This is a genomic window from Xanthomonas sp. NCPPB 1638 (genome assembly GCF_041475635.2).
In the GTDB taxonomy this organism is placed as follows: Bacteria; Pseudomonadota; Gammaproteobacteria; order Xanthomonadales; family Xanthomonadaceae; genus Xanthomonas; species Xanthomonas cucurbitae.
On the sequence record NZ_CM192984.1, the window covers coordinates 3946567 to 4001398 of the forward strand.

Below are 54832 nucleotides of genomic sequence, written 5' to 3' on the forward strand. Positions count from 1 at the left end.
ACGGCGGTTTCGAGATCCCGATGCTGCCGTACTACTCCGGCGTCATGGGACGCGCCTGGCTCGAAAAGGGCGGGGTCTTCGCGCTCTCCAACATGCGTGGTGGCGGCGAGTACGGTCCGCGTTGGCACCAGGCCGCGCTCAAACAGAATCGTCACAAGGCGTACGAGGATATGGCGGCGATTGCGCAGGATCTGGTCGCACGCAAGATCACCTCGCCCCGCCACCTGGCTGTGCGCGGCGGCAGCAACGGCGGGCTGATGGCCGGCAACATGCTGACCCAGTATCCGGAGCTGTTCGGGGCGGTGGTGATCGAAGCGCCGCTGCTCGACATGCGGCGCTACAACCACCTGCTGGCTGGCGCGTCGTGGATGGACGAGTACGGCAACCCGGACACCGCAGACTGGTCGTTTATCCAGACGTTCTCGCCTTATCACCTGTTCGACCCGAACAAGAGCTATCCACCCACAATCATCCTGACCTCTACCCGCGACGATCGCGTCCACCCCGGTCACGCTCGCAAGATGGCCGCCAAGATGCTGGATGCGGGTAAGGACGTGACGTTCTACGAAAGCATGGAGGGCGGCCACGCCAACCCCGGCGACAACGCCCAGGCCGCGCATCGCGCTGCGCTGATGTACAGCTTCCTGTGGCGGCACCTTGGCGGCGTGGCTGCCGCTGCCGAACACGACTAGGTCCGGCGACCCACGGCGAGTGCTGCTCGCCGTGGGTCGTCCGCATCGATACGCAGGACATCGACGCGCTGCGTCGCGGCTGAGGCCCCCTGTCTACACCCTTGCCTCGCCTGCATGGGCGAACACTGAACTGCTGTCCAGGGCACAGAACCCCGAGTCGCGGCAATGTGAAGGCTGCTGGCATGCGGGCGGCGGCGAGACCAGTCCGACCGGATACACCGCTTGCCACGCACTGGCGCATTGCACCTGACTCCCTGCAGACGCGAAAGGCAGATGGCGGCAGCCACGCTGGCCAGACCTGTACTGTGCCAATGCCCGCCACCATTGGCAGCGGCTACGATCACCCGACATTTTCAAACAATCGCTTTAAACACGCATAACTTCCGCTATCTGGACAGCATCGCCAGCATCGCGCAGACTTCCGGCTCCGCCCTTCCCCCGGTCCCCATGGCCCATCTGCTGCTGCTGCACGGCCCCAACCTCAACCTGCTCGGCACCCGCGAGCCGGAGGTCTACGGGCGCACCAAGCTGGCGCAGATCGACGCGGCCCTGGTGGACCGCGCGCAGGCGTCCGGGCACAGCCTGACCTGCCTGCAATCCAACGCCGAGCATGTGCTGGTGGAGCGCATCCATGCCGCGCGCGAGGACGGCACCGCCTACGTGCTCATCAACCCGGCCGCCTTCACCCATACCTCGGTGGCGCTGCGCGATGCGCTGCTGGGCGTGGGCCTGCCGTTCGTGGAGATCCACCTGTCCAATCCGCATGCGCGCGAGCCGTTCCGCCACCACAGCTATCTCAGCGACAAGGCCGAGGGCGTGATCTGCGGCTTCGGCGCCGACAGCTACCGGCTGGCACTGGACGCGGTGATCGCGCGCCTGGAGCGCGACGTATGACCCCTGTCTTCCCGACGCCGGCCACCGCGCCGACGGCCTGACCCATTCCGCCGGCACCCGCCGGCACTCTCCACCGATTCACCTCAAGAGGCCCTCATGGATCTCCGCAAAATCAAGAAACTGATCGACCTGCTCGAAGAATCCAATCTCGCCGAAATCGAGATCAAGGAAGGCGAAGAAAGCGTGCGCCTGGCCCGCGTGCCCAAGGGCACCCAGGTGATGAGCGCACCGGTGCAGCAGTACGCCCCCGCGCCGGCCGTGCAGGCACCGGCGGCGGCAAGCATGCCGATGCACTCGCCCACCGAGGCCTCCACCGGTGGCGCCAAGCACGCCGCCGCGCTGCCGGAAGGCCATGTGCTGCGCGCGCCCATGGTCGGCACCTTCTACACCTCGCCGTCGCCGGACAAGCCGGCCTTCGTCAGCGTGGGCCAGGCGGTCAAGGCCGGCGACACCCTGGCGATCATCGAGGCGATGAAGATGTTCAACCCGATCGAAGCCGACGTCTCCGGCACCATCGTCGCCATCCTCGGCGAAACCGGCCAGCCGGTGGAATTCGATCAGCCGTTGTTTGTGATTGGCTGAGGCCGGGAATCGGGAGTGGAGAATCGGGAATCGGCAAAGCGGCCTGATGAACGTCTGGAGGCGTGGCGCGATTCCATGGAGCTTGTGGAAATGATCTATCGATTCACGGAGGTCTTTCCCGAGCATGAACGCTACGGCCTGACGGCACAGCTGCGCCGTGCGGCCGTCAGCGTCCCGTCGAATATCGCCGAAGGTGCAGCGCGGCGCTCCACTCCCGATTACGCGCGGTTTCTCTCAATTGCGCGCGGCTCGCTCTCAGAACTGGATACACAAGTCCAGATCGCCGTACGACTGGGCTATAGCAATACCGAAGACGAAGACATCGTCAGCCAGCAGGTGGACCAGGTCTTCGCCAAGCTCACTGCATTGATGAATGCCTTACGCAGACGTGGAGCCGCACCATGATGCCCGCATCTCCCCATTCCCCATTCCCGACTCCCTATTCCCATGCTCGATAAAGTCGTCATCGCCAACCGAGGCGAAATTGCGCTGCGCATCCTGCGCGCGTGTCATACGCTCGGCATCCGCACGGTCGCGGTGCATTCCACGGTCGACCGCAACCTCAAGCACGTGGCCATGGCCGACGAGTCGGTGTGCATCGGCCCGGCCGCCTCCAGCGACAGCTACCTCAACATCCCGGCGCTGATCGCCGCGGCCGAGGTGACCGATGCGCAGGCCATCCATCCCGGTTACGGCTTTTTGTCGGAAAACGCCGACTTTGCCGAGCGCGTGGAAGAATCCGGCTTCATCTTCATCGGCCCCAAGGCCGACACCATCCGCCTGATGGGCGACAAGGTGGAAGCGATCCGCGCGATGAAGGCCGCCGGGGTACCGTGCGTGCCCGGCTCGGGCGGCCCGCTGGGCGATGACATCGTCGCCAACACCAAGGTGGCGCGCGAGATCGGCTACCCGGTCATCATCAAGGCCGCCGGTGGCGGCGGCGGACGCGGCATGCGCGTGGTGCATTCGGAAGCCGCGCTCAAGGCGGCGATCGAAACCACCAAGTCCGAAGCCAAGGCCGCTTTCAGCAACGACCAGGTCTACATGGAAAAGTTCCTGGAGAACCCGCGTCATGTGGAAATCCAGGTGCTGGCCGACGGCCAGGGCGGTGCAATCCATCTGGGCGAACGCGACTGTTCGATGCAGCGCCGCCACCAGAAGGTGGTGGAAGAAGCGCCGGCACCGGGCATCACCGAAGAACTGCGCGCTGAAATCGGCAAGGTCTGCGTGGATGCCTGCATCCGCATCGGCTACCGCGGCGCCGGCACCTTCGAATTCCTGTTCGAGAACGGGCGTTTCTACTTTATCGAAATGAACACCCGCATCCAGGTGGAACACCCGGTCACCGAGCGCATCACCGGCATCGACCTGGTGTGCGAGCAGCTGCGCATCGCCGCCGGCCACAAGCTCAGCATCCAGCAGAGCGACATCGTGCTGCGCGGGCATGCCATCGAGTGCCGCATCAACGCCGAAGACCCGGAAACCTTCATGCCCAATCCGGGCCTGATTACCGCCTTCCACCCGCCGGGCGGCCCGGGCGTGCGCGTGGATACGCATATCTACAGCGGCTACAAGGTGCCGCCGAACTACGATTCGATGATCGGCAAGCTGATCGTGCACGGCCCGGACCGCGAGACCGCCATCGCCCGCATGCGCGTGGCGCTGAGCGAGATGGTGGTGGACGGCATCAAGACCAACATCCCGCTGCAGCAGCGCATCATGCGCGACAAGGGCTTCCAGGCCGGGGGGCAGAACATCCACTACCTGGAGAAGCGCCTGGCCGAACGCAAGAACAAGTCGATTGCGTTGACCTGATCGCACTTGCCATGGCAAGGACGAAGAGCCCGGGAAACCGGGCTTTTTCGTTGCTCCCCGGTGCAGCCCTGCAAGCCAGCGGTCCATGCGTAGGAGCGCACCCGGGCGCGATCGGGCTTTACCGATAGCGCCCGGTCGCGCCCGGGTGCGCTCCTACGGAATCTGCAGGTTCGATCCGCGCTACCGGATACGCTGCGACCGCGACCCTCTCCACACCCGACACGCCGCAGCGTTCAACGCTGCGGCGCAGGCGCCTGCTGGCTGCCCGGCACCGGCACGATGCCGCTGGACGACGACGGATCGACCACGGTCATGGTTTCGGTGGAACCATCCGGCCATACCACCTGGAAGGTGGCGCCGGCCGGCAAGGTGGAGAACGGCATCGCGCTGCTGGCGCGGTACACCGCCGCCACCTGGCTGGCGCCATGCCGGCGCTGCTGTTCGTCGGCCGCCACCGAGGTCGACCTGATCGACAACGGCTGGTAGCGGTGATCGGCGGTGTCGATCATTACGATGCCCACCGCCGCGGCCGAATACGCCACAAACAACGCCACCCATAACCAGAACCTGGCGCCGTACGCCAATCGACGGTAATTCATGACTGCACTCCCGGCTCGGATACCAACACATCGACCATCTCATCCACCCTGTCTGCTCCCTGCTGCGGTACCGCGGCATCGAATACGAACGACACGAAATCCTGGGCGCCCGCGCGCGAGCAGATGCCCGCATTGGCGCAATAACTGGTGACCAGCGTGCTGTCGGCGCTGCAGTCCAGGCCCAGCCGGCACGCGGCCACCTGCCAGGCCAGTTCAGCGAACTGATCGCCGGCCACATAGCCGTCCAGACTGTCGTCGCCACTGGCGCGCGTGCCCATTGCCGGCGCCAATGCCAGATAGGCTTCGGGGTCGCGCGAAGCCAACACGCGCTGTACCAGCGCGCGCTTGTAGGCGACCGTGGCCTGCAGCGGCTCGCCCAGCGCCAGCAAGCCGGCCTCGGCCGCCAGGCTCCCTGCGCGCGCCGCACGTAGACGCTGCTGCGCGACCAGACGCGGGCCCAGCCCATCGCGGGGCGCGAAGCCGGCGCAGCGCTGCGCCACCCGCAGGCGCGCGGCCTGCATGGCCGCCACCCCGGGAGTGGACTGTGCGGCGATCCAATCGGTGTCGGCGGCATAGCCGGCCGGGCTGGCCGCGTACGGTGCGCAATAATCGTAGACCCGGCTCAAGCGCCACCCGGCCTGTGCATCGCCGGCGCGCAGCTGTTGCTGCAATTGCTGCGCGTAGCGGTACAGATCCGGCGGCGCATCCACCGCAGTGCGAGAAGGCAACTGCAAGGCGGTTGCGCGTTCTGCGCGTACAGGCCCCCCCCCCGGCCGCCAGCGTGCCGGCGGCGGCGCATCGACGCCGGTGGCAGGCACCGCCGCGCCGCTGGCGGCCGGCGGCGCACGCACATGCCACCACGCTGCCAGCACCAGCGCGGCGGCAACCGGCAATACCCAAAGATGGCGGGCACGAACAAGCGGCATGACCGGCAACACCCCTGCTGCAGGAACGCCCGCAGCGACGGCGCGGAGTCTAGCACCCGGCCGCGCGCCAGCCCCCCGCGACGCGGACACCACCACGATGCGGTGGGGTTCGCCGGCGGCGCAGCAATGGGCCGCATGCGGTCAAGGGCAGCGTGCGCGAACGCCTGCGCCAGGACCACGGCATTGAGACGTGGACGCCGCTCTGCTCACCCGGTACGGGACAGGTGCCACGCCGCACAGGCTTGGTAGGATGCACGCCTCCCCTTCACCGACCGTCCCGATGCCGTTTCTTGAACTGACCCTGCCCTGCTCCGATACCACCCAGCCCCGTTTCCAGACTGCGCTGGACGATGTTGGCGCGCTGGCGGTGACCCTGCTCGACGCCGATGCCGACACCAGCAACGAGCGCGCCATTCTCGAGCCGGGCGTGGGACAGACGCCGCTGTGGAACACGCTGGTGTTGACCGCACTGTTCGATGGCGACAGCGATGCGCTGGTGCTGCTGGCCGCGCTGGAAGCCTTCGATCCGGGGCTGGACTGGAGCCAGGTCGCCTTCCGCATGGTCCAGGACAGCGATTGGGAACGCGCCTGGATGGATCAGTTCCACCCGATGCAGTTCGGTGCGCGCACCTTCATCGTGCCGTGGAACCACGACCTGCCCGCGGCCGCCGACACGCCGGACGCGGCGGTGGTGCGGCTGGATCCGGGCCTGGCGTTCGGCTCGGGCACGCACCCGACCACCGCACTGTGCCTGCGCTGGCTGGACGGCCTGGCCAGCGAAGGCACGCTACAGGGCAGCAGCGTGCTCGATTTCGGCTGTGGCTCGGGCATTCTCGCCGTGGCCGCACTGAAGCTGGGCGCGGCCACGGCGGTGGGCGTGGACAACGACCCGCAGGCGCTGCTGGCCAGTGCCGACAACGCCGCGCGCAATGCGGTGCAAGCGCAGCTGGCGGTATACCTGCCGCAGGACGAGCCGGTGCAGCGCTATCCGGTGGTGGTCGCCAATATCCTGGCCTCGGCACTGGATGCGCTGGCCCAGACCCTGGCCGCACGCGTGGCGCCCGGTGGCCGGATCGCGCTGTCGGGCATCCTGCACGGCCAGGAAGACGAGCTGCTGCAGCGCTACGCGCCCTGGTTCGAGCAGCTGCGTTGCGAACGCGAGGAAGACTGGATGCGTATCGAAGGCGTGCGCCGCCCCTGAATGGCCAGGCGGTTCAGCGGCGTGGGTGGCTGGCGCGGATCTGCGCCGTGGTCACCGCGTCGTTGACGCTGATCGCGCGCAGGCGGGTCACCGGCTGCCACCCGGCGCGCTGCAACGCCAGGCTTCGCCAGCGCCCGGCAAGGCGGCCGGCGCGCGCCCGCAGCACGCCGTCGGCCAGGAACACCAGCAGCCAGGCACCGGGCGTCCCTGCAGGGGTGCCGACCAGCCCCATGCCCAGGGCCGCGACCGCAGGCAGCAGGCCAATCCCCAGCAGCGTCCATTGCCGGTACCGCACCGCCCATCCGCGCGGCGCCAGCACCGCCCACCAGTGCACGCCATCGGCGATGGCGGTCCAGCATGGCCCCCGGCGCCAGACCTGGTAACACTGCGCACCGGCGAAGCGGTTGATCGCAGGGTCCAGCGGGGAGTCCGACGGCCAGGGCACCGTCGGCGGCCGTCGGCGCAGCCGCTGGGGTTCGGGTTCGCGGGCAGCAGGCTCGACCATGAACGTCCTCCTTGAGTTCGGCGTGATCGCATCGTCATCGCCCAAGCGACAGTATCGCAAACATAAGGCGACATGAAAGACATACGAACTATCGCAACGCGCAACTAGGGCTATATCTCCCGGCCCTGCCTGTCTCCCATCGGTGCCGTGTGAGCAAGCTGTACGAACGAGTACGCGAAGCCCGCAGCTTCACCAAACTGACCCAGGAAGCCCTGGCCGGCGAGCTGGGCGTCACTCGCAGCGCGGTGGCACAGTGGGAAATGGCCGAAGGCACCGCGCCCTCGGTGGAAAACCTGATCGGGCTGGCCAAGCGCAGCGGCATGGCCTTCGAATACCTGGCCACCGGCCGCGGCGAGCGGGTGTACGGGCCGCCGGTGTCGGCCATTGCCGAAGAACCGGCCCAATACCGCCGCCTGGACGATCAACAACGCGTGCTGCTGGCCCGCTTCGACACCCTGGCACCGCGGCAACGCAACGGGCTGCTGGATCTGTTGCAGGCAGACGGGAAGACGCGCCGGCGGCGCTGAGATCGGGAATCGGGAATCGGGAATTGGAGTTCGGAGTTCGGAGTTCGGAGCGAGCGTGTTCGGCTCCCGATGGGTCCATGGTTGAATAGCCCTTTCCGCTGCACTGCGACCGATGTCCGACACTCCGCCACCGCGCCGCCCCCTGGCCACGTTCCTGCGTGCCACGCCCATCGCCCCGGTGCTGGTCCCGAGGCCGCCAGTGGCCCCACCCGTCGAGCCGCCGGAGTCAACCTTGCCGGCGGCCGGGCTGATGCCAGCGGCCGTCCCGGAGCCGCCAGCGCTGGTGCCGGGTATCGGCCAACCGGACTGTGCGCCCCCCGGCGCGCTCCTAGGCGCCGCCGTGATGCCCGCCTCGGCCTCACCCGAGCACGCCGCCGGCCCTCACGACGCCGCGTCGTCCGTGCCCATGCCCCTGCCCGAACTGCCCGTTGCCCCCGCTCAGGACGCAACGCCGCAGGAAGCCGGTGCCGCACCAACGCCCACCGACCCCCAGGCACCTGCCACTACCGCACCGTTCCTGCCCTTGCCCGGGCCTGTTGCCCCCAGGTTTGCGCGGCGTGGCTCCTCGCGTCCGCCGCTGCGTGCCAGCGGGCGTCAGTGGGCCGTGCTGCTGGGGTTGGTGGGCTTACTGGGCCTACAGATGGTGGTGGCCGACCGCGCGCGCTTGGCCGGCGATGCGCGCTGGCGTCCGCTGGCGGGCGCGGCCTGCGCGATGCTGCGGTGCACGCTGCCGGCCTGGCGTGAGCCGGCCGCGCTGACCCTGCTCAACCGCGAGGTGCGCCCGCACCCCGGTCTGCCCGGGGTGCTGCAGATCCAGGCCAGTTTTCGCAACGATGCCCGCTGGGCACAGGCCTGGCCATGGATGCAACTGTCGCTGTCCGATGTCGATGGGCGGGTGATCGGCACGCGCATGCTGACGCCGCAAGACTATCTGGGCCAGGTGCCGGCCGGGCAGGACACGCTTGCACCGGGCCAGGCGGTGCACGTCGCGTTCGCCGTGCGTGAACCGGCCGCAAGCACCGCGGCCTTCAGGTTCGACTTCCGCTAGCGGACCCGGACCTGCGCGGGTGGCCACACGGGCGTGGCGAGCGATGAGGGCACGCGCTAGACTCACTCCCCCTCGCCGGCCACGCGACCCGGCTTCGTGACACTGGGAACTTTCCTTGAACGCAGCCTCCTCCCGTCCTGACAGCAGTCGTGGCGCCCCGAAGTCGCCCCTGCGCGAACACGTGGCGCAGTCCGTGCGCCGTTACCTGCGCGACCTGGATGGCAGCGACGCCGACGACGTCTACGACATCGTGCTGCGCGAGATGGAGATCCCGTTGTTCGTGGAGGTCCTCAACCACTGCGAAGGCAACCAGAGCCGCGCGGCGGCGATGCTGGGCATCCACCGCGCGACGTTGCGCAAGAAGCTGAAAGAGTACGGGCTGACGTAGGCCGGGAATCGGGAATCGGGAATCGGGAATCGGGAATCGGGAATCGTAAGAGCATGCCGCGGCGAGACGTGGCGTGCATCGGGTTCCCACTGCGATGGACGAGTCGACCAGCTCAACGTTGCGGTCGGCAAGACGCCGCTGTTGCCCGAGCAGTGGAGTGTGGATCTAGAGCTGCACATCGCCCTTGCTGCAATGCAAATGCTCACGCCCAGCCATAGCGGATCAGATGGAAGAACACCGGGGCGGCAAAGCACACCGAGTCCAGCCGATCGAGTACGCCGCCGTGGCCTTCGATCATATGGCCCCAATCCTTGATGCCGCGATCGCGTTTGATCGCCGACATCACCAACCCACCGAAAAAGCCCATCAGATTGGCCACCAACGCCAGCCCGAATGCATGCCAGGGCGCGAACGGGGTGATCCACCACAGCGCCATGCCGAGCAGGCTGGCCGACAGCACGCCGCCGATGAAACCTTCCACGGTCTTGGACGGCGATAGCTTCGGTGCGATCAGGTGCCGGCCGGCCAGCTTGCCCCACACGTACTGCAACACGTCGGAGGACTGCACCACGATCACCAGGAACGCGATCAGCAGCAGGTTGCGCCCGGCATAGCCGGGGATCTCCAGGTTCAACAGGGCCGGTACGTGCGAGATGCAGAACACGCAGATCATCAGGCCCCATTGCACCTTGGCGGTGCGCTCCAGATAGCGCGTGGTGTCGCCGCCGATGGTGGCCAGGATCGGCAGCACCAGGAACGCGTAGACCGGAATCAGCAGCGTGTACATGCCGTACCAGCCGGTCCACACCAGCCCGTACTGCCAGGGCAGCACGATGTAGAACGCCGCCAGCAGCGCGTAGTAATCGCCACGCCGGGTAGGCGTGAGGGTGATGAACTCGCGCAGCGCAAACAGCGACACCAGCGCAAACAGCCCGATCACCCCGGCACGGCCGAACACGAAGGCAATGCCCACCACCGCCGCCATCACCCACCAGGCGCGGATGCGCGCCACCAGGTTGTCCAGCACCGCGCTGGGGGTTGCGCGTGCGCGCCAGCGCAGGGTTTCGGAAATCAGCGTGGCAATCACCAGCACCAACGCAATGCCGGTGAACAACCATAGCGTCTGCTGATGCATCGACGACTGCTGCAACTGCCCGCTGTACAGAGACAGGCTCATGCGCGCGCCTCCAGCTGGTCCGGCGACAACGCCAGCAGCGCCTCGCGCGCCCGCGCCAGAAACGCGTGCTTGTCTTCGTCGGCCTCCAGCCGCAACGGTGCACCAAAGGTGGTGGTGCACAGCAGCGGCAGCGGCAGCCACTTGCCCTTGGGCATCACCCGCTTGAGGTTGTCGATCCACACCGGCACGAACTCCAGTTCCGGCCGTTGCCGCGCCAGGTGATACAACCCGCTCTTGAACGGCAGCACGCCTTCGTCGGGATTGCGGGTGCCCTCGGGAAACAGGATCAGCGAATCGCCGGCATCCACGGCATCGCATAGACAGTCGATCGGGTCGCGGGTGCGCCGCGTCGCATCGCGCTCGATCAGCACGCCATTGAACACCGCATGGATCAGATAGCGCCGCAGCGCAGTGCGTTGCCAGTAATCGGCCGCAGCCACCGGACGCACTTCACGGCGCAGGCTGGCCGGCAACGACGACCAGATCAGCACGAAATCGCCGTGGCTGGCATGGTTGCCGTAATACACACGGCGCTCGTTGGAGGGCGCGCAGCCACGCCACAACGCACGTGCACCGGTGAGCGTGCGGATGGCGCCGCTGCAGGCGCGTGCGATCAAGCGGGCAATCATGTCTGCTCCAATGTGCGCACGAGCGTGCGCCGCCGTAACACCACCGTCAGCAACGCACCGGCGATCAACACCGCCAACGCGCCGACCAGCACCCAGGCCGCACGGTGCGGCTGGCCCATCCACTGCGCCGGCATGGCCTGCAACGCCTCGTGCTGGCCGGGTCCTTGCGCGCTGCTCATCGGAAGATCCTCAAGGCCAATGCCGCCGCAAACAGCAGCAGTTGTCCCATCACGCTTGCCAGCTGCCAGCGCAGCAGGCGGCGCATGCCGTTCCAGCGCGCTGCCCAATCGCAGGGGGATGGCCGTGCCGCCACCAGGCCAACGGCGTGCAGTGCCGCATCCAGCTGCTGCGCGGCGTCCTGCTCACTGCCGCCAACGTGCCCGAGATGCGCAATCGTGCCCTCCAGCAGGTCTGCATCCAGGCCCACCCGAAACGCCCAGTAGCGCTGCACCACGCCGGCCATGGCGCTCAATGCATAGCTGACCTGGATCAACGGCGGCGCGTCGGCCACGCCGAGCAGGGCGATCGCCGCCGCCAGCAGCACCAGCGAAAAGCGATCCAGCGCTGCGCCCTGGCGCAGCACGGCGCGCATGGTGGACAGCGTCATCGGGGAGGTGGTCATTGTGGTCTCCGTTCGGGCGTAAGGTCGTCGCTGTCATGGCCGCCGCATGCCGCCACGATGGCCGCGCGATGGGCATGCCCAAGCACGATCCTCCGGCGCACCGCGCGCAGCTGCGCAATGGCCGCATCCACGTCGCGGGCGCGGCCACTGCGCACCAACCAGCTTGCAACGCTGGCCGCACTGCGCGAATAGCCCAGCGCGCAACACACCAGCACCGCCCCCTGGGTGCGGGCGGCGTCGATGGCATCGGCGGCGGCCGCTAGGCGGGCCGGCGGCGGCGCCACCAGATCCAGCATCGCAATGACCTGGTCGTGCGGGCGTGCCGCGTGCAGCGACAGTTCGGCGCTGAGATCCACCACGGCAGCAAACCCGGCGCGCTGTGCGGGCAGCGGAATGCGGCCCAGCCAGACGTCATCGCAGACCACGCGCGGGAGCGGGTCGCGGCGCGTCCACGCCCGCGCATTGCACCAGGCGGCCAGCAGATACGGCGCGAACAGCCAGCGCGCGGCCAGGCTCAGGCGCCCGTCGCTGCGTTTTTGAAAACCGAGCGGGCCAAGCGCTGCGTAGTTCAGCGCGACCAGACCCAGCGACAGGCTCAGCCACAGTGCCCACCACCCGGCGCCGCCGATCGCTATCGCCAGCGCCGTGCTGATGAGCGCGCCCGTCAGGTACGCCGCAGCCAGCTCCCAACGACGTGCCTGCCGCGCCGGCCGCGCCTGTGCGAAGGGCGCGGCAATGCGCTCCGGCCACAGCCACACGCATAGCCAGCCCGCCGCCAGCCCGGTGGGAATGTCCAGGAAATGATGCTGATACGTGGTCAGCACCGACACCCCGATCAGCGCGAACCAGCCGTGCAACAGCCAGCGCCACACACCGGGCAACTGCTGCACATAGCGCACCCACAACACCACCAGCAGCACGATGTGCAGCGATGGCGCCTGGTTGAAGGGTTTATCGAAGCCCAGCAACACCGCGAACAACCAACCGAAGACGCCGTCGGTGTCCGGCCGCACGAAGCTGTAGCGCAACGGCCACAGCAAAAAGCAGGCCACGCAGACCAGCTGTGCACTGAGCAGGCGCAGCGCGTGCGTATCCAGTTCGCGCCGGGTGCGGCAGACGAAGAACGAGGCGGCATAAAACAGATCGATCGACCAGTACGGCACGATGGTCCACGGCCAGAACGGCATGCCGTGTTCCCAGTCGAACACCACCGAAGGCACGCCGCCCGCGCGCCCGGCCAGGGTATTGGCCAGGCCGTAGCTGAGGAAGAAGAACGGCCCCAGCACTGCCAGCCACAGCGCGGCACGGCCGGTGGGGCGCGCGCCTGGCGTCATGCCGGGATCCGCTGCGCCAGCGACACGGTGAAGATGCCGAATGCATCGATGCGCTGGTCCAGCTTGGCAAACCCGGCCGCTTCCACCAGCCCATCCATCTCCTGCTGGCTGCGCCGGCGCATCACCCACGCCACGCCATCGCGATGGCTGGTGAGCGCGCGCGCGATGAACTCCAGCTGCGGATGCCAGGGCTGGCCGGTGTAGAGCAGATAGCCACCCGGCGGCACTGCGGTGGCCAGGCCGGCGAGCGAACGCGCCACCTGGTCGTTGTCGGCAAACAGCTCGTACAGGCCCGACACCACCGCCAGGGTCGGCGCCGGCTGCACTGCCGCCAATGCCGCCGGGTCGAAGGCATCGCCTTGTTCGAAGCGGGCGATATCGTCCGCGCCCAGCGTGCGGATCAAGGCACTGCCCTGGGTCACGTTGAGCGGGCTGAAGTCGCGCAGCACGATCGCATCGGCACGTTGCGCGCCGCTGCCCAGCGCTTCCAGCACGTAGCGGCCATGGCCGGCAGCCACGTCCAGCACGCGCACCGGCTGGCCTGTTTGGCGCAGGCGGCTGGCCGCATCGCGCAGCAACTCGCCCAGGTGCGCGCCACGGATGCGAATGCCGCGCCAGCCGATCGTATCGAGATAATTGCGGTCGATCAGGCGCCCGAGCGGGCCGCGTCCACGCGCCTGGTTGCGATAGATGTAATCCAGCGTGCTGCCGGAGTCGAAACCGGTCTGCAGGCCGAGCGCGATGCCCTCGGACAGCGTTCCTCCCAGGCGCAGACCCGCCCGCACGCCGCGCCAGCGCAGATCCTGCAGGCTGTTGCGTTGCGGCGGCCAGGCCAGCCGCTCGGCTTCATCGAAACTGGGCCCGGCACGGTCCGCATCGCGCAGGTCGGCGCGTACCGGCGGCTGTTCAAAGCGTGCCTGCACGAACGCGCGGATCGGCGCGATCGCCAACGCGCGGTCGCGCTCGCCCAGGGTGTCGTGGAAGAACCCGGGCAACCAGTGCCGCTGCTTGATCGGCGAGCGTAGGTTTTCGTAGAAGCGGTCCTGCGGGCTGCGATGCACCACCAAGTCCGCGCCGGAGACCAGCAACTGGGTCGGCACGGTGATCGCCTGCGCATCGGCCACCACGCGATCTGCGGCCGCGTACAGGCCCAGCAGCACGCGCACCGAGATCGGGCGGGTGATCAACGGATCGCTGCGGTAGCTTTCCGCGCGCTGCGCGTCATGCGTCAACCACTGCGGCTTGACGTAGCTGTTGACGAAGAAATTACCGCGCAGCGCATGCATCATGCGTCAGCCCTGCGCGTGCGAATGGCACGTACAGCTTGACCTTGAACGCCGGCGAGGCCAGCACCAACGCGCGCAAGGGCGGTGCGTAGTCGTGCACCCAGGTCGCCGCGACCACCGCGCCCACGCTTTGTGCAATCACTGCGATGTCTTGCACCGCAATACCATGCGCGCTACCGAGATGGGCGATGAAACTGTCCAGGTCGCGCACCAGCGCCTCGAAGCCCGGCGCATCGCCGCGCGCGCCCGGCGAGCGCCCATTGCCCCGCGCATCCCAGGCGAAGAACTGCGCATCGGGCAGATCCAGCTCCTCGGCCAAATGCATCACTCGGCCGGAATGCTCATGCCCGCGATGCAGCAGCACCACCGCCTTGGGCGCGGCGCCTGCCGCCGCTGCCGGCCAATGCCGATAAAACAGCCAGGCACCATCGAAACTGGCGAACTGCCGCTCTACAACCTCACGCATGGAATCATCCTGAAAAACAACAGTGGTGGTGCAGCGGTCGCGCCGATGATGGTGCGGGCGGAGAGTTTCTGGGCCAGCGCGGCCCGCTCAGCCGGCCGGCGCCTGCGCCAGCCCGGCATGCACCCGCCGCCCTACCGTGGCCAGGCAGGCAACGCACAGCGCCATGGCAACCCAGGTGACGCCACGCGGCCCCAGCAGGCCACAGGCCAGGCCCAGCCCCACCACGCCAATGACGAAGGCACGGTCGCTCTTGCCCATCGGCCCGTCGTAGCGGCGGCTGGCACCGACCATCAGCCCGAGCACGCCGGCGTATTCGGTCAGCGCGGCCAGCAGTGCGAACAGCCACAGCCAGTGCGCGCCCACGCCCGGCACACCAAGCAGGCTCAGGTACAGCGCCGCATCGGCCAGCACGTCGCACAGTTCGTTGAGGTAGGCGCCCAGCCGCGATTGCTGGCCGAACTCGCGCGCCAGCATGCCGTCGATGGCATTGAGGCCCATGCGCAGCAGCATCCACACCGGCAGCAGCAGATACAGCCAGGGCCAGTGGGCGCCGGCGCGGTAGACCACCGCAGCCACCAGCAGCGACACCGCTGCCGCGGTGAGCGTCACCTGGTTGGCGGTGATGCCGCCGCGGTAGAGCGCGCCCACCATGGGCCGCAGCAGCGCCTGGAAGCGTCCCTTCAATGCATAGATCGAGGCCATACGGGGGTGTTGAGTCCATTCGGGCGCTGACGCAGCCTACAATATCGGCTGCCCCGCTTCGACATCCCCCACCGATGGCCACTGATTTGCTGCCCGTGCGCCGGGCCCTGCTCTCCGTTTCCGACAAGACCGGCCTGCTCGACCTGGCCCGCGCGCTGGCGGCGCGCAACGTCGCGCTGCTGTCCACCGGCGGCACCGCCAAGGCGATCCGCGAGGCCGGCCTGCCGGTCACCGACGTGGCCGATCTCACCGGCTTTCCAGAAATGATGGACGGCCGCGTCAAGACTTTGCACCCGCTGGTGCACGGCGGCCTGCTGGGCCGTGCCGGCATCGATGAAGCCGTGATGGCCGAGCACGGCATCGTGCCGATCGACCTGCTGGTGCTGAACCTGTATCCGTTCGAGTCGGTCACGATGCAGGCCGATTGCACCCTGGCCGATGCGGTGGAAAACATCGACATCGGCGGCCCGGCGATGCTGCGCAGCGCGGCCAAGAACTTCGCGCGCGTGGCCGTGGCCACCGATCCGGCGCAATACGCCGACCTGCTGGCCGAGCTGGACGCCAACGACGGCCAGCTCTCGGCCGCCAAGCGCTTTGCGCTGTCGGTGGCCGCGTTCAACCGCGTGGCGCAGTACGACGCGACGATCAGCAACTATCTCTCGGCGGTGGCGGACAGCGCCGAAACCGTGCCCACGCGCAGCCCGTTCCCGGCGCAGATCAACTCCAACTTCATCAAGGTCATGGACCTGCGCTACGGCGAGAACCCGCATCAGTCCGGCGCGTTCTACCGCGATCTGTATCCGGTGCCGGGCACGCTGGCCACCTTCCAGCAGCTGCAGGGCAAGGAACTGAGTTACAACAACCTGGCCGATGCCGATGCGGCGTGGGAATGCGTGCGCCAGTTCGACGCGCCGGCCTGCGTGATCGTCAAGCACGCCAATCCCTGCGGCGTGGCCGTGGGCGCGGCCTGCGGCGATGCCTACGAGCTGGCCTATGCCACCGACCCCACCAGCGCCTTCGGCGGCATCCTGGCCTTCAACAAGACCCTCGACGCAGCGACGGCGAAAGCCATTCTGGATCGCCAGTTCGTCGAGGTGCTGATCGCGCCCGACTACGAGGCCGGCGCGCTGGAATACGCCACCAAGAAAGCCAACGTGCGCGTGCTCAAGATTCCGCACGGTAATGGCCTCAACAACTACGACACCAAGCGGATCGGCTCGGGCCTGTTGATGCAATCGGCCGACAACCGCGGCATGTCGCTGGGCGAGTTGAGCGTGGTCACCCAGCGCGCGCCCAGCGAGGCGGAACTGGGCGATCTGCTGTTCGCCTGGCGCGTGGCCAAGTACGTCAAGTCCAACGCGATCGTCTACGCCAAGGACAGCCGCACCATTGGCGTGGGCGCCGGGCAGATGAGCCGCGTGGTCAGCGCCAAGATCGCCGCGCTCAAGGCCGAGGAAGCCAAGCTCACGGTGGCCGGCTCGGTGATGGCCTCGGACGCGTTCTTCCCGTTCCGCGATGGTATCGACGCTGCGGCTGCGGCTGGCATCAAGGCAGTGATCCAGCCCGGCGGCTCGATGCGCGATGGCGAAGTGATCGCCGCTGCCGATGAACACGGCATCGCGATGGTGTTCACCGGCGTGCGGCATTTCCGGCACTGACGTGTCGGGAATGGAGAATCGGGAATCGGGAATCGCAAGAGCGGCTCTCCAGATGCCGCTCCACACCGTACGGCCTGCAGGATCAAAGACTTTGCTATTCCCCATTCCCTATTCCCCATTCCCGGCACTCAAATGAAAATTCTCGTCATCGGCTCCGGCGGCCGTGAACATGCCCTGGCCTGGAAGATCGCGCAGTCCCCGCGCGTGAGCGAGGTGCTGGTGGCACCCGGTAATGCCGGCACTGCCACGGAAGCCAAATGCCGCAATGTCGCGATCAAGGTCGACGACCTGGACGGCCTGCTCGCCTTGGCGCAACGCGAAGATGTCGCGCTCACCGTGGTCGGGCCGGAAGTACCGCTGGTGCTGGGCGTGGTCGATCGCTTCCATGCCGCTGGCCTGCGCATCTTCGGGCCCACCGCCAAGGCCGCGCAGCTGGAAGGCAGCAAGGCCTTTGCCAAGGACTTTCTCGCCCGCCACGGCATTCCCACCGCGTATTACGCCGTGCATACCGACGTGGACGCGGCACTAGCCTACGTGCGCGAGAAAGGCGCGCCCATCGTGGTCAAGGCCGATGGTCTTGCTGCCGGCAAGGGCGTGATCGTGGCGATGACCCTGGCCGAGGCCGAAGACGCGGTGCGCGACATGCTCTCGGGCAATGCCTTTGGCGATGCCGGCGCGCGCGTGGTGATCGAGGAATTCCTCGATGGCGAAGAAGCCAGCTTCATTTCCATGGTCGATGGCAGCCACGCCTTGCCGATGGCCACCAGCCAGGACCACAAGCGCGTCGGCGATGGCGACACCGGCCCCAACACCGGTGGCATGGGCGCCTACTCACCGGCGCCGGTAGTGACGCCGCAGGTGCATGCACGGGTGATGCGCGAGGTGGTCGAGCCCACCGTGCAGGGCATGATTGCCGACGGCGTGCCGTTCACCGGGTTTCTCTACGCCGGGCTGATGATCAATGCGCACGGCGCGCCAAAGGTGATCGAATTCAACGTGCGCTTCGGCGACCCGGAGACCCAGCCGGTGATGCTGCGCCTGCAGTCAGACCTGGTGGATCTGGTCGAAGCGGCCATCGACGGCACGCTCGACCGCACGCAAGCGCAGTGGGATCCGCGCCCATCGCTAGGCGTGGTCATCGCCGCCAAACCCTATCCGGGCACGCCGGTCACCGGCGAAGTCATCCAGGGCCTGGACGCAGTGCCTGGCAGCGCCAAGGTCTTCCACGCCGGCACCGCGCTCGACGCCGACGGCCAGGTACTCAGCGCCGGGGGCCGCGTGCTATGCGTAGCCGCGCTCGGCGACAGCGTGCAGGACGCGCAACGCACCGCCTATGCCGGCCTACAACCGATCCATTGGCCCAACGCCTTTCATCGCAGCGACATCGGCTGGCGTGCAATTGCGCGCGAGCGTGGCCAATAAGTTGGGAAGCGTTCCACTGAAAGAAATTCGGATCTGGCTGATCGGCAGTCAGCTGACAGCGACTGGCAAGCCACTACACGTTGTCCAAGTGCCTCGAATACACCACGCTGCACCTGCTTTCATAACGACTGATTACGCGCGGAGTCCGCAGCATGAAGATTGAGTCAATCAGGCTAAGGAACTTCAAAGCATTTCGCGACGTGCACTTGAAGGACATGCCCTCGTTCCTCGTCGTCGTTGGCGCCAATGGATCAGGCAAGAGTACGTTGTTCGATGTATTCGGCTTCCTCCATGACTGCCTCAAAGGCAACGTTCGGCAAGCGTTGGACAAGCGGGGGCGTTTCCGAGAAGTTCTCAGCCGCGGGTGTGATCCCACCACCGATTCCATCTTGATCGAACTTCAGTACCGGATGGAAATAACCGGTGTCGAGCGATTGGTCACCTACTCAATCGAGATTGGCGAAGACAACGGAATCCCCATAGTACAGAGGGAACTATTGCGCTACAAACGCGGACGTTATGGCAGTCCCTATCATTTCTTGAATTTCTCCAAAGGTGAAGGCTATGCCATCACCAACGAAGAAGACTTCAAGAAAACCGATGAAGAACTGGACAGGGAAAGTCAGAAAGTCGCCGCTGACACGCTTGCAATCAAGGGCCTTGGCCAATTCGAACGTTTCAAAGCTGCCAACGCTTTTCGGCAATTGATCGAAAACTGGCATGTTTCTGATTTTCACATCAGCGCAGCGAGAGGACGCAAGGAAGCGACCGGCGACTCTGAACACCTGTCGGAAAGCGGCGACAACTTGCCGCTAGTTGCGCAATACATGAATGAACGTCATCCGGATGTATTTCGACGCATCCTGGACATCATGGCGCGTCGCGTCCCGGGAGTCGCCTCGGTCGAACCCAAGCTGATGGACGACGGTTATCTGACGCTACGTTTCCAGGACGGTTCTTTCAAGACCCCTTTCCTTGATCGTTACGTGTCTGACGGCACGATCAAAATGTTCGCCTATCTGGTCCTCCTCTACGACCCCTCCCCTCATCCGCTGCTGTGCGTCGAGGAGCCAGAAAACCAGTTATACCCACAACTCATGACCGAACTGGCCGAAGAATTTCGCATGTATGCGGAACGTGGCGGCCAGGTGTTGGTCTCCACGCACTCGCCTGACTTTTTGAATGCCACCGAACTCGACGAGGCCTGCTGGCTGGTGAAGCGAAATGGTCGAACCGAGGTCCATCGCGCGCGTGACAATCAACAAATTGCCAGCTACGTGAATGAAGGCGACCAACTTGGTTATCTGTGGAAGCAAGGATTCTTCGAAGGAGTCGACCCGCAATGAGGGAGCTGGTATTTCTCTTGGAAGAGCCTTCTGCCCGGGCCATGTTGGAAAGCTTGCTGCCGCGACTCTTGTCAAGCGACATCCAATATCGGCTTATTGCGTTCGAAGGAAAGCAAGATCTTGAAAAACAAATTGAACGCCGTATCCGTGGCTATCAGAATCCGCTCGCCCGATTTGTCATACTGAGAGACTTGGACAGCCACCCAGACTGCCGAGCGGTAAAGCAGAATCTTCTGGAACTTTGCAGGCGTTCCGGAAAAATTCAATGCTGTCTTGTTAGAATTGCGTGCACGGAGCTTGAGACCTTCTACTTAGCAGATCTCGCGGCGGTTGGCATGGCCTTACAGATGGAGCGGCTTTTCTCCTATCAAAATAACCGTAAATTCAGATCCCCAGATGCGCTTGGCAATCCGAGTAAAGAGCTTAAATTCATCACAGGTAGTCGATATCAAAAAGTGGCTGGCTCGCGGGAGATTGGGAAGTATCTTCAATTAGACAATGCTCGCTCTGCGAGCTTTCGCAACCTAGTGACTGGTGTCAAACGAATGGAAGCCGAACTATTGACTGCCCTGGGCTGAAGATACGAAGTTACTGATGGGAGTTCGCGTCCCTACAGGCTCCAACCGATCCATTGGGCTAGCGCTTTAAGCGATATCGGACGGCACACGAACGAGCGCAAACGCGCGATGTAAGTCAGAGCATGCGCGAAGCGCGTGGGTAGGCCACCTACTGACAAAGGACTAGCCGGCCTGTACACCGATGGCGCGCCCCTGCGGCAATAATGTCCGGGCACGCTTTCCCTTCAACAGACCGTGGCCACCACCTCCTTCGAATCCCGCCTCAGCCGCTTGTGGGCCCATGAAAAGGCCAGCTACGGACTGCGTGTGTTCATTGCGCTGGCGGTGGCGATGGGCGTGTGCTGGCACTGGCAACAGCTCACTGCGGTGCCGGCGCTGTTCCTGGGCATCATCGCCAGCGCCATTGCCGAGACCGATGACAACTGGCTGGGACGTACGAAATCGGTACTGTTGTCGTTGCTGTGTTTTGCCGCTGCCGCCGCGGTCGTGACGCTGTTGTTCCCCTACCCGCTGCCCTTCGTGATCGGCATGGCGCTGGCCACGTTCTCGCTGACCCTGCTGGGCGCACTGGGCGAGCGCTATGCCTCCATCGCGCAGGCCACGGTGGCCTTGTCGATCTACGCCATGATCGGCATGGACCAACACGGCAGCCACGATCCGCGCATTGCCTGGCAGGGCGCGGCGTTGTTGATGATCGGGGCCGGCTGGTACGGCGTGCTGTCGATCTTGTGGACCATCCTGTTCGCCAACCGCCCGGTGCGCGAGCGGCTGTCGCGGCTATTCTTCGAACTGGGCCTGTATCTCAGGCGCAAGGCCGATCTGTTCGAACCGGTGCGGCAAAGCGACCTGCATGCGCGCCGGCTCGCACTGGCCGAGCAGAATGCCCGCGTGGTGGCTGCGCTCAATGCTGCCAAGACCGCCATCATCAGCCGCTTCGGCCGTTCGGGCCGGCCGGGCGTGCAGTCGGGCCTGTATTTCCGGCTGTATTACATGGCACAGGAATTCCACGAGCGCGCCAGTTCCTCGCATTACCCGTATGAAGCGTTGACCGACGCGTTCTTCCACAGCGATGTGCTGTACCGCTGCCAGCGCCTGCTCGCGCTGCAAGGCAAGGCCTGCGCGGCGCTGGGCGAAGCGATCCGCCTGCGCCAGCCATTCGACTACGGCGACAACAGCCGCCTGGCCACCGACGACCTGCGCCAGTCGCTGGATTACCTGCACGCGCGCGCTGATCCCGCGCTGACACGCCTGCTGGGCGCGCTAGAACTGTTGGTCGTCAACCTGCAGACCATCGAACGGCGCTTGTCCGAAGCAGCGCAGTCGGACTCTACCAGCGACCAGATCGATACGCGCCTGCGCGATTCTTCGCCGCATACGTTGCGCGACATGGCCGCGCGCCTGAGCCAACAACTCACTCCCGGCTCGCTACTATTCCGGCATGGCCTGCGCATGGCCATCGCACTGGTAGTGGGCTATGGGGTGATGCACGTCATCCATGCCGATCACGGCTATTGGATCCTGCTCACCACCGCGTTCGTCTGCCGCCCCAACTACGGCGCCACCCGGCTGCGGCTGGTGCAACGCATCGCCGGCACCTTGATCGGCCTGGTCGCCACCTGGGCACTGATGCAGTTATTTCCCAGCACCGAAGTGCAGCTGCTGCTCGCATTGGTGGCCACCCTGGTGTTCTTCATCGCGCGCACCGACCGCTACATGCTGGCCACCGCCGGCATCACGGTGATGGCGCTGTTCTGCTTCAACCTGCTCGGCAATGGCTTCGTGCTGATCTGGCCGCGCCTGATCGACACCGTGATCGGCTGCGCCATCGCCGCGGCGGCCTCGTTCCTGATCCTGCCCGACTGGCAGGGCCGCCGCCTCAATCAGGTGATGGCCACGGTGCTGGCCAGCTGCGCGCGGTATCTCACCCAGGTGCTGGAGCAATATGCCAGCGGCATGCGCGACGACCTGCCCTACCGCATCGCGCGCCGCGACATGCACAACGCCGATGCCGCGCTCTCGGTAGCGCTGTCCAACATGCTGCGCGAGCCGGGCCGCTACCGGCGCAACCTGGAAGCGGGGTTCCGCTTCCTGGCGCTGTCCAACACCTTGCTCGGCTATCTCTCCGCACTGGGCGCGCACCGCGCCGCACTGGAGGGCGAACACGATGCCGCCATCGCCCGGGCCGGCGAGTATCTGCAGCGCGCGCTCGGCGCGCTCGCCACCGCATTGGGCCAGCACCAACCGCTACCGCTGCACGACGAACGCGAAGCACTTGCCATGGCCGAAGCGCTCGAACAGCATGCCGTGCAGCTACCGCCCAAGCAGCGCCTGGTGCGCGACCAACTGGCGTTGACCCTGCGCCTGCTGCCCACGTTGCGTGCTGCAGCGCTGGCCGTCACCGATGCACCGGGCGAAGGTGCAGCCCCCCTGGCAGTGAACAAGCTCTAACGGTCATGGCGAAGGCCGCCTGGACGTGATCCTCATGGGGCCGGCCCGCACCGGCGGCGGTGTCGGCGCAGCGCCTGCCGCTGCACCACGAACCGCTTGCGCTGATCGTGACATCCAGCCGCCGCTTTGCCGCACGCACGCGGGTGGCGCTGCCGGGCTGGTGGCCGGCGCCGGTGTGCGCGGCATCTCGCTGTGGCCTTCGCGCAGGCCGGGCTGGGTCAGCGCCCGCAAACGAACCGCCAGGTCGGCATCGCGCACGCTGCATCGCGATCCACCTGCGCACCGTCCAAGCCTGCTAGGCTGCGCGCGTTCGCAAAGGAAACTGCATGTCCGGTCACAGTCAGTTTGCCCTGCTCAGGCAGCGCCGCTTCTTGCCGTTCTTCGCCGTCCAGGCGCTGGGCGCGTTCAACGACAACGTGTACCGGCAGGCCATCATCGGCCTGCTGTTCTACCTGGGCATCGACGCGGCGCAGCGCACGCTCTATACCAACCTGGCACCGGCGCTGTTCATCCTGCCGTACTTCCTGTTCTCCGCACTGGCCGGGCAGATCGCCGAAAAGCTGGAAAAACAGCGGCTCATCGTCATCACCACCACGATGGAGATCGCCATCATGTCGCTGGCTGCGGTGGGCTTCATCACCGAAAACATGGTGATCCTGCTGGTGGCCCTGTTCTGCACCGGGCTGCAATCCACGCTGTTCGGGCCGGTGAAGTATTCGATCCTGCCCTCGGTGCTCAAGCCCGAGGAACTCACCGGCGGTAACGGCCTGGTCGAGATGGGCACTTCGATCTCGATCCTGTGCGGCATGATCTTCGGTGGCTTGATCTTCCAGATCGCCGGCAGCCATGGCCCGGAGGCGGCGGCCACCGCGGTGATCGTCATCGCGCTCACCGGCAACCTGGTGGCGCGGCTGGTACCGCGCGTCGATGCCGGCGCGCCGGACTTGCAGATCAACTGGAACCCCATCCCCGAATCGCGCGCCATCATGCGCCTGACACGGCGCACGCCGGCAGTGCGCAACGCGGTGCTGGGCGTGTCGTGGTTCTGGTTTGTCGGCACCGTGCTCACCGCGCAGTTGCCCACCTACGCGCAGCTCAACCTCGGCGGCCAGCAGGACCTGTACGTGTTCGCTCTGGCGCTGTTTTCGATCGGTACCGGGGTGGGGTCGTTGCTGTGCGAACGGCTGTCCGGGCGTACCGTGGAAATCGGCCTGGTGCCGCTGGGCGCGTTCGGCATCAGCGCGTTCCTGCTGGACCTGTATTTCGCCCGTCCCGGTGCCGCGCCGGCCACCGGCCTGTCGATCGGCCTGTTCGTGCAGCAAGCCGGTAGCGTGCGGCTGATCGTGGACCTGGTCGGCGTCGGCCTGTTCACCGGCCTGTTCGTGGTGCCGTTGTTCGCGCTGATCCAGAGCCGCACGCCCAAGGCCGAACTCTCGCGCGTGATCGCCGGGCTCAATATCCAGAACGCATTGTTCATCGTGGCCGCGGCGGTGATCGGCATCGCGCTGCAGCTGCCGCAAGTGATGCTGTTCGGGCAGCGCATTCCGATGCCGGGGCTGAGCATCCCGCAGGTGTTCCTGGCGCTGGCGATCGCCAACACGCTGGTGGCGCTATGGATCTTCACCCTGGTGCCCGAGTTCCTGATGCGCTTTCTCAGCTGGGTGCTGGTGAGCGTGTTGTACCGGCTGCGCGCGCGCGACATCGACACGCACGTGCCCGACGACGGCGCCGCATTGCTGGTGTGCAACCACGTTAGCTACATGGATGCGCTGATCCTGTCGGCGGTGATCCCGCGACCGGTGCGCTTTGTCATGTACTACAAGATCTTCCGCATTCCGGTGATGCGCTGGATCTTCCGCACCGCCAAGGCCATCCCGATCGCCGGCGCGCGCGAAGATCCGGCACTGATGCAGCAGGCCTTCGACCGCATCGATGCCGCGCTGGCCGATGGCGAGCTGGTGTGCATCTTCCCCGAAGGCGCGTTGACCAAGGATGGCGAGATTGCCGCCTTCAAGTCCGGTGTCGAGAAAATCCTGCAACGGCGCAGCGTGCCGGTGATTCCGATGGCCCTGCGGGGCATGTGGTCGAGCATGTGGAGCCGGCGCGACACGCGGCTGGGACGCATGCGCGTACCGCGTCGGATGCGCGCGCAGATCGAGGTGGTTGCCGGCCCCGCCATCGCCGGCGACCAGGCCAGCGCCGCGCTGCTCGAACAACAGGTACGCACGCTGCGTCAGGAGCGTCCCTGAGCCACCCGGCGCAAGCTTTACGTCCATCGCGCACCGCGAGTAGCCTGTGCGCCTTTGCACGCTTGACCGCCGCGTTCGCCAAGCGGGCGCGGCAGTTTGTACCGGGGGACGTCGTCGTGCGCAATCGTTTGCCGTTATTTACCACCCAAGGAGCTTCACCATGAGTGCCATTCCGCCGCCGATCCAACCACCTCCCACCATGTCGTCGCCGCCTCTCCAGCCGATCAGGAATCATCTGGTCTGGTCAATCGTCATGACGGTGCTTTGTGTGCTGATCTGCTGTTCGTGCTGGAGCATTCCCGGCATCGTGACCGGCATTGTGGCGATTGTTTTTGCTGCGAAAGTAAATCCGCTGCTCAACGCGGGAGACATTCAGGGCGCCATCAAGGCCTCAAGTACCGCGAAAGTCCTCGCCTGGGTGACGACCGCGATCTTTGCGCTTGGACTGCTCCTGTGGCTGGTTTCAATCGCCAGCCTTGGTGTAGACGGCTATAGAGCAAAAATCCTCGAAATGCAGCAACAAATCGAGAGTTCAAGGTAAGCGTGTCCAAAAGACTGCTCTATCTCTCGTTGGCACCAGCTGCAATGGCAGCTGGTGTCGGCACATGGATTTTTTGGAAATTTGATCCAAACCTACCCGGCAATCCGTTTCCTCCCTGTCCCTTCCATGCACTCACGGGTCTTTACTGTCCTGGATGCGGAATTACCCGCGCGCTTCATGCGCTGGTGCACGGGGACTTGGTCACAGCGCTTGGAATGAATGCACTGGCAGTCGGGCTATTGGCACTGGTACCGTTTGTCGTGCTCTGGCACCAGGGCTGGCAACCCGCCATATTCCGGCCCATGGCGCGCGGATTGAGTTCACCGTGGCTTTGGATCACGCTACTGCCCGGATTTTGGATTGCACGCAATCTGCCTTGGTTTCCATTTACGCTGCTTGCGCCGGGGTGATCGCTTCCGCATGTTGAGGGCGTGAGACAGCAATGGATAAGAACTCTTGCATCTCAGCACGTCTACGCAGGCAAAGACCGGTGGATCCACCTTGATTGACTGAGAACAATCGGCAGGTCGACGCCACGTGCAAGGCGCACCCATAGCGCTACCGCACCCAACCTGCAATCACCAGCAACGCCAGCACCACCATCCACAGCAGCAGCACGCGCCACACCAGGCTCATGGCATCACGCACTTCCGGCAGGCGGCGCCACACCGGCACCAGGCCCGAGTAGGTGTAGTCGTGGGCTTCGTCGCGCAGCTCGGCACTGACGCTGGCACGCGCCACCGCGCCCAGGAAATGCGGCTCCAGCGTCCAGCGGTTGCCGTGCGCTTCGCGCCAGGCCCGGAATACGGTGTCGAAATTGCCCACCAGCGCCATCGACACCGTCATCGACTGCGCCACCGGCCATTCCAGCGCAGCCAGCAGCCAGCGCGCTCCAGCCAGGTTGCGCGGCGGCAGCAGCACCGCCAACGGGCTTTCCACCGCCAGGGCGATCAGCCGATACAGCACCGCACCGAACGGCCCCAGCAGCAGGAACCACCACAGCACCGCGAACCAGCGGCGCAAGCCATTGACCACCACCGCTTCCACCAGCGACGGCGCATCTTCATGCACGCTGCCCCCGGCCGCCTGCAGATGCGAGATCGCCTCGCGGCGCGCGGCAGGCGCATCGGCATCGATCACCGCTTCCACATCGCGGTCCAGGTCGCGCGGCCCCCAGGTCCAGGCCAGTACGGCCATGCCGAACAACAACGCCAGGAAACCGTGCCACACATCGTCCAGAACCCATTGCAGCAGCACCACCACGACCAGCACCGGCAACAGCGCCAGCAGTACGCCGTAGCGGCCCTGCCACGCACCGTTGTCGGCTGCGGCGCTGTCCAGCCGGCGCAGCCACCGCGCGAACCAGTCGAAGCGCCGCAGCCTGGCCACCTGGGCCGGCACCAGATGCCCCAGGGCGAGGGCGACAACGACGGCAACCAGGGTCGTGAACATGGATTTCCTCCTCAACCGAGTCTAGACGAGCGCAACCAGCGCCCATGCAACCGCCCCGCCGCGTGATGCCCCCTGCTGACGGCCAGGTGCGTCAGCGGCGCATGGACGCCGGCCCCGCTACGGTGGCAGCGGCGATGCAAGTGCTCAGCCATGCGTGCGATGCCAGTGTTCGATCAGCGCGCGCGCAATCGAAATGGCCGGCGGCAGCCCGATCCCCTCCTCGCCGCCACGCCCTTCCAACGCCGCACCGATCTCGGCATGGCCCACCCAACGCGCATCTTCAAGTTCGCCGGTGACCTGCGGCACCTCGCTGGCCGCCGCATGCGCGGTGAAGCCCAGCATCAACGCGCCGGGAAACGGCCAGGGCTGCGCGCCGAGATAGCTGCAGTGCTGGATCCGCACGCGGGTTTCCTCGTGCACCTCGCGCGCCACCGTCTGTTCCAGCGACTCGCCCGGCTCGACGAAGCCGGCGATCACCGAATAGCGCCGCGGTGCCCAGCTGGCCTGACGGCCCAGCAGCAGCCGTTGCCCGTCGCTGACCGCCACGATGATCGCCGGGTCCACGCGCGGGTAGTGTTCGGCCTGACATTGCGTGCAGTGCGCGATGAAGCCGGCGCGGCGAAACACGATCACGCCGCCACACACGCCGCAGTAGCGCGTACGTGCCTGCCAATGCAGCATCGCCCGCGCATACGACGCCACGGTCGCGATCTCCGCAGGCCATTCGGCCGCCGCCTGACGCAGGTCCACGCGCTGCGGCGCCGTCACCGCCAGCGGGTCGGCCGACAGGCAGAACCACCCCTGGCCATCGCGCAGGCCCAGGAAGATCGCCGCCTCCGGGCTGTCGGCAAGTGCCGCACCCTGTAGCAACAACGGCTGGCCCTGGGCATCGGCCAGGGCGGTGCCCTTGGCATCGATCAGCAGCACGCGGGCCTGCGGCCACAGGTGCGCCAACGCTGCAGGATCGTCACGCAAGGCATCGCCGCGATCGAGCGGCGCGTGGGCGAAGGCAAACGCGGACAATGGAGAGGAAGGCGCTGACATCGACGCAAGCCTGCCGACAATCGGCAGTACCCGCAACCGTGGTGCAAGCAATGACCGCCTCTGTCGCGGTGCCTGTTCAGCCACAGCGCGCCATGCAGGCGGGGGAACACGGCGACGCTGGCGCAGGATCACCACCGCAGCGATGACGGCCCGCCTCGCCTCGACGACGAAGCCATCCCTGCGGCAGTGCAGCGGGCCAGGCAAGCGACCCCTGCACGCGCTGCGCAGCCATGACCGACGCGGTCGCCGGCCGAAGAAGGTACATCAGACGCTGAAGCTGCTCCCACACCCGCAGGTGGTCTTGGCATTGGGGTTGCGGATCACGAACTGCGCACCGGTCAGGCTCTCGGTGTAGTCCACTTCGGCGCCCATCAGATACTGCAGGCTCAGCGGATCCACCAGCAGCGTCACACCGTCGGTGGCCACGGCCAGATCGTCTTCGGCCCGATTCTCGTCGAACTCGAAGCCGTACTGGAAGCCGGAACACCCACCGCCCTGGATGTACACGCGCAGGGCCAGGTCGGCGTTGCCTTCTTCCTGGATCAGCTCGCGCACCTTGGCGGCGGCAGCGCCGGAAAAGTTCAACGGCCGGTCGATGGACTGGTAGTCCGGCGCCGGTGCGGCAGTGGGAAGCGAGACGAGAGTGCTCATGCCGTCAGCATGGGGGCCGGGCCGCTCCACTTCAAGCCGGCGGCGCGCTGGCGCGTCGGCCGCGCAGCGCTCAGGCCTCGGCGGTCTCGGCCTGCGCGGCCTTGGCCGGCTCGGTGCGGCTGCCTTCCGGCGCTGGCAGCGCTGCAGTGGCGCCAGCGGTGGCGGCATGGATCAGGCGCCCGGTGAGCTGCGCGCCGGCGCTCATCTCCACCACCTGGTAGTGCACATTGCCCTGCACACGCGCATTGGCGGCCAGTTCCACCCGCTCGGCCGCATGGACGTCGCCGGTCAGCTGACCATTGATGATGACCACCGGCACGCGCACCTCGCCCTCGATGCTGCCCTGCTCGGCCACGGTCAAGGTGGCGCTGGCGCCGTCTTCGGCAATCACCTTGCCCAGGATGCGGCCTTCCACGTACAAGCCGCCGCTGAACACCAAATCGCCGCGAATCACCACCTGCGGCCCGATCAGGGTGTCGACCACGGTCTGCGCACCACGGTTTGACTTGGTTCCGAACATGAGCTACTCCCCCGCGCCATTGCCGGCGATTTTCCAGTCGAATGTCTGAGTGACCGGCGCCCCATCGCCGCTGAGGGAGATTTTGACACGTTGCGGGGTGAAATCCTTCGGCAGGATCAGGCTGCCATCCAATTGCTGGAAATAGCGGAACGAATACGGTTGGCCGGCGGCATCGGGCTTCTGGTGCAACTCGTTCCAGCTCACCGTCACCAGCTTGCCGGCGCGCACGCCTTCCACCGCAAAGCGCAGCTGGCCCTGGCTGATCGCGCCGCGGTTGAGGTTCTGGGTCAGCACCACGCTGTAGTTCCAGGTGCCGCCGGCCTCGGCGGTGAACTGCACCGAATGCGCATTGAGCCCCTTGCGCTGCGCGGTGGAGCCCACCAGGCGCTCGTAGAAGGCCACGTCGGCGCGCAGTGCGGCGATCTGCTCGTCGCGCTCGGCCAGCGAGGCCTGCACCTCGGTATTGGCAGCGCGGCTGATCTTGTCGGACATCGCCAGGTTGACCTGGCGCTGCTGCAACTGCGCAATCTGCCGCTGCTGCTGGGCCTGGCGGCGTTGTGCCTGCTGCAATGCCGCCTCGGCCTGGGCCAGGCGCGGTGCGGCCGTCCGCGTGGCCATCCACCACACCCCGCCCAGCGATGCCAGCCACAGCAGGGCTATCACGCCCCACAACCAGCGACCGCCGGAACGGCCGCCGCCCGACTCCCGATGGACGATCTGAACGCGTGCGGCTGGTCTCATGGGCATCGGGTCCGGACGGGCCGGCGTGGGTCGGCGGCGTAGTGTGCCAGAGCCTGGTCGGCGGTCGCGCTGGCGCTGGACCGGCGGTTATCCGATAGTTCCGCATTGTCCGCAGGAAGCAGCGCCATGAGCGAGGCCCATCTGTTCGTGATCGGCATCCTGCTGGCCTGGCTGGCCGGCATCCGCGTCTACCTCACCGTGTTCGGGGTCGGCCTGGCCGGCCTGCTCGGCTGGATCGAGCTGCCGCCTGCCCTGCATCCAGCGCAGTCCTGGTGGGTGCTGGGCACCTCCGGCGCACTGGCGGTGGCCGAATTCTTTGCCGACAAGATCCCCGGCGTGGATTCGGGCTGGGACCTGTTGCAGACCCTGGCGCGGGTGCCGGCCGGTGCGTTCCTGGCTGCGGCCACACTGTCGCCCGATGGCGACCTGAGTCCCGGTGCGCTGGCCGCCGGCGCGGGAGTGGCGCTGACCAGCCACACGCTCAAGGCCGGCACCCGCGCACTGCTCAATACCTCGCCCGAGCCGGCCAGCAACTGGGTCGCCTCGCTGGCCGAGGACACCATCGCCACCACTGCGCTGGCCCTGGCCCTGGCGCAGCCGTGGTTGGCGCTGGGCATTGCGGTGGGAGCCAGCGTCCTGGTGGCGCTGGGGGTGTGGTGGGTGTGGCGGCTGTTGTGGCGGGGCATGCGTCGGCTGGCAGCGCCGCTGCGCGCAATCACCACACCCGCTGCACGCCGCTCCCCGCTATCGTGAAGTTCATCGCATAATCATCGCGACTGCAGGGAGTATCGATGGCCGCCCGAGATCCGGTTCCATTCACCACCCGTGACGACACCACCACGCGTCAGCGTCCGTTGCGTGCCGAGACGCCGCCAGCCGACCATTGGCGCCGCTGGGCGGACGACGACGCCACGCCCGAAGACGCTGCCCCGGTGAGCGCGGCGATCATTCCTGCGCCCGCCGGCGTGCCACGCCAGGCCCTGTCGAGCGCGCCGGCACAGGCGGCGGCCAACGCCGACGGCACGCACGCGGCCGGGCCTGCAACGTCGGCATCGATGGCGCCTGCCGCCGCGCAGGACAGCGGCGACGACGTCGCCGCCGATGCACCGTACCGGGTATTGATCGTCGAAGACGACCGCTCGCAGGCGCTGTTCGCGCAGAGCGTGCTGCATGGCGCCGGCATGCATGCGCAGGTGGAAATGACCGCTGCCAGCGTGCCGCAGGCGATCCAGGACTATCACCCGGACCTGATCCTGATGGATCTGCACATGCCCGAGCTCGATGGCATCCGCCTGACCACCTTGATCCGTCAGCAACCCGGCCAGCAGCTGCTGCCGATCGTGTTCCTCACCGGTGATCCGGACCCGGAGCGCCAGTTCGAGGTGCTCGACAGTGGCGCCGACGACTTCCTGACCAAACCGATCCGTCCGCGCCATCTCATCGCAGCGGTGTCCAACCGTATCCGTCGTGCACGCCAGCAGGCATTGCAGCACACCGGCGAGCAGGCCAGCGCACGCAGCAATCCGGAAACCGGCCTACCCACCCGCGGCCATGTGATGGACCTGCTGGGCGATGCGCTGGAGCGCAAGCAGGCCGGCGGCCTGTTCTTCATCGAGATCGCCAGCGCGCTCGGCCTTCGCGAACGTTACGGCTACGCCGCCTACGAACGCCTGATGACCCAGGCCGGGCATCGCCTGGCCAGTGCCGCGCAGCCCTATCCGCTGGCCCGCCTGAACGACAACAGCTTCCTGCTGCTGGGCGTGGAGATGGACGAAGCCAGCCTGGAGCAGCGCGCGCTGGAGATCCGCGAGCGGCTCTCCGCCAACGCCTTTGCGGTCCGCGAAGAAGAAGCCGTCCACGTACGCTGCGCAATTGGCGCGGCGCCGTTGAGCCTGGGCTTCGACGATGCCGGCAGCGCGGTGGAAGCGGTCGAACGCACCGCGTTGCAGGCGCGCCTGCGCAGTGATGGCGTGCAGACCTATCTGGCGCCCAGCCAGGCCGAGCAGCAGGAGCAATTGCGCCTGGTCGAAGGCCAGCTGGAACTGGCCTATCAGCCCATCGTGGCGGTGGCCGGCGGCGACACCGCGCAGTACCAGGTGCTGCTGCGACTGCGCCAGGCCGACGGCACCCTGCTGTCGGCCGGCCAGGTGATTCCTGCCGCCGAAGCGGCCGGACGCATCGCCGATCTCGACCAGCAGGTCATGGACCACGCGCTCGGGCTGCTGCATCTGTACCAACACGCCAGCCCGCCGCTGCGGCTGTTCGTCTCGCAGTCGCCACGCACGCTGGCACGCGATGCATTCGCCGACTGGCTGCTCAACGCGCTGGTCGACCGCGGCGTGCCCGGGCAGTCGCTGATCGTGGACCTGCGCCTGGACGACGCCCTGATCCACGCCGTCACCGTGCAGCAGTTCTGCGCCAGGCTGATGCCTGCCGGGGTGCAGTTCTGCCTGAGTCAGTTCGAACCGGGCGATGAGGCCAACGCGTTGCTCAGCCAGCTACCGCTGAGCTTCGTGCGCATGGCCAACCGTTTTGCCGATGCGCATGGCAACACCGGGGTACGCGACCAGTTGCGCGGCGTGATCGATGCCGCCCACCAGCGCGGCCTGCTGGTGATCGGCCAACGCATCGAAGACCCGCAGGCAGCCGCGGCGATGTGGATGAGCGGCGTGGATTTCATCCAGGGCAACCTGGTGCAGACCGTCGGCAAGGAACTGGATTTCGACTTCACCAACGCGGTGCTCTGAGCGATGCCACAGGCGGGCAGCCCTCGCACCTGGGCCGGCCTGGCCCTGGCGGCAGCCATCGTCACGGCAACCGGCCAAGGCCTGCAATGGGCTGGCCTGCCGGGTCCGTGGCACGCGCTCGGCGCCGCCGCTGCGGTGGTCACTGTCGTGCTGGCGATCTGCACAGCCGCCGCCGCCCACCGTAGCGCGCGTGCGCAGCGCGCGCTGTCCCAGCGCGTGGACGAGGCCGACCTCGCCCACGAGCGCCTGCAACAGGAACTGCGACGCCACGGCGAGCTCGAACACGACCTGTTGCGCGCCAAGCGCGCCGCCGAAGCCGCCGCGCTGGCCAAGGGCGAGTTCCTGGCCACCATGAGCCACGAAATCCGCACCCCGCTCAACGGCATCATTCCAATGCTGGAACTGATCGCGCGCGGCCAGCTCAGCCTGGACCAGCGCGACATGCTGCAGACCGCCACCGGCAGCTCGCTGCAGCTGCTGCGCATCGTCGACGACATCCTCGACTACTCCAAGCTCGAAGCCAACAAGCTCGAACTGGAGACCACCGCCTTCAACCTGCGCGAACTGCTCGACGGCGTGGTGCAGCTGCTGCAGCGCACCGCCGAAGGCAAGCAACTGCGTCTGAGCCTGGAGATCGCGCCGTCGGTCCGCCTGCTGGTGCGCGGCGACCCGATCCGCCTGCGCCAGGTGCTGAGCAACCTGATCGGCAACGCAATCAAGTTCACCGAGCGCGGCAGCATCGACATCCAGCTTGGCCGCCTGGGCGAGACGCGCACCCAGCATCTGCTGCGCTTCCAGGTGCGCGACACCGGCATCGGCATTGCGCCGGACCAGCAGGTGCGCCTGTTCCGCTCCTTCGCCCAGGCCGATGCCTCCACCACCCGCCTGTACGGCGGCACCGGGCTGGGGCTGGCGATCTGCAAACGCATCATCGACCTGATGGGCGGGCGGATCGGCGTGGAATCCGAACCAGGGCGCGGTGCCACGTTCTGGTTCGAGATCCCGTTGCTCAAGGTGATCGGCGACCTGCCGCAGAGCAACAGCGCCGACGCGTCGCGGGTGATGATCATCAGCTCCGACACGCGCCTGCAGCAGCGACTCAGGCACCTGCTCGACAGCTGGGGGGTCTCGCACGTCTCGATGGACACCACGCAGGAAGCGCTCGAGCGCCTGCGCCGGCATCACGAGACCGAAGGCTTCCGCTGCGTCATCGCCGACCACGACACCCTGCGCTACAGCGCCCGCGCGGTGCATCGTGCACTGGCCCGGCCAGAAGAACCGGGCACCGCCAGGCTGATCTGGCTGTACGGCGACGAGCCGGTGCCGGTCGAACTGCACGACCACGCCAGCCTGGTCCCACGCCACAGCCCAGACGAGATCCTGCGAACGGTGGTACTGCCTGCAGATCCGAAGCCAGTGCCAACGCCAGCGCCGAGCGTGACCCTGCTCCCCGAGCCGCCGCCGTTGGTGCGCGCGCGCGAGGTGCATATCCTGTTGGTCGAAGACAACTCGGTGAACCTGCTGGTCGCACAGAAGCTGCTGGCCGTCCTCGGCTTCGAAGCCGACACCGCCACCGACGGCGAGGCCGCGCTGGGTCGCATGCAGGCCACCCACTACGACATGGTCTTCATGGATTGCCAGATGCCGGTGCTCGACGGCTACGCCGCCACCCGGCGCTGGCGCGCGATGGAGACCGAATCCGGCGGCCGCCCGATCCCGATCGTGGCAATGACCGCCAACGCCATGGCTGGCGACCGCGAACGCTGCCTAGCTGCCGGCATGGACGATTACCTCTCCAAACCGGTCGCCCGCGAACAGCTCGATGCCTGCCTGCAGCGCTGGCTGCCACAGCCCACGCTCCTGCCAAGCCCGTCCAGCGAAACAGTGGCGCCCGACCCGTCCAGCGAGACAGTGGCACCCGACACGTCCAGCGAAGCAGTGAAGCCCGACCCGGAAGACGCCCGCGTAGCGCCCCCGGCGCGGGCGCTGCCAATCCTGGACACCGAGGTCATCGACGAGTTGTACGAGGTCATCGGCGCGGACACCGTGACTATCCTGCAGGTGTTCCTGGACGATGCCCCCGGCATCATCGCCCAGCTCGAGGCAGCTGCGGCCAATCGCGACAACGTGCAGCTGCGCGACCTGGCCCACACGCTCAAATCCTCCAGTGCCAACGTCGGCGCGCAGGTGCTGTCCAACGCCGCACGCCGGATCGAACTGGCCGCCCGCACCGGTACCGTCGAACGCCCGTCGGCGATGGTGGCCCTGGTCATTGCCGAATACGCGCGTGCGCGCCTGGCGTTGCTGGGGCAGGTCACCCGCCTGCAGGCCGCTACCAGCGCAACCGGCTAGTGCGGCTTCATCTCGAGAGCCCCTCTCCCCTCGGGAGAGGGGTTGGGGTGAGGGTACGGCCAACCCCATACGTACCCACCCAAGCCGCCAAGGTGCAACACCTGCGAGGATCCGCCGCAAGCGCTGCCCGGGATCGTCAGTGCACCTGCAGCGATCCAGGGCCGAACAACGCCCGAGACAACCCGTCGCTTCAGTCGTCCAGCTTGGTCAGCAGGTAGTTCGGCTCGCCGATACGCGCCACCAGGTCCAGCTGGGTTTCCAGCCAGTCGATGTGCTCTTCTTCCGACTCCAGGATGTCCACCAGCAACTGGCGGCTGACGTAGTCGTTGACGGTCTCCGCATAGGCCACCGCCTCGCGCAGCACCGCTACCGCCTCGCGCTCCAGCGCTAAATCGCAGCGGAACATCTCGGTCGGGTTCTCGCCGATCCGCAGCTTGCCCAGCGCCTGGAAGTTCGGCAGCCCCTCGAGGAAGAGAATGCGGTCGGACAACGTGTCCGCATGCTTCATCTCGTCGATGGATTCCTTGTACTCATGCTCGGCCAGTTCCTTCAGGCCCCAATTCTTCAGCATCTTGGCGTGCAGGAAGTACTGATTGATCGCAGTGAGTTCGTTGTAGAGCACCTTGTTGAGGTACTCGATGACCTTGCTGTCGCCCTTCATGCGATGTCTCCGGAAATGAACCGGCCGCACTCTACCGCGTCGGCCGCCCGCATGAAGGAACGCGAATCGTGCTCAGTTGCGGGACGCGCGCGCATCGGGGGCTGTAGCGCTCCGCGCGCACCTGCCTGCGCCAGGTCCGCTCAGGCAGCGCTTGCCAGCCCCAGCAGGGGGAGCGGCAGTGCACGGCTGGCCAGCGCCTGATTCAGCAGGTCCGAGGCCATGTCCAGGCACGCGCCACAGTTGGAACCGCAGCCGGTGCGCATGGTGAGTTCGGCCAGGCTGACGCAGCCATTGTCGGCCGCTTCGCGGATCTGGTGGTCGGTGACCCCATTGCAGATGCAGACGTACACGGTATCGGTCGGGCGCTGGCGATCCGGAGAGGACCGAACGCGATTGCACCGCAAACGAGAATAGGTGTCAATTCCAAACGTTAATCATTATTAATCCGCACCGGCCGTGGCCCGCTGCGCTTGCGTGGCCGCTTGCGTGGACGGTCGTGTCCGGCTGCGCTGCTGCCCGGCAACCAGGCTTCCAGCGCACGCTCGGGCATCATCCCCACCGCCGCCTGGCCAGCGATATCCTGGGCAAGCGGCGCCAGGTGACGCAGCGCGCGCGCATAGACGCCGCGCTTGAACACCACCACGTGCTCGACCGGGTACCAGAAATCCACCCATCGCCAGTGATCGAACTCGGGCGTGTCGGTATGGTCCAGCTTGAGGTGGGATTCGTCGCCGGTGAACTGCAGCAGGAACCAGACCTGCTTCTGGCCGATACACACCTGCCGCTCGTTGTGGCGCACCGCACGGCTTGGCAGGCGATAGCGCAGCCACCCGGGGGTGGCGCCGAGCACTGACACATGCTCGGGCAACAACCCGGTTTCTTCGCGCAACTCGCGGTACATGGCTTCCACGGGCGTCTCGTCGGTATTCATGCCACCTTGCGGAAACTGCCAGCCATCCCGGCGCACGCGACGTGCCCAGAACACCTGACCGTTCTCACGCATCAGCACGATGCCGACATTTGGCCGGAAACCGTCCGGATCGATCACGATGCGGACTCCTGAAAATCTACTGTCACCGACTCTGCCACGGCCACGCCCGCCTCACAAGCTGAAAACGAAAAGCTTGACAACACGCCGATGCTTGGTGAGAATTGCCGGCTCCCTAGGCTATGTAGCTCAGCCGGTTAGAGCACAGCACTCATAATGCTGGGGTCGGTGGTTCGAGTCCACCCATAGCCACCAAGGTTTCCAGGCCTGCACAGGCATGCGATACTCTGGGACAGCACAGTTTTATTGCCCCGTCGCCAAGCGGTAAGGCACCTGACTCTGACTCAGGCATTCGGTGGTTCGAATCCATCCGGGGCAGCCAGACAACTAAAGGTCCGATCGAAAGATCGGGCCTTTTTTGTTGGTTGCCCGCACCCCTCCCCCAATCGCTACCGAGACAGGCCCTGCCGACTGCAGAATCTGCGCATCGGACAACCGTCCACGCATGCGGGCAGTAACGCCAAAACGACAAAAGCCCGGCAATGCCGGGCTTTTGCAGCAATTGCCCCAGCGAACCAGGGCAACGCAGACGCGATGGATCAGCGCTTGGAGAACTGGGTCGCGCGACGGGCCTTGTGCAGACCGACCTTCTTACGCTCGACTTCACGGGCGTCGCGGGTCATGAAGCCAGCCTTGCGCAGCTCGAACTTCAGGGTTTCGTCGTACTCGACCAGCGCACGGGCGATGCCCAGACGGATCGCACCGGCCTGGCCGGTGGTGCCGCCGCCGGAAGCGGTGACCAGGATGTCGAAGCTTTCAGTGTTCTTGGTGAGCTCCAGCGGCTGGCGCACGATCATGCGCGCGGTTTTACGGCCGAAGAACTCGTCCAGCGGACGGTCGTTGACGGTGATCTTGCCAGTGCCCTTGCGCAGGAACACGCGAGCGGTGGAGGACTTGCGGCGGCCGGTGCCGTAGTTTTGCGTGATAGCCATGATTAGATATCCAGAACTTGCGGCTGCTGGGCGGCGTGCGGATGCTCGGCACCCGAATAGACCTTGAGCTTGCGGTACATGGTGCGGCCCAGGGGGCCCTTCGGCAGCATGCCCTTGACGGCGATTTCGATCACGCGCTCCGGGTGGCGCTGCAGCGCCTGCTCCAGGCTCTCGGTCTTCAAGTTACCGATGTAGCCGGTGAAGCGATGATACTTCTTGTCTTTCAGCTTGTTACCCGTGACGACGATCTTCTCGGCGTTGATGACCACGAGGTAATCGCCGGTATCGACGTGCGGGGTATAAACCGGCTTGTGCTTGCCGCGCAGGCGGCGGGCCAGTTCGGTGGACAGACGGCCGAGCGTCTTGCCGGCGGCGTCGACGAGATACCAGTCGCGCTGGACGGTCTCGGACTTGGCGGTGAACGTAGTCATGAGAAAACTCTTGAGTGGTCGGGCGGATTGCAGCGGCAATGACCGCTGGAACTTTGCCACGCGTTGTGAAGGCGAAACAGAAGAGGCGGGATTGTACGCGGCGGCCCGGCGCGACGCAAGTCGCTGCGACGGCTACGGCGCGGGCGGTTGGCAGCGGCGCGGTCGAAGCCCAGAATCCGGACATGACCCAGACCTCCCCTACCCGATCGCAGACCCCGCTCGACCGGCTGCTGACCGAAGCCCAGCGCGCGCTGGAGACGGTATTCGGCAATCCACCCGCGCAGCGCCCCAATCCAGCCGCCGACACCCCGGATGCCGCACTGACGGCTCCGCAGCGCGCGCACGCCGCCGGGCTGATGCGCATCAACCATGTCGGCGAGGTCTGCGCGCAGGGGCTGTATTTCGGCCAGGCCGCCGTCGCCCGCGACGCCGATACCCAGCGACACCTGCTCGAAGCGGCGCAGGAAGAAACCGACCACCTGGCCTGGTGCGCCGACCGCCTGCACGAGTTGGATAGCCGCCCCAGCCTGTTCAACCCGCTCTGGTATGTCGGCAGCTACACGCTCGGTGCGCTGGCCGGCCTGCGCGGCGACGACTGGAGCCTGGGCTTCGTGGTCGAAACCGAACGCCAGGTGGAAGCCCACCTGGACGAGCACCTGGAAACCCTGCCGGAGATCGACCAGCGCAGCCGCGCCATCCTGCGGGTCATGAAGATCGACGAAGCCCGCCACGCCGACCACGCAGAACAGGCCGGCGCCCGCATCCTGCCCCCCCCGATCCCCAGCGCCATGGCCTTGGCCTCCAAGCTGATGAAGACGGTGGCGTACCGGCTCTAGGTCGGGAATCGAGAATCGAGAATCGGGAGTGGGGAATCGGGTGCGGGCTGCAGGCGCTCAAGCTCGGCAGCCAACCTGCACACACATCGGGGCAGGCGCTGACTAACCGACCAGCTTCAAACCGATCACACCCGCCACGATCAGCCCGATGCAGGCCAGCCGCGACCACGATGCGCTGTCGCCGAACAGCGCGATGCCGGCGACGGTCACACCCAGCGCACCGATGCCGGTCCAGATCGCATAGCCGGTGCCGACCGGGATGGTCTTCAACGCCTGGGTCAGAAACCACAGGCTGATGCCAGCCAGGCCGACCGTCAGCACAGTGGACCACAGCCGCGTAAAGCCGTCGCTGTATTTCAGGCCCATGGCGAAGCCGATTTCGAACAGGCCGGCCAGTAGCAGGTAGATCCAGGGCATTGGGGTACTCCTCAACAGAAAAAACGGACAAAAAAAAAGCGACCCAGTGTCTGCACACTGGGCCGCCGTCGGCTGTGGAACGCGAGGTCATCGCGTGGCGGGCCGTCCCGCCTTGCATCTTGAATCCACCTGCAAGCAGGTGGTCCGGCACGTTCGCTGCGCTTATTCGCTCAGGTTACGTCCGTGGAACAATTCTTCGATCTCGCGCTTGAGCAGCGTTTCGATCTTCATGCGCTCCTTGAACGAAAGGTTCTTGGCGCGCTCTTCGAACAAATATTGGTCCAGATCGAAGTCCTTCAAGTGCATCTTGGTGTGGAAGATGTTTTCCTGATAGACATTCACGTCGAACATCTCGTAGCGCGACTTCACGTTCTTGGCCAGGAAGTGCTGGATCGAGTTGATCTTGTGATCGATGTAGTGCTTCTTGCCCTTCACATCGCGGGTGAAGCCACGGACGCGGTAGTCCATGATGACGATGTCCGATTCGAGGCTCTCGATCAGGTAGTTCAACGCCTTCAACGGCGAGATCACGCCACAGGTGGCCACGTCGATATCGGCACGGAAGGTGGCGATACCTTCCTGCGGATGCGTCTCGGGGTATGTATGGACGGTGATATGGCTCTTGTCCATATGAGCAACCACAGCTTCGGAAATCAACTCCCTGCCGGCCTGCTTCTTGTCGATCACCGGCTCTTCGGAGATCAGGATCGTCACCGATGCACCCTGCGGATCGTAGTCCTGACGTGCGATATTGAGGATGTTGGCGCCAATGATCTCGGCCACATCGGTCAGGATCTGGGTCAGGCGATCAGCGTCGTACTGCTCGTCGATGTACTCGATGTAGCGCTGACGCTCTTCTTCGGTACGCGCGTAACAGACGTCGTAGATGTTGAAGCTCAACGCCTTGGTGAGGTTGTTGAACCCCTGTAGCCTCAGGCGAGGCAACGGCTTGACCACGTCGGTCTGTCCTTTTGGAAGGCGGGAAAGGAACCAATTATGAGCCAAAGATCCCAGCAACGAAATGCCGTCATGAAGAATGGTTTACGTTGCATGACTCATGCCGTTAAGCTTCAGGAATCACACGCGGAACTACCATGAGCTCAGGAAACACGACGGTTGTGACTACGACGGTACGTAACGCTACCCCTTCCCTGGCGCTGGACGCCGGCACGATCGAGCGTTTTCTGGCCCACAGCCACCGCAGACGCTATCCGACCCGGACCGATGTGTTCCGGCCGGGCGATCCGGCGGGCACGCTCTACTACGTCATCAGCGGCTCGGTGAGCATCATTGCCGAGGAAGATGACGATCGTGAGTTGGTGCTGGGCTATTTCGGCAGCGGCGAATTCGTCGGTGAGATGGGCTTGTTCATCGAATCGGACACCCGCGAAGTGATCCTGCGCACCCGCACCCAGTGCGAGCTGGCCGAGATCAGCTACGAGCGCCTGCAGCAGCTGTTCCAGACCAGTCTGTCGCCGGATGCGCCACGCATCCTGTACGCCATTGGCGTCCAGCTCTCCAAGCGCCTGCTCGACACGACAAGGAAAGCCAGCCGCCTGGCCTTCCTGGATGTGACCGACCGGATCGTGCGGACCCTGCACGATCTGTCCAAGGAGCCGGAGGCGATGAGCCACCCGCAAGGCACCCAGCTGCGCGTGTCGCGGCAGGAGCTGGCGCGCCTGGTGGGCTGCTCGCGCGAAATGGCCGGACGCGTCCTGAAGAAGTTGCAGGCGGACGGCTTGCTGCACGCACGTGGCAAGACCGTCGTGCTGTACGGCACACGCTGAATCACCTGTCGCACGGCGGCCGGTGTGGAGTGCGCACCGACCGCCGAACGGGCTAGGAGGCATTACCGATCCGCCGGGCATCCGCCCGCGGCCCGATGTCGCCGGTTGTCCTGCGGGACATCCACTGCGCCATCGCCCATGGCGCACGACCCGCAGCAGCCGACCTCGATCGGCTCGCTCCCCGCGCGCGCCATGCGTGCCCACCTGACGACTGCGCGCTGCGGTGGGTTAGCCGCGCTTATGCAGACGCGTCCTGAAGCGCCTTGCCACCGCGGTCGCGGCAGCCCCAGTTGAGGATCGGCGTGCCTACAGGCAGCACCTGGCGAAACAGGTCTTCGCGATTGGCCTTGGGATTGACCACTACCGGCGCGCGCGCGGCCTTCAACAGTGGCAGGTCGGCGGTGCTGTCCGAATACGCCACGGCGATATCGGCGTAGCCGCGCTCGCGCAACATGCGCATCTTCTCTTCGTTGTGGCAATGACGGCGCGCGGTGACCGCTCCCAGGCGCGGGCCGACCAGGCTGCCGATCACCGGCACGTCCTGGTGCGCGACAAATCCGAGAATCGCGCGCGCCAACTCCGGCGGCGCACCGGTGGCGACCACGACCCGGTCGCCTGCGGCGCGATGCTCGGTGAACACCTTGAGCGCGTGTGGCAGCAGGCGCTGGCGGATCTGCGCTTCATGCTTGAGCACGTAGGCATCGATGAAGCGGTTGAACTCGCGCGTGCGATGCAGCCCGAAGGTCGCGATCCACACATAGCCGGAGACGCCACGGCGGCGGGTCGGCAGCATCGCCACCATCGGCCCCAGCAGTGGCGAGGCCAGCAGCGCCACCAGCAGGCGCAACGGGTTGCGCCGGATCAACCAGGCAAACAGGTGGCTGCCGGAATCGCCGTCGTACAGCGTGTGGTCGAAGTCGAAGACTACCAACGGTGCATCGTCGCTCGGCGCGGGATACGACTCAGTCATGCGCAAAGAATAGCTGACGCAGCGACTCGCCGGGTTCGGGCGCACGCATGAAGGTCTCGCCAACCAGGAACGCGTTCACGCCGTTGCGGCGCATCAACTGCACGTCGTCGGGGGTGACGATGCCGCTTTCGGTGACCAGGATGCGGTCGCGCGGCACTGCCGCGCGCATGTCCAGCGTGGTCTGCAGCGATACCTCGAAGGTGCGCAGGTTGCGGTTGTTGATGCCTACCAGCGGCACCGGCACCTGCACCGCACGCTCGAGCTCGTCGATGTCGTGCACTTCGACCAGCACATCCAGCTCCAGCTGCATGGCCAGGCCGGACAGCTCGGCCAGCTGCGCATCGTCCAGCGCCGAGACGATCAGCAGGATGCAATCGGCCCCGAGCACGCGCGCTTCATAGACCTGGTACGGGTCCACGGTGAAGTCCTTGCGCAGCACCGGCAGCGTGCAGGCATCGCGCGCCTGGCGCAGATAGGCATCGGCGCCCTGGAAAAAATCCACGTCGGTCAGCACCGACAGGCAACTGGCACCGCCGAATTCATAGCTGACCGCGATATCGGCAGGATGGAAATCGGGCCGGATCACCCCCTTCGACGGGCTGGCCTTCTTCACTTCGGCGATCACCGCCGCATCGCCGGCCGCGATGCTGGCCTGCATGGCCGCAGCAAAACCGCGGGTGGGCGGCAGATCGGCGCAGCGCGCGACCAGCTCGGCCAACGGCACGCGCGCGTGGCGCTCGGCCACTTCTTCGGCCTTGCGGGCAAGGATGGTGTTGAGGATGTCGCTCATCGTGTGGGGTCCTGGCGGGCGGGCATTATCGGTCAAGACGGCCACATCGCGCTGCGCTGGCACGCCAGCGCACGTGGCGCACCGGTAGAGGGCAAGGCGGCCGCCGCTTGCACGGCGAACCGTTGCAGCCGTGCGCGATCACGCCTGCGCGGCGATCTGGCGGGTGAAGGCCACATACGCGTCCAGCCTGGCGCGCGCCGAGCCATCGGCCAGCACCACCCGCGCGCGCGCGACACCGTCGGCGATACTGTCGGCCACGCCGGCCACGTACAACGCGGCGCCGACGTTGAGCGCCACAATGTCCAGCGCCGGGCCGGGGACGTTGTCCAGCACCTGCAGCAGCAGCGTGCGCGACTGCGCGGCATCGGCCACCTTGAGGTTGCGGCTGGCCGACATGGCAATGCCGAAATCTTCCGGGTGCACCTCGTACTCGCGCACCTGGCCATCGCGCAGTTCGCCCACCAGGGTGCCGGCGCCGAGCGAGAGCTCGTCCATGCCATCGCGCCCCCACACCACCAGTGCACGTTCGGCGCCCAGCTCGTGCAGCACGCGCGCCTGGATGCCGACCAGGTCCGGGTGGAACACACCCATCAGGATATTGGGCGCGCCGGCCGGGTTGGTCAGCGGGCCGAGGATGTTGAAGATGGTGCGCACGCCCATTTCGCGACGCACCGGCGCCACCACCTTCATGGCCGGGTGATGCACTGGCGCATACATGAAGCCGATGCCGGTCTGCGCCAGCGATGCGGCCACCTGATCGGGCTGCAGCTCGATCACTGCGCCCAGCGCCTCCAACGCATCGGCGCTGCCGGATTTGGATGACACGCTGCGATTGCCGTGCTTGGCCACCTTGGCACCGCCCGCTGCGGCCACGAACATCGCGCAGGTGGAAATGTTGAAGGTGTGCGAGCCATCGCCGCCGGTGCCGACGATATCGACCATGTGCTTCCGGTCGCTGACCTCCACGCGGCGCGAGAACTCGCGCATCACGGTAGCCGCGCCGGCGATTTCGCCAACGGTCTCCTTCTTGACCCGCAGCCCGGTGAGGATGGCGGCGACCATCGTGTCCGACACTTCGCCGCGCATGATCTGGCGCATCAGCTCGACCATTTCGTCGTGGAAGATTTCGCGGTGTTCGATGGTGCGTTGCAGGGCTTCTTGCGGGGTGATGGGCATGGGGACAACCGGAAAGCGAACGTGGGAATGAGGTATTGGGAGAGCGGCACGCGCGGCATGGGAGGCCGACGCTGGCGCACTCAGCCCGGGCGTTGCATGCGGAAGCGCGCCTGCGCCTGCACTTCGAAATAGTCGGCCGCACCACCCGCGCGCAGGATGGTCTGCACCCGGGCCGGGTCGTAGATCCCGTCCTGTAGCGCGGCATGGGCCAGATGCACGCCCACCACTTCGCCCAGCACCAGCCAGGTATCGACCTGCTGCCCGTCGGCCCGTTGCAGGCGCAACAACTGGCTCAGCCGGCACTCGAAACTGACCGGGCTGGCAGCCACCCGCGGGGCGTCGATCAGCCGCGACGGTGCGGCCTGCAGGCCGGCCAGCACGAACTCATCCACCTCAGGCGGCACGATCGCCGCGCTGGCATTCATCGCCTCGGCCAGCGGCCGCGTCGCCAGGTTCCAGGTGAACTGGCCGGTGGCTTCGATGTTGCGCACGCTGTCCTTCCAGCCGGTGCTGGAGAAACCAACGATGGGCGGGACGTAGTTGAAGGCGTTGAAGAAGCTGTAGGGCGCCAGGTTGGCGATGCCCTGGGCATCACGCGTCCCGATCCAGCCGATCGGACGCGGCCCGACGATGGCATTGAACGGATCGTGCGGCAGGCCATGCCCGTGCGCCGGCTGGTAGAAATGCATGCTGTCGGCCGATGCCGTCATCGGCCAGGCGCTCCTGCGGGTTGTTCGCATGCCAGGCACTCACCTCGCGCGACAGCGAACCGGGCGCCGGCCTGCTCCACGGCAGTGGCGGCGCACGAGCGTCCCATCGGCCACGGGCGACTGCGCTGAAGCACGCCGCCCTGCAGCGGCAACTCGGTGATGGGCACCGCCGTGCTCACGCCGCGCGTTCCAGGAAGTTCTTCAGCAGGGCATGGCCGTGCTGGGTCAGGATGGATTCGGGATGGAACTGCACGCCTTCCACCGGAAACTGGCGGTGGCGCAGGCCCATGATCTCTTCCATGGAGCCGTCCGGATTCTCGGTCCAGGCAGTGACTTCCAATGCATCCGGCAGGGTGGTCTTATCCACCACCAGCGAGTGGTAGCGTGTGGCCACGTAACCGTCCGGCAGGCCGACGAACACGCCCTTGCCTTCGTGACGGATCGGCGAGGTCTTGCCGTGCATGATGTTGCCGGCGCGGATCACATCGCCGCCGTACACCTGCCCGATACTTTGATGCCCCAGGCACACGCCCAGGATGGGGGTGGTCTGGCCCAGCCGCTCGATCAACTGCAGCGAAATACCGGCTTCGTTGGGCGTACACGGTCCAGGCGAGATCACGATGCGCTCGGGCTTGAGCGCGGCGACCTGATCGACGCTCATCGCGTCGTTGCGCACCACCATCACCTCCGCGCCCAGCGCCTGCAGGTACTGCACGAGGTTGTAGGTGAAGCTGTCGTAGTTATCGAGCATGAACAACATATCAGGCCTATCTATCTGTTTTTAAAGTTCTAAATCCCAAAACGACCCACTGATACCCGCTCTCACTATCCGCCAGTCCACTGGATATCCGAGCTACTGGAGAGCAAGCAACACCCGCGCATATCTTCGCACGGACTCGCTCGATCTTCGGGATCTTGCACGATTGGTACGCATATGAAACCGCTATACAAGCCGGTCGAAGCCACTAGACATGACCTGTCGGCTATGACGCTGATAGCTCCCTATAACAGCCTGCGCCCCCGCTGTTCAGCACTGCGCAGCCATTTGGACACCTGATTAGCCCCATTCCTCAGCCGGTAGTTGCAGGATTTGCGACGGGTCGGCTGGACAATGGCCCCACTTGAAGGCAACGGAGGTGGGGCATGGGTATCAACATCGTGCAGTTTCAGCCTGGATTGTCGATGACAGAGTTCGTGGATCGTTACGGAACCGAAGCCAAGTGTTATCGGGCCTTGTATCGGTGGCGCTGGCCGAATGGATTTCGCTGCCCGCAATGCGAAGGCCGCGCGCGCTCGCGCTTTCGACGCGATGGGCAGGTGGACTACCAGTGCCGTGCGTGCCGGCATCAGACCACCTTGCGTGCTGGCACGCTGTTTCAGTCCAGCAAGCTGCCCTTGCGCTTGTGGATGCAGGCGATCTACCTGCTGACATCCAGCAAGACCAACCTGGCGGCGCTGGAGTTGAAGCGGCATCTTGGAGTGAACTACAAGGCGGCCTGGCGCATGAAGCACAAGATCATGCAGGCGATGGTCGAGCGCGAAGAACCGCGAAAACTCAGCGGATTTGTGCAAATCGATGACGCGTACCTTGGCGGCGAACGCACCGGAGGCAAGCGCGGACGAGGCTCGGAGAACAAACAGCCGTTCGTGATCGCAGTGCAAGTGGACCAGAACAATGAACATCCTACCTTTGCGGTGATCGAGCCGGTGAAGGCTTTTGACAACGCCTCGCTGAAGGACTGGATCGAACGGCGTCTGGAGCCGGAATGCGAAGTTTACAGCGACGGATTGGCTTGCTTTCGCCGTCTGGAGGAGGCTGGGCATGCCCACACCACCCTCGATACCGGCGGTGGTCGTGCCGCAACCGAAGTCCAGGGAGCACGTTGGTTGAATGTGATGTTGGCCAACGTCAAGCGTGCCAACGCAATGCCGGCGACGACATCGCCATCCTGCAGGCGCGCCATGCACTGTACCAAAAGGCGCGCGAGGCGACTCCAGCCCGTTGGAGTGGCCGCACGCGGAACTGGCAGCCAATCAAGGCGGCCGCCTTGAATCCCGAGAAAGAGGCGGTCGTTGCAGCGGAGGTCGTCCACCGAAAAGCAGCTTGAATCAGGCGACAACTACCTTTCAGACACCTGCCGCGTGGCCCCATACCAGGCACAGTCTGGCATAGTGGCGCGCTATTCGGAAATCACACCGCGCCTGAGCAGAATCCCGTGTATCGCCTGCGCATACTTGTTGCGTTCCGCAGGCGTTTCGGAGTGATAGGCGCCCACCGCAGCCCAGGTGTTTCCGTACTTATTGACCATCTCGCGCAACCGCCAGGCAGCTACATATACGCTGACACATGGCTGCATCAACTCATCTCTGGAGATGCCATAACTAGAAAGACGTCGCAGATGGATCGAATTGATCTGCATTTTTCCGTAGTCGATGGTGCCATTCTTGTTGACATGGATCGCTTCGGCGCGGCCACGCGATTCCTGCCAGGCGATGGCACGCAACACCCACGGATTGACATGCTGATAGCCGGCTGCTTCTTCGAAGCAGTCCGCATGTGCAAGCGGTGCTGCGCATAGTAGAAGTATCGCCATCAGCGCCCGTCGACGGCGAAAGGATAAAACGGCATATCGGGCTTGGAACACATGCCAGCCATTTTCTACTTGTAGCGTTGCGGCAAGGATGCCCCAACGTCGTGGACATTGGGCACGCATACCGTGCACTGACGCGCGCATGGACAATATATCGCTCTTGATCATCACTTGAACCTGATCGTCGTTGAGTTCTCCAGTACAGCGCCTTGGCATGCATGCTTGGTAGATCCGACGCCGCTCACTCGCGATACCATAACGGCGCGGTGCATCTGCGTGTGTTCATCGACCGAAGCGGCTATGACATAAGCGAAATCAGGCCATGCGTCGCTTCCATTACGGTCTTGCCACTGCGAACGTCGTAATATTGTTTGTGCAGGTTCGCAGGGAAAAACGCACTTTCGCGTCTTGTCAGGCGTAACTCTGTACCCTGTTCTACGTTGTGGTGGGGCAGTGCAGCGCCCCTGGTCGCTGTGTCCCCACTGCAAGTCAGCGGCAGCACACGATTTACCCAGTTCAATCACATGAGACAGGAATTACCATGGACTCATCAATCTACAACAACTCTTCAAACTTCACCCACCTGAACATCAGAGATCTGGGGCCGCAGGAATACATGGATATCGGGCCGCAGCAATTCCAGGACCCTAACCAGCGCTCCTCCTCCGCTGCCTCCGAGCAGCAGCTGGATCAGTTGCTCGCCATGTTTATCATGACTCTGCTTCAGCAGAACCAGGGCAGCGATGCCAGTGACGGCTGTAATGGCGATAATGGCGATAACAGCTTTGGAAACAACCAATCCCAGCCCAGACAGCAGAACGGCATGAGTCCGCTGACGCAGATGTTGATGCAGATCGTGATGCAAATGATGATGGGACAGGGACAGGGCAGCGGTTTCAACAGCGGAAACCACAGTGAGCTGAACTCAAGCCTGTTCGGTAACGTCTGACAATCCACGCGCCCCATATCCCTCTGGTCATGCAGGCTGCCGCAATCTGCGGCAGCCTGCTGGCGTTATGCCCTCGGATGGTCACGAGAGGACCATGACCCGTTGGAGCCATCAAGGTGAGACGATGTGCGGCGTCAGCAGAAATAGACGCTGCATGCGCGTACCATTCTTCTGGCGATGCTTGAACAGATTTCCGAGCAGTGGAATCTTGGACAAGCCCGGTACCGCGTTGAGATCGGTTTGCTCGGCGTCGGACGCATAGCCTGCGATCAATAGACTCTGCCCCTCATCGACGAAGGCTTGCGTTGTGATGTCACTGGACGTGATGACCGGAATACCGTCCACCGTATTGGATCCCAGCTGGCCGTCCTCGATCCGCACATCCAGACGCATCTGACCGTTTGCAGACCCAGGGACCACACTGGGCAAGACTCGTAAGGATACGCCGGCAGACAGGTTATAGAGATCGGCAGAGGCGTAGCCGCTGACACGCACGAAGGCTTGCTGCTTGTGGTCCATTACTGCCTCCACATTGTCCAGCGTCGCCACCTGTGGGGTCGACACGATCTTAGCCTTGTTGGTCTGCTCCAGCGCCGATACCCGCGTCATCAGATAACGTCCGGCATCGCCGAGGACGGCGGTCAACGTACCACCCGCCGGTGTGGTAGCACCGGCCATTACTGCGCCGCTCAAGCTCCCAGCGTAGCCGAGCTGGCCTGCCTGTCCATCGCCGGTCTGTACGTCCACCCGCTTACTGTGGTACCGCCAATCGACGCCCAGATCCTGCATGGCACCATCGCGGATCTCGATGATCGTCGCGTCGATCTGCAGCAGCTTTGGACGGTTGTCGAGCTGCTGGATGAGGCTGCCGTATGCTGCCATCCGCTCCGGGTGGTCGCGGATGAGCACCGCGTTGGTTCGCGGGTCGGCCTCGATGACAGGGCCATCAGCAGCGAGCTCAGCGCCAGTGCTGATGTCGGAAGAGCGTGCGGTATCGCGTTGTCCCGGCGTGACTTCTGGCCAGACGCTGGCCGGCCCATTGACGCCACTGCCGGGCAGCGGCGGGCTGACGGGCACCCGCTCCGATGCAGCCCCGCCGCCAAACCATGAGCCAGGCAATCCGAGGATGCCGTTGCCTGCACCTTGGTTCTGGCCCTGCGGTGCGCTGCCAAAAGTATTTGACGAGCTGCCGCCGACCGGCTGTAAGCGTCCGAAATTGGAGCCCGGACCAGGAAGCGCTGCGGTGGACGCGCCACGTACCCCATAAATGCTGCGCAAAAGGCTGGCCATTCCAGGCACTTGAACGTCCTGACCAGCAATGCGGGTCGTGTGGTCGGCGGCCTGTGCGTAATGAAGTTGAAAGACCTGCACTTCGGTTGCATCGCGCTGGCGCGCGCCCTGTTCAACCTGCTTGGCGATCGCCGTCACCGTTTCCACGTAGCCCGGAGGTCCGGAGACCACCGCCACATGCGTGGTTTCGTCATACCGCACTGGAAAGCGCGGATCATCCAGTCGCATGCGAGCTAGCGCCTCGCGTAACGCACTCGTCGGCGCTGTTCCAAGGCTCAAGGTCACGCTCTTGAATTCATTCGCCCCCCAGATTCTGAGCACCGCACCGTCGTAGTACCAGACAAAGCCGAAGGTGGCCGACAAATCCTCGAGAAACTTCTGCGGAGGAGTATCGAATTTTCCACTGAGCGTGCCAGTCACTTCAGGAGAAATCCATGTGGTAATGGATTGACTGGCAGACAGGTCTCGCAATACCTGTTTCAAGTCCTTTTGTTCGGCAACATACTTGAACGTGTGCGACTGCCACGGTACAGGAGCGGCCGTGACGGACATTGGTAACATCGGAAGCAGACAAAGCAGCGCAGCGCATAGCGGTGCGCGTCGATGGCGGTAAACTGGAGTGTAGACATGCGCCATGGCGTTCCCCCTGCGAGGCGGTGATAAGAAGGTTTAGATCGAAATTCCAGGTGCGGACTTGTCCGGACATACTGCTTCGAAGCGCCCGATGTCGCTTCAATGTCCGCACAAGCGGCGACATCACAGAGAGTCTAGATGGCACCAGGCCCACAATGTCTCAAAAAAGATCAATGAGAGATGCCTCCTTTGCCGGCACTTGCCGCACCACGCAGCTGCTGCTGGAAGTGCACGAATCCCAGAGACTCGCTGAACTGCGCGATAAAGACGCCCATGAGCAGCGATAGCAGCAACAGTGCCAGCACGCCGCGGATCGGTTGGCTCAAGTTCGACGGCTCAAGCTTGTCGGCAGCGCGGGCAACGAAGCCGATCGCCAGATCCACAAAAACCAGCACGAGCATGACTGGCGCGGACAGCTTGACGATGGCGATGAGCATGCCGTCCGCTTGCTGGATGACGAACGACTCAACGACCGCACCCAGGTCCGGAGACATGTGCGTCAACGGCCACCACTGAAACGACTCGAACACGGCAGCAAGCAGCATCAACATTCCACCCAAGGCGTAGAACGAGACGATCGACAGCTGTAGCAGCACGGTGGATACCGGCGTACTCTGCTGGCCGCTCAGCGGATTTATCATCTGCACATTGTTGTAGCCGGCCAAATCATCCACCACCAAGCCGATGCTCTCGGCAACCCAGAACACCGTGGAGGCCGCAAATCCGATGAGCATGCCGATGAACGCCTCTTTGAACACCAGCCCGACCATACCGACTGCCTGGATCCTGCTAAGCGTGTCATCCGGTTGCCCATAGGCAATGAAGGTACTGAGCACATAGATAACGCCATTGCGCACAAGCCCAGGAAGGCTTTCCTGTGCAGTCGCCGGCAGGATCGAGAACACCACGAACACCCGCACCCCGCACAGCGCGAGCAGAGTCAGCAACCCAAGGCCCTGCGATGAAAGCGCAACCAGCGCATTCCCCAGGTCGGTCACGGTTCTGCTCCATGCAAGGCGCGGTAGGAGCGTAGCGCGAGCAGCGCTTCAATCGCCTCCTCCTCTTCTGCTGCTTCGCATTCTGCCTGCACCATACGCCACGCCTTGGCCGCTTTTTCCGCGCACATCTCCGCCTGCGTCTGCAGCCTGCAGAGCACGAGCTGAGTGGCCGCAACTTCCTCACGGGCATCGTGCAGCGCCTGGCTAGCCGCAGTGAGCGGCTGTGCTGCAGCATGGTAACGCTCTTCCAGCACCGCACGGAAGCGCTGATGCTCCACGATGGACTGGATCCCGATCGACTGGCCCGCGCTGGCCTTGTCGGCAAGCGCCTGATCGCATGCGACAAGGCGCTCCTTGCAAGCATCGTGTTCCTGCAGGCGGTCGGCGTATGCGCGTTCGGCCTGCTCTGCGGCGCGGCGGCAGTCGTTCAAACGCTCCTGCGTGCGCTCGCTGCGGCGCTCCTTGAGACGCTGCAGGGTGAGCCATATGCCGCAACGGTCATGCATCGTCGATCACGCTGGCAAGCCGATGCAAGGTCTGCGCATAGTCTTCAAGTTCATCGGTCGACTGGCTCAGGAACTCGCGAATCAGGTCGATCCGGGCGATGGCTTCATCGGCAACAACATCACTGCCCTCTTTGTATTCACCGACCTGCAGCAAGGTCTCCACCTGCGCGTACTTGGCCAGCAAGCGTCGTAGCTGGCCGGCATGCCGTTGCTGCTGGGGCGCCACGATCTGACTCATCACACGGCTCAGGCTGCCCAGTACGTCAATGGCCGGATATTGGTTCTTGGCGGCAATCTCGCGGGATAGAACCAGGTGCCCGTCGAGGAGGCCGCGGACTTCCTCGGTGATCGGATCGCTCCCGCTGTCGTCTTCTGCCAGAACTGTGTAGAACGCCGTAATCGAACCGTTTTCGCCCATGCCCGCACGCTCGAGCAGACGCGGCAACTCCGCGAACACGGACGGCGGAAAGCCGCGCCGCGTCGGCGGCTCGCCCGCCGCCAGGCCAATCTCGCGTTGCGCTCGCGCAAAGCGGGTCAGCGAATCCATCATCAACAGTACGCGCATACCCTGGTCACGAAAGTATTCGGCGATGGCGGTTCCCACGTAGGCCGCTTTGGCGCGCTCGATCGATGAGCGATCCGAGGTGGCGCACACCACCACGCTGCGCGCCAGCCCGTCTTCACCCAGAGTCAGCTCGATGAACTCGCGCACTTCACGCCCGCGCTCGCCAATGAGCACGATTACGTTGACGTCGCACTGCGTGCCGCGCGCGAACATTCCCATCAAGGTACTTTTCCCAACGCCGGCAGCGGCGAAGATGCCCATGCGCTGTCCCTCACCGAGCGTCATCAGCCCATCGACAATACGTACGCCGGTCGGCATGGGCTGCTCGATCAGTTGCCGGCGCATCGGATCCGGAGCCTGCGCCTGGATTGGCACCCACGCGTCACAGACAATAGGCCCGACGCCATCGGATGGCTCGCCCAGGCCATCGAGCACGCGGCCCAGCAACGCCAGCCCAACCGGTACAGCCAACGGCCTCCCTGATCCGGCCACACGAGTATCACGCGACAGACCCACCACATCGCCGAACGGCGCCAGTAGTGCAAGCGTACGGTTGAAACCCACCACTTCCGCGCGCTGCAGCAGCGTACCGTCGCGCTGGCGCAACTCACACACCTCGCCCAGGCTCACCTGCACCCCGGCTACCTTGAGCATGGTGCCGGTCACTTCGACCACTTTCCCGTAGCGCTGCCCGAACGCCAGGGTGGTCAGTTCGCGCTCGAACAGCCCATCGGGCAGATACACCTCAGGCGACATCCTGCGTCGCCTCCGCAGTCAGGACGCGGCGGATGACTCGACGCAAGCTACGCAGTTCATCGCGCAGGTCGGCCTCGAACACGCCGGTATCCCATTCGCAGACGCACCGCCCCGGTGCAAGCTCAGCATCGGCGCATACATCGATCGAGCACGTCCATCCGATCTCCGCCGTCTCCTGATCGAATGCGCGGCGGGCGTCGGCCACGGCATCCGGATGCACACTCACACGCAGAACTGTGGCCTGATCCAGTGCACTTACTAAGGCCTGCGCTGCACATGCATAGAGCGCTGCCGGATCCTGTACGTGCACCACCTGCTCGCAGGCTCGCGCGACCAGCTCGGCCAGACGCTCGCGAGCCCGGTATGCAGCGGCAGTGGCGGCGAAAGCGTGCCTTGCGCCCTTCATGTTCCAGTCATCCAGCTGGCGACGTATCCCGGCCGCGTAGCCCAGGCGGGCGCTGCGATCAAACTTGTCCTGTGCCGCACCCAACAGGGAATCGGCCTGCTTTTGCGCATCCTCGATCAGTGCCTGCGCTCGTTCCTGCGCTTCGGCCACACAGCGCTCACAACGCGCCTTCACTGCAACAGCCGCCGCATCCAGATCCAATAACTCCGCTAACGCTTCCCGCGGGATGACGTCGCAGTCCAGGCCGACCGCCTCAGTTGCGGATCTCAACCACAGGCGCATGACAGCTCCGGCATTAGGTCGGGCAGAACCTCCAGAAAGGCGACACTTGCGCCGTCTGCAACAACCGGCGGTACCTGCGCGGCACGCAATGGCAGGGCTAGGCCCGAAAGCTTTGCCAGACATGGGTCCGACCATACGCCATCGGCCAGTAGCCGGCGCCAGCCATCGCCAATCCAATCCGCACGGTCGGCATCGCGTGGCAACAATGGCAGTGCGACCACGCTTACCGCACGATGACGCAGGTCCTCGAATACCTTCGCCCCAACGCAGTTCTCGAACCATATGAGGCGCTCGCCTTCAATGCAGCGACGCAACTCGAGCACGCGGGAAAACAATGCCCGGATCATCAACACATTGGCCAATAGCTCGGGCCCCAGCAAGAGCAGGCGGTGAGCCAGCGTGTCGGCCGCCGGCAAGATTGCACGCGACCAACCCAGCCACGCCCGGATCGCGCGCACGCGATGGTGCACAGGCGCCTGTTGCCACGCATTGGCCGCAGCGGGGCCAAGCCAGTGCCCAGCCTGATCCGCCTGCATCGTAAGCGCCAGAGCGTTCACATGAGCCACCCATTGCAATATCCAGGGCAGAAGATCCTGCTCCGGCTTGCCCATCGATACGTCGTTCATTCGCCAGTCTCGACCTTGCGCTTCCTGCCCAGTTGGCGCAGTCGTTGCAACCCGCTCCAGCGGCCTGCGCGCGCCGACGGCCAGTACCAAAACCCAACTGCTCCAACCGCCAGGCACAGTACCAGCCCACCACCGGCCGCCCACGGCAATACTAGGCTACGTGCTGGTACCGATGTGCCAAATCCTGCGTCGCCTTCCACACCTCCAGGCACCATCGTGACGCTGACATTTTCGTAGGTTAGCCCTTCCACGCTGTGCACCACGAGTGTCTTGATGCTCGGCACCAGGCTGGTCAGATCGCTCCCAACGTTGAATTTGATGAATACTGCC

Annotated in this window: 56 protein-coding genes, 2 tRNA genes and 6 pseudogenes (2 of these 64 running past the window's edge); 29 read left to right on the forward strand and 35 right to left on the reverse strand. The window is 65.2% G+C overall.

Annotated features, from left to right (window positions below; translation table 11 throughout):
* From ACCQ13_RS16995 to accC, 5 genes are all read left to right on the forward strand, one after another.
* A protein-coding gene (locus ACCQ13_RS16995; protein WP_372372312.1) for a prolyl oligopeptidase family serine peptidase crosses the window boundary here: on the forward strand, positions 1-692 show its end. The gene continues 1459 nt to the left of window position 1, outside the view; only the last 692 of its 2151 coding nucleotides appear in the window; its start codon lies off the left edge, out of view; it ends in the stop codon at positions 690-692.
* Between the two features lie 447 nt (positions 693-1139).
* Positions 1140-1586 carry a type II 3-dehydroquinate dehydratase gene (gene aroQ / locus ACCQ13_RS17000; protein ID WP_104604043.1) on the forward strand — a complete coding sequence of 149 codons (447 nt, stop codon included), beginning with the start codon at positions 1140-1142 and terminating at the stop codon, positions 1584-1586.
* Positions 1587-1682: 96 nt separating this feature from the next.
* Positions 1683-2168, forward strand: coding sequence for an acetyl-CoA carboxylase biotin carboxyl carrier protein (gene accB / locus ACCQ13_RS17005; RefSeq protein WP_104604044.1), 486 nt, complete (start codon positions 1683-1685; stop codon positions 2166-2168).
* A 75-nt stretch (positions 2169-2243) separates the two neighbouring features.
* Entirely contained in the window at positions 2244-2573 is a 330-nt protein-coding gene (locus ACCQ13_RS17010; RefSeq protein ID WP_267313104.1) for a four helix bundle protein, read from the forward strand.
* A gap of 42 nt (positions 2574-2615) precedes the next feature.
* Positions 2616-3983 carry an acetyl-CoA carboxylase biotin carboxylase subunit gene (accC, locus tag ACCQ13_RS17015; RefSeq protein ID WP_104604046.1) on the forward strand — a complete coding sequence of 456 codons (1368 nt, stop codon included), beginning with the start codon at positions 2616-2618 and terminating at the stop codon, positions 3981-3983.
* Positions 3984-4216: 233 nt separating this feature from the next.
* Here accC and ACCQ13_RS17020 read toward each other — a convergent pair whose 3' ends face one another.
* On the reverse strand, positions 4217-4582 hold the full coding sequence (locus tag ACCQ13_RS17020; protein WP_104604047.1) for a hypothetical protein: 366 nt from the start codon (positions 4580-4582) through the stop codon (positions 4217-4219).
* Positions 4579-5508: a hypothetical protein gene (locus ACCQ13_RS17025; RefSeq protein ID WP_104604048.1), complete on the reverse strand. Its 930-nt coding sequence runs from the start codon at positions 5506-5508 to the stop codon at positions 4579-4581. Before ACCQ13_RS17025 ends, ACCQ13_RS17020 begins: the two co-directional genes overlap by 4 nt.
* Positions 5509-5788: 280 nt before the next feature.
* Here ACCQ13_RS17025 and prmA point away from each other — a divergent pair, with 280 nt between their 5' ends.
* Positions 5789-6709, forward strand: coding sequence for a 50S ribosomal protein L11 methyltransferase (prmA, locus tag ACCQ13_RS17030; protein ID WP_104604049.1), 921 nt, complete (start codon positions 5789-5791; stop codon positions 6707-6709).
* A 13-nt stretch (positions 6710-6722) separates the two neighbouring features.
* Here the strand turns inward: prmA and ACCQ13_RS17035 are convergent, their stop codons facing one another.
* Positions 6723-7214, reverse strand: a complete 492-nt coding sequence (locus ACCQ13_RS17035; protein ID WP_104604050.1) for a hypothetical protein — start codon at positions 7212-7214, stop codon at positions 6723-6725.
* A 149-nt stretch (positions 7215-7363) separates the two neighbouring features.
* Here ACCQ13_RS17035 and ACCQ13_RS17040 point away from each other — a divergent pair, with 149 nt between their 5' ends.
* The 3 genes from ACCQ13_RS17040 (at position 7364) to fis (ending at position 9177) form a co-directional block, all read left to right on the forward strand.
* On the forward strand, positions 7364-7741 hold the full coding sequence (locus tag ACCQ13_RS17040; RefSeq protein ID WP_104604051.1) for a helix-turn-helix domain-containing protein: 378 nt from the start codon (positions 7364-7366) through the stop codon (positions 7739-7741).
* A gap of 112 nt (positions 7742-7853) precedes the next feature.
* A complete protein-coding gene (locus ACCQ13_RS17045) occupies positions 7854-8789 on the forward strand; it encodes a DUF3426 domain-containing protein (protein WP_104604052.1) in 936 nt (311 codons plus the stop codon).
* 115 nt (positions 8790-8904) lie between these two features.
* A complete protein-coding gene (fis, locus tag ACCQ13_RS17050; RefSeq protein ID WP_104604053.1) occupies positions 8905-9177 on the forward strand; it encodes a DNA-binding transcriptional regulator Fis in 273 nt (90 codons plus the stop codon).
* 202 nt (positions 9178-9379) lie between these two features.
* Here the strand turns inward: fis and ACCQ13_RS17055 are convergent, their stop codons facing one another.
* The 7 genes and pseudogenes from ACCQ13_RS17055 to ACCQ13_RS17085 all read right to left on the reverse strand — a co-directional run bounded on the left by ACCQ13_RS17055 (position 9380) and on the right by ACCQ13_RS17085 (position 15393).
* Positions 9380-10354, reverse strand: coding sequence for a phosphatidate cytidylyltransferase (locus ACCQ13_RS17055; protein ID WP_167526954.1), 975 nt, complete (start codon positions 10352-10354; stop codon positions 9380-9382).
* A complete protein-coding gene (locus ACCQ13_RS17060; RefSeq protein ID WP_159407626.1) occupies positions 10351-10983 on the reverse strand; it encodes a lysophospholipid acyltransferase family protein in 633 nt (210 codons plus the stop codon). Before ACCQ13_RS17060 ends, ACCQ13_RS17055 begins: the two co-directional genes overlap by 4 nt.
* Positions 10980-11162: a hypothetical protein gene (locus ACCQ13_RS17065; RefSeq protein ID WP_372372313.1), complete on the reverse strand. Its 183-nt coding sequence runs from the start codon at positions 11160-11162 to the stop codon at positions 10980-10982. The genes ACCQ13_RS17060 and ACCQ13_RS17065 overlap by 4 nt, the downstream gene beginning before the upstream one ends.
* The gene (locus tag ACCQ13_RS17070; RefSeq protein ID WP_159407627.1) at positions 11159-11605 is read right to left on the reverse strand and encodes a hypothetical protein; all 447 of its coding nucleotides are present in this window, start codon (positions 11603-11605) and stop codon (positions 11159-11161) included. Before ACCQ13_RS17070 ends, ACCQ13_RS17065 begins: the two co-directional genes overlap by 4 nt.
* Positions 11602-12939, reverse strand: a complete 1338-nt coding sequence (locus ACCQ13_RS17075) for a phosphatase PAP2/dual specificity phosphatase family protein (RefSeq protein WP_104604056.1) — start codon at positions 12937-12939, stop codon at positions 11602-11604. The genes ACCQ13_RS17070 and ACCQ13_RS17075 overlap by 4 nt, the downstream gene beginning before the upstream one ends.
* A pseudogene (locus ACCQ13_RS17080) lies at positions 12936-14691 on the reverse strand (bifunctional alpha/beta hydrolase/class I SAM-dependent methyltransferase). Before ACCQ13_RS17080 ends, ACCQ13_RS17075 begins: the two are co-directional and overlap by 4 nt.
* Positions 14692-14778: 87 nt before the next feature.
* Entirely contained in the window at positions 14779-15393 is a 615-nt protein-coding gene (locus ACCQ13_RS17085) for a CDP-alcohol phosphatidyltransferase family protein (RefSeq protein ID WP_104604058.1), read from the reverse strand.
* 74 nt (positions 15394-15467) lie between these two features.
* Here ACCQ13_RS17085 and purH point away from each other — a divergent pair, with 74 nt between their 5' ends.
* The 9 genes and pseudogenes from purH (at position 15468) to ACCQ13_RS17130 (ending at position 26045) form a co-directional block, all read left to right on the forward strand.
* On the forward strand, positions 15468-17051 hold the full coding sequence (purH, locus tag ACCQ13_RS17090; protein WP_104604059.1) for a bifunctional phosphoribosylaminoimidazolecarboxamide formyltransferase/IMP cyclohydrolase: 1584 nt from the start codon (positions 15468-15470) through the stop codon (positions 17049-17051).
* A 132-nt stretch (positions 17052-17183) separates the two neighbouring features.
* Positions 17184-18473 carry a phosphoribosylamine--glycine ligase gene (gene purD, locus ACCQ13_RS17095; protein WP_104604060.1) on the forward strand — a complete coding sequence of 430 codons (1290 nt, stop codon included), beginning with the start codon at positions 17184-17186 and terminating at the stop codon, positions 18471-18473.
* Between the two features lie 152 nt (positions 18474-18625).
* Positions 18626-19819 carry an AAA family ATPase gene (locus ACCQ13_RS17100; protein ID WP_159407628.1) on the forward strand — a complete coding sequence of 398 codons (1194 nt, stop codon included), beginning with the start codon at positions 18626-18628 and terminating at the stop codon, positions 19817-19819.
* A complete protein-coding gene (locus ACCQ13_RS17105; protein WP_104605325.1) occupies positions 19816-20397 on the forward strand; it encodes a DUF4276 family protein in 582 nt (193 codons plus the stop codon). Before ACCQ13_RS17100 ends, ACCQ13_RS17105 begins: the two co-directional genes overlap by 4 nt.
* Positions 20398-20631: 234 nt before the next feature.
* The gene (gene yccS / locus ACCQ13_RS17110; RefSeq protein WP_159407629.1) at positions 20632-22845 is read left to right on the forward strand and encodes a YccS family putative transporter; all 2214 of its coding nucleotides are present in this window, start codon (positions 20632-20634) and stop codon (positions 22843-22845) included.
* A gap of 7 nt (positions 22846-22852) precedes the next feature.
* Positions 22853-23076: pseudogene (locus ACCQ13_RS17115) on the forward strand (LysR family transcriptional regulator); the annotation flags it as partial.
* Positions 23077-23171: 95 nt separating this feature from the next.
* Complete coding sequence (locus ACCQ13_RS17120; protein ID WP_104605321.1) at positions 23172-25094, forward strand: MFS transporter; 1923 nt, start codon at positions 23172-23174, stop codon at positions 25092-25094.
* A 160-nt stretch (positions 25095-25254) separates the two neighbouring features.
* Positions 25255-25635: a CD225/dispanin family protein gene (locus ACCQ13_RS17125; RefSeq protein ID WP_104605319.1), complete on the forward strand. Its 381-nt coding sequence runs from the start codon at positions 25255-25257 to the stop codon at positions 25633-25635.
* Between the two features lie 44 nt (positions 25636-25679).
* Entirely contained in the window at positions 25680-26045 is a 366-nt protein-coding gene (locus ACCQ13_RS17130) for a DUF2752 domain-containing protein (RefSeq protein WP_167527019.1), read from the forward strand.
* Positions 26046-26193: 148 nt separating this feature from the next.
* Here the strand turns inward: ACCQ13_RS17130 and ACCQ13_RS17135 are convergent, their stop codons facing one another.
* The 5 genes from ACCQ13_RS17135 to ACCQ13_RS17155 all read right to left on the reverse strand — a co-directional run bounded on the left by ACCQ13_RS17135 (position 26194) and on the right by ACCQ13_RS17155 (position 30043).
* Complete coding sequence (locus ACCQ13_RS17135) at positions 26194-27087, reverse strand: cobalamin biosynthesis protein (protein WP_159407630.1); 894 nt, start codon at positions 27085-27087, stop codon at positions 26194-26196.
* A gap of 144 nt (positions 27088-27231) precedes the next feature.
* Positions 27232-28131, reverse strand: a complete 900-nt coding sequence (gene nudC / locus ACCQ13_RS17140) for an NAD(+) diphosphatase (RefSeq protein WP_104605313.1) — start codon at positions 28129-28131, stop codon at positions 27232-27234.
* A gap of 264 nt (positions 28132-28395) precedes the next feature.
* Positions 28396-28782 (reverse strand): iron-sulfur cluster insertion protein ErpA, encoded by a 387-nt coding sequence (erpA, locus tag ACCQ13_RS17145; RefSeq protein ID WP_064507548.1) that lies wholly within the window; start codon positions 28780-28782, stop codon positions 28396-28398.
* Positions 28783-28852: 70 nt separating this feature from the next.
* Positions 28853-29302: a bactofilin family protein gene (locus ACCQ13_RS17150; protein ID WP_104605311.1), complete on the reverse strand. Its 450-nt coding sequence runs from the start codon at positions 29300-29302 to the stop codon at positions 28853-28855.
* 3 nt (positions 29303-29305) lie between these two features.
* Positions 29306-30043, reverse strand: coding sequence for a DUF6776 family protein (locus ACCQ13_RS17155; RefSeq protein WP_104605309.1), 738 nt, complete (start codon positions 30041-30043; stop codon positions 29306-29308).
* A gap of 126 nt (positions 30044-30169) precedes the next feature.
* Between ACCQ13_RS17155 and ACCQ13_RS17160 the strand changes: the two genes are divergently transcribed.
* The 4 genes and pseudogenes from ACCQ13_RS17160 to ACCQ13_RS17175 form a co-directional block, all read left to right on the forward strand.
* Complete coding sequence (locus ACCQ13_RS17160; protein ID WP_104605307.1) at positions 30170-30796, forward strand: DUF4126 domain-containing protein; 627 nt, start codon at positions 30170-30172, stop codon at positions 30794-30796.
* 38 nt (positions 30797-30834) lie between these two features.
* Positions 30835-32790 (forward strand): EAL domain-containing protein, encoded by a 1956-nt coding sequence (locus ACCQ13_RS17165; RefSeq protein ID WP_159407631.1) that lies wholly within the window; start codon positions 30835-30837, stop codon positions 32788-32790.
* Positions 32791-32793: 3 nt separating this feature from the next.
* A pseudogene (locus ACCQ13_RS17170) lies at positions 32794-34666 on the forward strand (ATP-binding protein); the annotation flags it as partial.
* A gap of 71 nt (positions 34667-34737) precedes the next feature.
* A pseudogene (locus ACCQ13_RS17175) lies at positions 34738-35142 on the forward strand (Hpt domain-containing protein); the annotation flags it as partial.
* A gap of 190 nt (positions 35143-35332) precedes the next feature.
* On the opposite strand, the gene bfr reads toward ACCQ13_RS17175, so the two are convergent.
* The 3 genes from bfr to ACCQ13_RS17190 all read right to left on the reverse strand — a co-directional run bounded on the left by bfr (position 35333) and on the right by ACCQ13_RS17190 (position 36851).
* Positions 35333-35803 (reverse strand): bacterioferritin, encoded by a 471-nt coding sequence (bfr, locus tag ACCQ13_RS17180; RefSeq protein WP_104605303.1) that lies wholly within the window; start codon positions 35801-35803, stop codon positions 35333-35335.
* A gap of 140 nt (positions 35804-35943) precedes the next feature.
* Positions 35944-36153, reverse strand: coding sequence for a (2Fe-2S)-binding protein (locus ACCQ13_RS17185; RefSeq protein WP_104605301.1), 210 nt, complete (start codon positions 36151-36153; stop codon positions 35944-35946).
* An 80-nt stretch (positions 36154-36233) separates the two neighbouring features.
* Complete coding sequence (locus ACCQ13_RS17190) at positions 36234-36851, reverse strand: RNA pyrophosphohydrolase (protein ID WP_104605299.1); 618 nt, start codon at positions 36849-36851, stop codon at positions 36234-36236.
* Between the two features lie 118 nt (positions 36852-36969).
* Between ACCQ13_RS17190 and ACCQ13_RS17195 the strand changes: the two genes are divergently transcribed.
* Positions 36970-37046: transfer RNA gene (locus ACCQ13_RS17195), tRNA-Met, on the forward strand.
* A 52-nt stretch (positions 37047-37098) separates the two neighbouring features.
* A tRNA-Gln gene (locus ACCQ13_RS17200) sits at positions 37099-37173 on the forward strand.
* A 217-nt stretch (positions 37174-37390) separates the two neighbouring features.
* Here ACCQ13_RS17200 and rpsI read toward each other — a convergent pair.
* Positions 37391-37783 (reverse strand): 30S ribosomal protein S9, encoded by a 393-nt coding sequence (gene rpsI / locus ACCQ13_RS17205; RefSeq protein WP_104605598.1) that lies wholly within the window; start codon positions 37781-37783, stop codon positions 37391-37393.
* A 2-nt stretch (positions 37784-37785) separates the two neighbouring features.
* Positions 37786-38214 carry a 50S ribosomal protein L13 gene (gene rplM / locus ACCQ13_RS17210; protein WP_003483082.1) on the reverse strand — a complete coding sequence of 143 codons (429 nt, stop codon included), beginning with the start codon at positions 38212-38214 and terminating at the stop codon, positions 37786-37788.
* 182 nt (positions 38215-38396) lie between these two features.
* Between rplM and coq7 the strand changes: the two genes are divergently transcribed.
* Positions 38397-39050: a 2-polyprenyl-3-methyl-6-methoxy-1,4-benzoquinone monooxygenase gene (gene coq7 / locus ACCQ13_RS17215; RefSeq protein ID WP_104605600.1), complete on the forward strand. Its 654-nt coding sequence runs from the start codon at positions 38397-38399 to the stop codon at positions 39048-39050.
* Positions 39051-39152: 102 nt separating this feature from the next.
* Here the strand turns inward: coq7 and ACCQ13_RS17220 are convergent, their stop codons facing one another.
* Both ACCQ13_RS17220 and speD read right to left on the reverse strand, forming a co-directional pair.
* Complete coding sequence (locus ACCQ13_RS17220; protein ID WP_104605602.1) at positions 39153-39467, reverse strand: DMT family transporter; 315 nt, start codon at positions 39465-39467, stop codon at positions 39153-39155.
* Positions 39468-39629: 162 nt separating this feature from the next.
* Entirely contained in the window at positions 39630-40424 is a 795-nt protein-coding gene (speD, locus tag ACCQ13_RS17225; RefSeq protein WP_104605604.1) for an adenosylmethionine decarboxylase, read from the reverse strand.
* Positions 40425-40561: 137 nt separating this feature from the next.
* On the opposite strand from speD, the gene crp reads away from it, so the two are divergent.
* Positions 40562-41254 carry a cAMP-activated global transcriptional regulator CRP gene (crp, locus tag ACCQ13_RS17230; RefSeq protein WP_104605606.1) on the forward strand — a complete coding sequence of 231 codons (693 nt, stop codon included), beginning with the start codon at positions 40562-40564 and terminating at the stop codon, positions 41252-41254.
* 238 nt (positions 41255-41492) lie between these two features.
* Here crp and ACCQ13_RS17235 read toward each other — a convergent pair whose 3' ends face one another.
* The 5 genes from ACCQ13_RS17235 to ACCQ13_RS17255 all read right to left on the reverse strand — a co-directional run bounded on the left by ACCQ13_RS17235 (position 41493) and on the right by ACCQ13_RS17255 (position 45660).
* Positions 41493-42224 (reverse strand): haloacid dehalogenase-like hydrolase, encoded by a 732-nt coding sequence (locus ACCQ13_RS17235; protein WP_104605608.1) that lies wholly within the window; start codon positions 42222-42224, stop codon positions 41493-41495.
* Complete coding sequence (trpC, locus tag ACCQ13_RS17240; RefSeq protein WP_104605610.1) at positions 42217-43014, reverse strand: indole-3-glycerol phosphate synthase TrpC; 798 nt, start codon at positions 43012-43014, stop codon at positions 42217-42219. Before trpC ends, ACCQ13_RS17235 begins: the two co-directional genes overlap by 8 nt.
* A gap of 138 nt (positions 43015-43152) precedes the next feature.
* Positions 43153-44190, reverse strand: a complete 1038-nt coding sequence (gene trpD, locus ACCQ13_RS17245; protein ID WP_159407632.1) for an anthranilate phosphoribosyltransferase — start codon at positions 44188-44190, stop codon at positions 43153-43155.
* An 80-nt stretch (positions 44191-44270) separates the two neighbouring features.
* Positions 44271-44900 (reverse strand): flavin reductase family protein, encoded by a 630-nt coding sequence (locus ACCQ13_RS17250; RefSeq protein ID WP_104605614.1) that lies wholly within the window; start codon positions 44898-44900, stop codon positions 44271-44273.
* Positions 44901-45075: 175 nt separating this feature from the next.
* Positions 45076-45660 (reverse strand): anthranilate synthase component II, encoded by a 585-nt coding sequence (locus ACCQ13_RS17255; protein ID WP_104605616.1) that lies wholly within the window; start codon positions 45658-45660, stop codon positions 45076-45078.
* Positions 45661-46043: 383 nt separating this feature from the next.
* Here ACCQ13_RS17255 and ACCQ13_RS17260 point away from each other — a divergent pair.
* Both ACCQ13_RS17260 and ACCQ13_RS17265 read left to right on the forward strand, forming a co-directional pair.
* Positions 46044-46820: pseudogene (locus ACCQ13_RS17260) on the forward strand (IS1595 family transposase); the annotation flags it as partial.
* Positions 46820-47008: pseudogene (locus tag ACCQ13_RS17265) on the forward strand (hypothetical protein); the annotation flags it as partial. The pseudogenes ACCQ13_RS17260 and ACCQ13_RS17265, both read left to right, overlap by 1 nt.
* 72 nt (positions 47009-47080) lie before the next feature.
* On the opposite strand, the gene ACCQ13_RS17270 reads toward ACCQ13_RS17265, so the two are convergent.
* Positions 47081-47659 (reverse strand): lytic transglycosylase domain-containing protein, encoded by a 579-nt coding sequence (locus ACCQ13_RS17270; protein WP_223214366.1) that lies wholly within the window; start codon positions 47657-47659, stop codon positions 47081-47083.
* Positions 47660-48032: 373 nt separating this feature from the next.
* Here ACCQ13_RS17270 and xopA point away from each other — a divergent pair, with 373 nt between their 5' ends.
* The gene (xopA, locus tag ACCQ13_RS17275) at positions 48033-48440 is read left to right on the forward strand and encodes a XopA/Hpa1 family type III secretion system protein (RefSeq protein ID WP_104605291.1); all 408 of its coding nucleotides are present in this window, start codon (positions 48033-48035) and stop codon (positions 48438-48440) included.
* A 111-nt stretch (positions 48441-48551) separates the two neighbouring features.
* On the opposite strand, the gene sctC is transcribed toward xopA, so the two are convergent.
* From sctC to sctJ, 7 genes are all read right to left on the reverse strand, one after another.
* Complete coding sequence (sctC, locus tag ACCQ13_RS17280) at positions 48552-50366, reverse strand: type III secretion system outer membrane ring subunit SctC (protein WP_159407633.1); 1815 nt, start codon at positions 50364-50366, stop codon at positions 48552-48554.
* A 167-nt stretch (positions 50367-50533) separates the two neighbouring features.
* The gene (sctT, locus tag ACCQ13_RS17285) at positions 50534-51361 is read right to left on the reverse strand and encodes a type III secretion system export apparatus subunit SctT (protein WP_104605287.1); all 828 of its coding nucleotides are present in this window, start codon (positions 51359-51361) and stop codon (positions 50534-50536) included.
* A complete protein-coding gene (locus tag ACCQ13_RS17290; RefSeq protein ID WP_159407634.1) occupies positions 51358-51867 on the reverse strand; it encodes a serine kinase in 510 nt (169 codons plus the stop codon). The genes sctT and ACCQ13_RS17290 overlap by 4 nt, the downstream gene beginning before the upstream one ends.
* Positions 51860-53176 (reverse strand): type III secretion system ATPase SctN, encoded by a 1317-nt coding sequence (gene sctN, locus ACCQ13_RS17295; RefSeq protein WP_274391988.1) that lies wholly within the window; start codon positions 53174-53176, stop codon positions 51860-51862. Before sctN ends, ACCQ13_RS17290 begins: the two co-directional genes overlap by 8 nt.
* A gap of 1 nt (position 53177) precedes the next feature.
* Positions 53178-53876 carry a type III secretion system stator protein SctL gene (sctL, locus tag ACCQ13_RS17300; protein ID WP_104605281.1) on the reverse strand — a complete coding sequence of 233 codons (699 nt, stop codon included), beginning with the start codon at positions 53874-53876 and terminating at the stop codon, positions 53178-53180.
* Complete coding sequence (locus ACCQ13_RS17305) at positions 53861-54502, reverse strand: type III secretion protein HrpB4 (RefSeq protein WP_223214367.1); 642 nt, start codon at positions 54500-54502, stop codon at positions 53861-53863. The genes sctL and ACCQ13_RS17305 overlap by 16 nt, the downstream gene beginning before the upstream one ends.
* Positions 54499-54832, reverse strand: the 3' portion of a protein-coding gene (sctJ, locus tag ACCQ13_RS17310; protein WP_159407635.1) for a type III secretion system inner membrane ring lipoprotein SctJ. It continues 443 nt past the right edge of the window; 334 of the gene's 777 nt are visible here — the last part of the coding sequence; its start codon lies off the right edge, out of view; the stop codon is at positions 54499-54501. The genes ACCQ13_RS17305 and sctJ overlap by 4 nt, the downstream gene beginning before the upstream one ends.

What these genes read in the sequence shown, in the direction of transcription:
- aroQ (WP_104604043.1), top strand. Translation starts at nt 1,140, where the DNA reads ATGGCCCATCTGCTGCTGCTGCACGGCCCCAACCTCAACCTGCTCGGC.
- accB (WP_104604044.1), top strand. Translation starts at nt 1,683, where the DNA reads ATGGATCTCCGCAAAATCAAGAAACTGATCGACCTGCTCGAAGAATCC.
- ACCQ13_RS17010 (WP_267313104.1), top strand. Translation starts at nt 2,244, where the DNA reads ATGGAGCTTGTGGAAATGATCTATCGATTCACGGAGGTCTTTCCCGAG.
- accC (WP_104604046.1), top strand. Translation starts at nt 2,616, where the DNA reads ATGCTCGATAAAGTCGTCATCGCCAACCGAGGCGAAATTGCGCTGCGC.
- ACCQ13_RS17020 (WP_104604047.1), bottom strand. Translation starts at nt 4,582, where the DNA reads ATGAATTACCGTCGATTGGCGTACGGCGCCAGGTTCTGGTTATGGGTG.
- ACCQ13_RS17025 (WP_104604048.1), bottom strand. Translation starts at nt 5,508, where the DNA reads ATGCCGCTTGTTCGTGCCCGCCATCTTTGGGTATTGCCGGTTGCCGCC.
- prmA (WP_104604049.1), top strand. Translation starts at nt 5,789, where the DNA reads ATGCCGTTTCTTGAACTGACCCTGCCCTGCTCCGATACCACCCAGCCC.
- ACCQ13_RS17035 (WP_104604050.1), bottom strand. Translation starts at nt 7,214, where the DNA reads ATGGTCGAGCCTGCTGCCCGCGAACCCGAACCCCAGCGGCTGCGCCGA.
- ACCQ13_RS17045 (WP_104604052.1), top strand. Translation starts at nt 7,854, where the DNA reads ATGTCCGACACTCCGCCACCGCGCCGCCCCCTGGCCACGTTCCTGCGT.
- ACCQ13_RS17055 (WP_167526954.1), bottom strand. Translation starts at nt 10,354, where the DNA reads ATGAGCCTGTCTCTGTACAGCGGGCAGTTGCAGCAGTCGTCGATGCAT.
- ACCQ13_RS17060 (WP_159407626.1), bottom strand. Translation starts at nt 10,983, where the DNA reads ATGATTGCCCGCTTGATCGCACGCGCCTGCAGCGGCGCCATCCGCACG.
- ACCQ13_RS17065 (WP_372372313.1), bottom strand. Translation starts at nt 11,162, where the DNA reads ATGAGCAGCGCGCAAGGACCCGGCCAGCACGAGGCGTTGCAGGCCATG.
- ACCQ13_RS17070 (WP_159407627.1), bottom strand. Translation starts at nt 11,605, where the DNA reads ATGACCACCTCCCCGATGACGCTGTCCACCATGCGCGCCGTGCTGCGC.
- ACCQ13_RS17075 (WP_104604056.1), bottom strand. Translation starts at nt 12,939, where the DNA reads ATGACGCCAGGCGCGCGCCCCACCGGCCGTGCCGCGCTGTGGCTGGCA.
- ACCQ13_RS17085 (WP_104604058.1), bottom strand. Translation starts at nt 15,393, where the DNA reads ATGGCCTCGATCTATGCATTGAAGGGACGCTTCCAGGCGCTGCTGCGG.
- purH (WP_104604059.1), top strand. Translation starts at nt 15,468, where the DNA reads ATGGCCACTGATTTGCTGCCCGTGCGCCGGGCCCTGCTCTCCGTTTCC.
- purD (WP_104604060.1), top strand. Translation starts at nt 17,184, where the DNA reads ATGAAAATTCTCGTCATCGGCTCCGGCGGCCGTGAACATGCCCTGGCC.
- ACCQ13_RS17100 (WP_159407628.1), top strand. Translation starts at nt 18,626, where the DNA reads ATGAAGATTGAGTCAATCAGGCTAAGGAACTTCAAAGCATTTCGCGAC.
- ACCQ13_RS17105 (WP_104605325.1), top strand. Translation starts at nt 19,816, where the DNA reads ATGAGGGAGCTGGTATTTCTCTTGGAAGAGCCTTCTGCCCGGGCCATG.
- ACCQ13_RS17120 (WP_104605321.1), top strand. Translation starts at nt 23,172, where the DNA reads ATGTCCGGTCACAGTCAGTTTGCCCTGCTCAGGCAGCGCCGCTTCTTG.
- ACCQ13_RS17125 (WP_104605319.1), top strand. Translation starts at nt 25,255, where the DNA reads ATGAGTGCCATTCCGCCGCCGATCCAACCACCTCCCACCATGTCGTCG.
- ACCQ13_RS17130 (WP_167527019.1), top strand. Translation starts at nt 25,680, where the DNA reads ATGGCAGCTGGTGTCGGCACATGGATTTTTTGGAAATTTGATCCAAAC.
- ACCQ13_RS17135 (WP_159407630.1), bottom strand. Translation starts at nt 27,087, where the DNA reads ATGTTCACGACCCTGGTTGCCGTCGTTGTCGCCCTCGCCCTGGGGCAT.
- nudC (WP_104605313.1), bottom strand. Translation starts at nt 28,131, where the DNA reads ATGTCAGCGCCTTCCTCTCCATTGTCCGCGTTTGCCTTCGCCCACGCG.
- erpA (WP_064507548.1), bottom strand. Translation starts at nt 28,782, where the DNA reads ATGAGCACTCTCGTCTCGCTTCCCACTGCCGCACCGGCGCCGGACTAC.
- ACCQ13_RS17150 (WP_104605311.1), bottom strand. Translation starts at nt 29,302, where the DNA reads ATGTTCGGAACCAAGTCAAACCGTGGTGCGCAGACCGTGGTCGACACC.
- ACCQ13_RS17155 (WP_104605309.1), bottom strand. Translation starts at nt 30,043, where the DNA reads ATGAGACCAGCCGCACGCGTTCAGATCGTCCATCGGGAGTCGGGCGGC.
- ACCQ13_RS17160 (WP_104605307.1), top strand. Translation starts at nt 30,170, where the DNA reads ATGAGCGAGGCCCATCTGTTCGTGATCGGCATCCTGCTGGCCTGGCTG.
- ACCQ13_RS17165 (WP_159407631.1), top strand. Translation starts at nt 30,835, where the DNA reads ATGGCCGCCCGAGATCCGGTTCCATTCACCACCCGTGACGACACCACC.
- bfr (WP_104605303.1), bottom strand. Translation starts at nt 35,803, where the DNA reads ATGAAGGGCGACAGCAAGGTCATCGAGTACCTCAACAAGGTGCTCTAC.
- rpsI (WP_104605598.1), bottom strand. Translation starts at nt 37,783, where the DNA reads ATGGCTATCACGCAAAACTACGGCACCGGCCGCCGCAAGTCCTCCACC.
- rplM (WP_003483082.1), bottom strand. Translation starts at nt 38,214, where the DNA reads ATGACTACGTTCACCGCCAAGTCCGAGACCGTCCAGCGCGACTGGTAT.
- coq7 (WP_104605600.1), top strand. Translation starts at nt 38,397, where the DNA reads ATGACCCAGACCTCCCCTACCCGATCGCAGACCCCGCTCGACCGGCTG.
- ACCQ13_RS17220 (WP_104605602.1), bottom strand. Translation starts at nt 39,467, where the DNA reads ATGCCCTGGATCTACCTGCTACTGGCCGGCCTGTTCGAAATCGGCTTC.
- crp (WP_104605606.1), top strand. Translation starts at nt 40,562, where the DNA reads ATGAGCTCAGGAAACACGACGGTTGTGACTACGACGGTACGTAACGCT.
- ACCQ13_RS17235 (WP_104605608.1), bottom strand. Translation starts at nt 42,224, where the DNA reads ATGACTGAGTCGTATCCCGCGCCGAGCGACGATGCACCGTTGGTAGTC.
- trpC (WP_104605610.1), bottom strand. Translation starts at nt 43,014, where the DNA reads ATGAGCGACATCCTCAACACCATCCTTGCCCGCAAGGCCGAAGAAGTG.
- trpD (WP_159407632.1), bottom strand. Translation starts at nt 44,190, where the DNA reads ATGCCCATCACCCCGCAAGAAGCCCTGCAACGCACCATCGAACACCGC.
- ACCQ13_RS17250 (WP_104605614.1), bottom strand. Translation starts at nt 44,900, where the DNA reads ATGACGGCATCGGCCGACAGCATGCATTTCTACCAGCCGGCGCACGGG.
- ACCQ13_RS17255 (WP_104605616.1), bottom strand. Translation starts at nt 45,660, where the DNA reads ATGTTGTTCATGCTCGATAACTACGACAGCTTCACCTACAACCTCGTG.
- ACCQ13_RS17270 (WP_223214366.1), bottom strand. Translation starts at nt 47,659, where the DNA reads ATGATCAAGAGCGATATATTGTCCATGCGCGCGTCAGTGCACGGTATG.
- xopA (WP_104605291.1), top strand. Translation starts at nt 48,033, where the DNA reads ATGGACTCATCAATCTACAACAACTCTTCAAACTTCACCCACCTGAAC.
- sctC (WP_159407633.1), bottom strand. Translation starts at nt 50,366, where the DNA reads ATGGCGCATGTCTACACTCCAGTTTACCGCCATCGACGCGCACCGCTA.
- ACCQ13_RS17290 (WP_159407634.1), bottom strand. Translation starts at nt 51,867, where the DNA reads ATGCATGACCGTTGCGGCATATGGCTCACCCTGCAGCGTCTCAAGGAG.
- sctL (WP_104605281.1), bottom strand. Translation starts at nt 53,876, where the DNA reads ATGCGCCTGTGGTTGAGATCCGCAACTGAGGCGGTCGGCCTGGACTGC.
- ACCQ13_RS17305 (WP_223214367.1), bottom strand. Translation starts at nt 54,502, where the DNA reads ATGAACGACGTATCGATGGGCAAGCCGGAGCAGGATCTTCTGCCCTGG.